The sequence below is a fragment of the Kribbella sp. WER1 genome, from assembly GCF_054189145.1.
On sequence record NZ_CM135186.1, the window covers coordinates 4,389,203 to 4,443,281 of the forward strand.

At 69.5% G+C, this 54,079-nt stretch carries 59 protein-coding genes and 1 tRNA gene (2 of these 60 cut by a window edge); 32 read left to right on the forward strand and 28 right to left on the reverse strand.

Features of this window, described 5'->3' with window-relative positions:
* The 3 genes in view from ACXJJ3_RS21125 to ACXJJ3_RS21135 are tightly spaced (at most 2 nt apart) and all read right to left on the reverse strand, a layout consistent with a single transcriptional unit that may run on beyond the window.
* Nucleotides 1-86, reverse strand: the start of a protein-coding gene (locus tag ACXJJ3_RS21125; RefSeq protein ID WP_458163338.1) for a bifunctional aldolase/short-chain dehydrogenase. The gene continues 1,942 nt to the left of window position 1, outside the view; the window shows 86 of its 2,028 coding nt (coding positions 1-86); the start codon lies at nt 84-86; its stop codon lies off the left edge, out of view.
* Nucleotides 87-1,250 carry an L-rhamnose isomerase gene (gene rhaI / locus ACXJJ3_RS21130; protein WP_458163340.1) on the reverse strand — a complete coding sequence of 388 codons (1,164 nt, stop codon included), beginning with the start codon at nt 1,248-1,250 and terminating at the stop codon, nt 87-89.
* Nucleotides 1,251-1,252: 2 nt separating this feature from the next.
* Nucleotides 1,253-1,579, reverse strand: coding sequence for an L-rhamnose mutarotase (locus tag ACXJJ3_RS21135; RefSeq protein WP_458163342.1), 327 nt, complete (start codon nt 1,577-1,579; stop codon nt 1,253-1,255).
* A gap of 194 nt (nt 1,580-1,773) precedes the next feature.
* Between ACXJJ3_RS21135 and ACXJJ3_RS21140 the strand changes: the two genes are divergently transcribed.
* Nucleotides 1,774-2,844, forward strand: coding sequence for a LacI family DNA-binding transcriptional regulator (locus tag ACXJJ3_RS21140; RefSeq protein WP_458163344.1), 1,071 nt, complete (start codon nt 1,774-1,776; stop codon nt 2,842-2,844).
* On the opposite strand, the gene ACXJJ3_RS21145 is transcribed toward ACXJJ3_RS21140, so the two are convergent.
* Nucleotides 2,824-3,471: a TetR/AcrR family transcriptional regulator gene (locus tag ACXJJ3_RS21145; RefSeq protein ID WP_458163346.1), complete on the reverse strand. Its 648-nt coding sequence runs from the start codon at nt 3,469-3,471 to the stop codon at nt 2,824-2,826. The two genes, ACXJJ3_RS21140 and ACXJJ3_RS21145, sit on opposite strands and share 21 nt — an antisense overlap.
* Nucleotides 3,472-3,550: 79 nt before the next feature.
* Here ACXJJ3_RS21145 and ACXJJ3_RS21150 point away from each other — a divergent pair, with 79 nt between their 5' ends.
* From ACXJJ3_RS21150 to ACXJJ3_RS21160, 3 genes are read left to right on the forward strand one after another with little or no spacing between them, the layout of a single operon-like run.
* A complete protein-coding gene (locus ACXJJ3_RS21150) occupies nt 3,551-4,351 on the forward strand; it encodes an alpha/beta fold hydrolase (protein WP_458163348.1) in 801 nt (266 codons plus the stop codon).
* Nucleotides 4,352-4,380: 29 nt separating this feature from the next.
* On the forward strand, nt 4,381-5,325 hold the full coding sequence (locus ACXJJ3_RS21155; RefSeq protein WP_458163350.1) for an aldo/keto reductase: 945 nt from the start codon (nt 4,381-4,383) through the stop codon (nt 5,323-5,325).
* Nucleotides 5,326-5,369: 44 nt separating this feature from the next.
* Nucleotides 5,370-5,915, forward strand: coding sequence for a DUF4240 domain-containing protein (locus ACXJJ3_RS21160; RefSeq protein WP_458163352.1), 546 nt, complete (start codon nt 5,370-5,372; stop codon nt 5,913-5,915).
* Here the strand turns inward: ACXJJ3_RS21160 and ACXJJ3_RS21165 are convergent.
* The 3 genes from ACXJJ3_RS21165 to ACXJJ3_RS21175 are packed head-to-tail and all read right to left on the reverse strand — an operon-like array spanning nt 5,912 to nt 8,133.
* Entirely contained in the window at nt 5,912-6,544 is a 633-nt protein-coding gene (locus ACXJJ3_RS21165) for a hypothetical protein (RefSeq protein WP_458163354.1), read from the reverse strand. The genes ACXJJ3_RS21160 and ACXJJ3_RS21165 overlap by 4 nt on opposite strands.
* Before the next feature lie 12 nt (nt 6,545-6,556).
* Entirely contained in the window at nt 6,557-7,783 is a 1,227-nt protein-coding gene (locus tag ACXJJ3_RS21170) for an RNA polymerase sigma factor (protein ID WP_458163356.1), read from the reverse strand.
* Nucleotides 7,780-8,133, reverse strand: a complete 354-nt coding sequence (locus ACXJJ3_RS21175; protein ID WP_458171926.1) for a YciI family protein — start codon at nt 8,131-8,133, stop codon at nt 7,780-7,782. Before ACXJJ3_RS21175 ends, ACXJJ3_RS21170 begins: the two co-directional genes overlap by 4 nt.
* A 181-nt stretch (nt 8,134-8,314) precedes the next feature.
* Here ACXJJ3_RS21175 and ACXJJ3_RS21180 point away from each other — a divergent pair, with 181 nt between their 5' ends.
* The 3 genes from ACXJJ3_RS21180 (at nt 8,315) to ACXJJ3_RS21190 (ending at nt 10,317) form a co-directional block, all read left to right on the forward strand.
* Complete coding sequence (locus tag ACXJJ3_RS21180; RefSeq protein ID WP_458163358.1) at nt 8,315-9,739, forward strand: MFS transporter; 1,425 nt, start codon at nt 8,315-8,317, stop codon at nt 9,737-9,739.
* Nucleotides 9,740-9,752: 13 nt separating this feature from the next.
* Nucleotides 9,753-9,908: a hypothetical protein gene (locus ACXJJ3_RS21185; protein ID WP_458163360.1), complete on the forward strand. Its 156-nt coding sequence runs from the start codon at nt 9,753-9,755 to the stop codon at nt 9,906-9,908.
* A 73-nt stretch (nt 9,909-9,981) separates the two neighbouring features.
* Nucleotides 9,982-10,317 (forward strand): YciI family protein, encoded by a 336-nt coding sequence (locus ACXJJ3_RS21190; RefSeq protein ID WP_458163362.1) that lies wholly within the window; start codon nt 9,982-9,984, stop codon nt 10,315-10,317.
* Here ACXJJ3_RS21190 and ACXJJ3_RS21195 read toward each other — a convergent pair.
* Nucleotides 10,310-11,065 carry an enoyl-CoA hydratase/isomerase family protein gene (locus ACXJJ3_RS21195; RefSeq protein ID WP_458163364.1) on the reverse strand — a complete coding sequence of 252 codons (756 nt, stop codon included), beginning with the start codon at nt 11,063-11,065 and terminating at the stop codon, nt 10,310-10,312. The two genes, ACXJJ3_RS21190 and ACXJJ3_RS21195, sit on opposite strands and share 8 nt — an antisense overlap.
* A 259-nt stretch (nt 11,066-11,324) precedes the next feature.
* On the opposite strand from ACXJJ3_RS21195, the gene ACXJJ3_RS21200 reads away from it, so the two are divergent.
* Nucleotides 11,325-12,236 carry an SH3 domain-containing protein gene (locus tag ACXJJ3_RS21200; protein ID WP_458163366.1) on the forward strand — a complete coding sequence of 304 codons (912 nt, stop codon included), beginning with the start codon at nt 11,325-11,327 and terminating at the stop codon, nt 12,234-12,236.
* A gap of 3 nt (nt 12,237-12,239) precedes the next feature.
* Here ACXJJ3_RS21200 and ACXJJ3_RS21205 read toward each other — a convergent pair whose 3' ends face one another.
* A complete protein-coding gene (locus ACXJJ3_RS21205; RefSeq protein ID WP_458163368.1) occupies nt 12,240-13,508 on the reverse strand; it encodes an FAD-binding oxidoreductase in 1,269 nt (422 codons plus the stop codon).
* A 65-nt stretch (nt 13,509-13,573) separates the two neighbouring features.
* Between ACXJJ3_RS21205 and ACXJJ3_RS21210 the strand changes: the two genes are divergently transcribed.
* Nucleotides 13,574-14,302 (forward strand): phosphotransferase family protein, encoded by a 729-nt coding sequence (locus tag ACXJJ3_RS21210; RefSeq protein WP_458163370.1) that lies wholly within the window; start codon nt 13,574-13,576, stop codon nt 14,300-14,302.
* On the opposite strand, the gene ACXJJ3_RS21215 is transcribed toward ACXJJ3_RS21210, so the two are convergent.
* On the reverse strand, nt 14,283-15,167 hold the full coding sequence (locus ACXJJ3_RS21215) for a sigma-70 family RNA polymerase sigma factor (RefSeq protein ID WP_458163372.1): 885 nt from the start codon (nt 15,165-15,167) through the stop codon (nt 14,283-14,285). The two genes, ACXJJ3_RS21210 and ACXJJ3_RS21215, sit on opposite strands and share 20 nt — an antisense overlap.
* A 204-nt stretch (nt 15,168-15,371) precedes the next feature.
* Between ACXJJ3_RS21215 and trpD the strand changes: the two genes are divergently transcribed.
* From trpD to ACXJJ3_RS21230, 3 genes are read left to right on the forward strand one after another with little or no spacing between them, the layout of a single operon-like run.
* Entirely contained in the window at nt 15,372-16,412 is a 1,041-nt protein-coding gene (trpD, locus tag ACXJJ3_RS21220; protein ID WP_458163374.1) for an anthranilate phosphoribosyltransferase, read from the forward strand.
* Entirely contained in the window at nt 16,412-17,299 is an 888-nt protein-coding gene (locus tag ACXJJ3_RS21225; RefSeq protein WP_458163376.1) for an RNA polymerase subunit sigma-70, read from the forward strand. Before trpD ends, ACXJJ3_RS21225 begins: the two co-directional genes overlap by 1 nt.
* Nucleotides 17,300-17,351: 52 nt before the next feature.
* Nucleotides 17,352-18,104 (forward strand): YybH family protein, encoded by a 753-nt coding sequence (locus ACXJJ3_RS21230; RefSeq protein WP_458163378.1) that lies wholly within the window; start codon nt 17,352-17,354, stop codon nt 18,102-18,104.
* On the opposite strand, the gene ACXJJ3_RS21235 is transcribed toward ACXJJ3_RS21230, so the two are convergent.
* Nucleotides 18,101-18,862 carry an alpha/beta fold hydrolase gene (locus ACXJJ3_RS21235; protein ID WP_458163380.1) on the reverse strand — a complete coding sequence of 254 codons (762 nt, stop codon included), beginning with the start codon at nt 18,860-18,862 and terminating at the stop codon, nt 18,101-18,103. The two genes, ACXJJ3_RS21230 and ACXJJ3_RS21235, sit on opposite strands and share 4 nt — an antisense overlap.
* Complete coding sequence (locus tag ACXJJ3_RS21240; RefSeq protein ID WP_458163382.1) at nt 18,853-19,764, reverse strand: acyltransferase domain-containing protein; 912 nt, start codon at nt 19,762-19,764, stop codon at nt 18,853-18,855. Before ACXJJ3_RS21240 ends, ACXJJ3_RS21235 begins: the two co-directional genes overlap by 10 nt.
* A gap of 95 nt (nt 19,765-19,859) precedes the next feature.
* Between ACXJJ3_RS21240 and ACXJJ3_RS21245 the strand changes: the two genes are divergently transcribed.
* On the forward strand, nt 19,860-20,579 hold the full coding sequence (locus ACXJJ3_RS21245; RefSeq protein WP_458163384.1) for a DinB family protein: 720 nt from the start codon (nt 19,860-19,862) through the stop codon (nt 20,577-20,579).
* Between the two features lie 15 nt (nt 20,580-20,594).
* On the opposite strand, the gene ACXJJ3_RS21250 is transcribed toward ACXJJ3_RS21245, so the two are convergent.
* Nucleotides 20,595-20,683, reverse strand: a tRNA-Ser gene (locus tag ACXJJ3_RS21250).
* Between the two features lie 254 nt (nt 20,684-20,937).
* On the opposite strand from ACXJJ3_RS21250, the gene ACXJJ3_RS21255 reads away from it, so the two are divergent.
* The 3 genes from ACXJJ3_RS21255 (at nt 20,938) to ACXJJ3_RS21265 (ending at nt 24,297) form a co-directional block, all read left to right on the forward strand.
* The gene (locus ACXJJ3_RS21255; protein ID WP_458163386.1) at nt 20,938-22,176 is read left to right on the forward strand and encodes an MFS transporter; all 1,239 of its coding nucleotides are present in this window, start codon (nt 20,938-20,940) and stop codon (nt 22,174-22,176) included.
* A gap of 76 nt (nt 22,177-22,252) precedes the next feature.
* Nucleotides 22,253-23,470, forward strand: a complete 1,218-nt coding sequence (locus tag ACXJJ3_RS21260) for an MFS transporter (RefSeq protein ID WP_458163388.1) — start codon at nt 22,253-22,255, stop codon at nt 23,468-23,470.
* 227 nt (nt 23,471-23,697) lie between these two features.
* Nucleotides 23,698-24,297: a gamma carbonic anhydrase family protein gene (locus ACXJJ3_RS21265; RefSeq protein WP_458163390.1), complete on the forward strand. Its 600-nt coding sequence runs from the start codon at nt 23,698-23,700 to the stop codon at nt 24,295-24,297.
* Here ACXJJ3_RS21265 and ACXJJ3_RS21270 read toward each other — a convergent pair.
* From ACXJJ3_RS21270 to ACXJJ3_RS21290, 5 genes are all read right to left on the reverse strand, one after another.
* Nucleotides 24,269-24,967, reverse strand: a complete 699-nt coding sequence (locus ACXJJ3_RS21270) for a sucrase ferredoxin (protein WP_458163392.1) — start codon at nt 24,965-24,967, stop codon at nt 24,269-24,271. The two genes, ACXJJ3_RS21265 and ACXJJ3_RS21270, sit on opposite strands and share 29 nt — an antisense overlap.
* A 209-nt stretch (nt 24,968-25,176) precedes the next feature.
* Nucleotides 25,177-26,424 (reverse strand): cupin domain-containing protein, encoded by a 1,248-nt coding sequence (locus tag ACXJJ3_RS21275; protein ID WP_458163394.1) that lies wholly within the window; start codon nt 26,422-26,424, stop codon nt 25,177-25,179.
* Nucleotides 26,421-26,999, reverse strand: coding sequence for a hypothetical protein (locus ACXJJ3_RS21280; RefSeq protein ID WP_458163396.1), 579 nt, complete (start codon nt 26,997-26,999; stop codon nt 26,421-26,423). Before ACXJJ3_RS21280 ends, ACXJJ3_RS21275 begins: the two co-directional genes overlap by 4 nt.
* Nucleotides 27,000-27,123: 124 nt before the next feature.
* On the reverse strand, nt 27,124-28,152 hold the full coding sequence (cobC, locus tag ACXJJ3_RS21285; RefSeq protein WP_458163398.1) for an Rv2231c family pyridoxal phosphate-dependent protein CobC: 1,029 nt from the start codon (nt 28,150-28,152) through the stop codon (nt 27,124-27,126).
* A gap of 55 nt (nt 28,153-28,207) precedes the next feature.
* On the reverse strand, nt 28,208-28,999 hold the full coding sequence (locus tag ACXJJ3_RS21290) for a carbon-nitrogen hydrolase family protein (RefSeq protein ID WP_458163400.1): 792 nt from the start codon (nt 28,997-28,999) through the stop codon (nt 28,208-28,210).
* 66 nt (nt 29,000-29,065) lie between these two features.
* Between ACXJJ3_RS21290 and ACXJJ3_RS21295 the strand changes: the two genes are divergently transcribed.
* From ACXJJ3_RS21295 to ACXJJ3_RS21310, 4 genes are read left to right on the forward strand one after another with little or no spacing between them, the layout of a single operon-like run.
* Nucleotides 29,066-29,653, forward strand: a complete 588-nt coding sequence (locus ACXJJ3_RS21295) for a MerR family transcriptional regulator (RefSeq protein WP_458163402.1) — start codon at nt 29,066-29,068, stop codon at nt 29,651-29,653.
* A gap of 27 nt (nt 29,654-29,680) precedes the next feature.
* Nucleotides 29,681-30,256, forward strand: a complete 576-nt coding sequence (gene mobA, locus ACXJJ3_RS21300; protein WP_458163404.1) for a molybdenum cofactor guanylyltransferase — start codon at nt 29,681-29,683, stop codon at nt 30,254-30,256.
* 33 nt (nt 30,257-30,289) lie between these two features.
* Nucleotides 30,290-31,147 (forward strand): phosphotransferase family protein, encoded by an 858-nt coding sequence (locus tag ACXJJ3_RS21305; protein WP_458163406.1) that lies wholly within the window; start codon nt 30,290-30,292, stop codon nt 31,145-31,147.
* A 10-nt stretch (nt 31,148-31,157) separates the two neighbouring features.
* Nucleotides 31,158-32,135, forward strand: a complete 978-nt coding sequence (locus ACXJJ3_RS21310) for an NAD(P)H-quinone oxidoreductase (RefSeq protein ID WP_458163408.1) — start codon at nt 31,158-31,160, stop codon at nt 32,133-32,135.
* A 14-nt stretch (nt 32,136-32,149) separates the two neighbouring features.
* On the opposite strand, the gene ACXJJ3_RS21315 is transcribed toward ACXJJ3_RS21310, so the two are convergent.
* Nucleotides 32,150-32,569 carry a VOC family protein gene (locus ACXJJ3_RS21315; RefSeq protein ID WP_458163410.1) on the reverse strand — a complete coding sequence of 140 codons (420 nt, stop codon included), beginning with the start codon at nt 32,567-32,569 and terminating at the stop codon, nt 32,150-32,152.
* 73 nt (nt 32,570-32,642) lie between these two features.
* Between ACXJJ3_RS21315 and ACXJJ3_RS21320 the strand changes: the two genes are divergently transcribed.
* From ACXJJ3_RS21320 to ACXJJ3_RS21345, 6 genes are all read left to right on the forward strand, one after another.
* Nucleotides 32,643-33,215, forward strand: coding sequence for a TetR/AcrR family transcriptional regulator (locus ACXJJ3_RS21320; protein WP_458163412.1), 573 nt, complete (start codon nt 32,643-32,645; stop codon nt 33,213-33,215).
* Nucleotides 33,216-33,249: 34 nt separating this feature from the next.
* A complete protein-coding gene (locus ACXJJ3_RS21325; RefSeq protein ID WP_458163414.1) occupies nt 33,250-33,822 on the forward strand; it encodes a PadR family transcriptional regulator in 573 nt (190 codons plus the stop codon).
* Nucleotides 33,732-34,535, forward strand: a complete 804-nt coding sequence (locus ACXJJ3_RS21330) for an ABC transporter ATP-binding protein (RefSeq protein ID WP_458171927.1) — start codon at nt 33,732-33,734, stop codon at nt 34,533-34,535. The genes ACXJJ3_RS21325 and ACXJJ3_RS21330 overlap by 91 nt, the downstream gene beginning before the upstream one ends.
* The gene (locus ACXJJ3_RS21335) at nt 34,535-37,144 is read left to right on the forward strand and encodes an FtsX-like permease family protein (protein WP_458163416.1); all 2,610 of its coding nucleotides are present in this window, start codon (nt 34,535-34,537) and stop codon (nt 37,142-37,144) included. Before ACXJJ3_RS21330 ends, ACXJJ3_RS21335 begins: the two co-directional genes overlap by 1 nt.
* A 169-nt stretch (nt 37,145-37,313) precedes the next feature.
* Entirely contained in the window at nt 37,314-37,850 is a 537-nt protein-coding gene (locus tag ACXJJ3_RS21340) for a CGNR zinc finger domain-containing protein (RefSeq protein WP_458163418.1), read from the forward strand.
* A gap of 9 nt (nt 37,851-37,859) precedes the next feature.
* Nucleotides 37,860-38,462 (forward strand): bacterial proteasome activator family protein, encoded by a 603-nt coding sequence (locus ACXJJ3_RS21345; protein WP_458163420.1) that lies wholly within the window; start codon nt 37,860-37,862, stop codon nt 38,460-38,462.
* 7 nt (nt 38,463-38,469) lie between these two features.
* Here ACXJJ3_RS21345 and ACXJJ3_RS21350 read toward each other — a convergent pair whose 3' ends face one another.
* Nucleotides 38,470-39,279 carry an HAD family hydrolase gene (locus ACXJJ3_RS21350; protein ID WP_458163422.1) on the reverse strand — a complete coding sequence of 270 codons (810 nt, stop codon included), beginning with the start codon at nt 39,277-39,279 and terminating at the stop codon, nt 38,470-38,472.
* 621 nt (nt 39,280-39,900) lie between these two features.
* Here ACXJJ3_RS21350 and ACXJJ3_RS21355 point away from each other — a divergent pair.
* Nucleotides 39,901-40,407 (forward strand): WhiB family transcriptional regulator, encoded by a 507-nt coding sequence (locus ACXJJ3_RS21355; RefSeq protein WP_344188923.1) that lies wholly within the window; start codon nt 39,901-39,903, stop codon nt 40,405-40,407.
* Nucleotides 40,408-40,528: 121 nt separating this feature from the next.
* On the opposite strand, the gene ACXJJ3_RS21360 is transcribed toward ACXJJ3_RS21355, so the two are convergent.
* A complete protein-coding gene (locus ACXJJ3_RS21360) occupies nt 40,529-41,317 on the reverse strand; it encodes an HAD family hydrolase (RefSeq protein WP_458163424.1) in 789 nt (262 codons plus the stop codon).
* Nucleotides 41,314-42,588: a serine--tRNA ligase gene (gene serS, locus ACXJJ3_RS21365; RefSeq protein WP_458163426.1), complete on the reverse strand. Its 1,275-nt coding sequence runs from the start codon at nt 42,586-42,588 to the stop codon at nt 41,314-41,316. Before serS ends, ACXJJ3_RS21360 begins: the two co-directional genes overlap by 4 nt.
* A 93-nt stretch (nt 42,589-42,681) precedes the next feature.
* Here serS and ACXJJ3_RS21370 point away from each other — a divergent pair, with 93 nt between their 5' ends.
* A complete protein-coding gene (locus ACXJJ3_RS21370; protein ID WP_458163428.1) occupies nt 42,682-44,277 on the forward strand; it encodes a diacylglycerol kinase family protein in 1,596 nt (531 codons plus the stop codon).
* 557 nt (nt 44,278-44,834) lie between these two features.
* On the opposite strand, the gene ACXJJ3_RS21375 is transcribed toward ACXJJ3_RS21370, so the two are convergent.
* A complete protein-coding gene (locus tag ACXJJ3_RS21375; protein WP_458163430.1) occupies nt 44,835-45,314 on the reverse strand; it encodes a DUF4446 family protein in 480 nt (159 codons plus the stop codon).
* A gap of 121 nt (nt 45,315-45,435) precedes the next feature.
* Between ACXJJ3_RS21375 and larB the strand changes: the two genes are divergently transcribed.
* The gene (gene larB / locus ACXJJ3_RS21380; RefSeq protein WP_458171928.1) at nt 45,436-46,143 is read left to right on the forward strand and encodes a nickel pincer cofactor biosynthesis protein LarB; all 708 of its coding nucleotides are present in this window, start codon (nt 45,436-45,438) and stop codon (nt 46,141-46,143) included.
* The gene (gene larC / locus ACXJJ3_RS21385; protein WP_458163432.1) at nt 46,143-47,411 is read left to right on the forward strand and encodes a nickel pincer cofactor biosynthesis protein LarC; all 1,269 of its coding nucleotides are present in this window, start codon (nt 46,143-46,145) and stop codon (nt 47,409-47,411) included. The genes larB and larC overlap by 1 nt, the downstream gene beginning before the upstream one ends.
* A gap of 21 nt (nt 47,412-47,432) precedes the next feature.
* On the opposite strand, the gene ACXJJ3_RS21390 is transcribed toward larC, so the two are convergent.
* Nucleotides 47,433-48,974, reverse strand: coding sequence for a DUF2029 domain-containing protein (locus tag ACXJJ3_RS21390; protein WP_458163433.1), 1,542 nt, complete (start codon nt 48,972-48,974; stop codon nt 47,433-47,435).
* Nucleotides 48,964-49,779 carry a glycosyltransferase gene (locus ACXJJ3_RS21395; protein WP_458163435.1) on the reverse strand — a complete coding sequence of 272 codons (816 nt, stop codon included), beginning with the start codon at nt 49,777-49,779 and terminating at the stop codon, nt 48,964-48,966. Before ACXJJ3_RS21395 ends, ACXJJ3_RS21390 begins: the two co-directional genes overlap by 11 nt.
* A gap of 174 nt (nt 49,780-49,953) precedes the next feature.
* On the opposite strand from ACXJJ3_RS21395, the gene ACXJJ3_RS21400 reads away from it, so the two are divergent.
* Complete coding sequence (locus ACXJJ3_RS21400; RefSeq protein WP_458163437.1) at nt 49,954-50,544, forward strand: dihydrofolate reductase family protein; 591 nt, start codon at nt 49,954-49,956, stop codon at nt 50,542-50,544.
* Between the two features lie 44 nt (nt 50,545-50,588).
* Nucleotides 50,589-51,788: an arginine deiminase gene (locus ACXJJ3_RS21405; RefSeq protein WP_458163439.1), complete on the forward strand. Its 1,200-nt coding sequence runs from the start codon at nt 50,589-50,591 to the stop codon at nt 51,786-51,788.
* Nucleotides 51,789-52,016: 228 nt separating this feature from the next.
* Here ACXJJ3_RS21405 and ACXJJ3_RS21410 read toward each other — a convergent pair whose 3' ends face one another.
* The 3 genes from ACXJJ3_RS21410 to ACXJJ3_RS21420 form a co-directional block, all read right to left on the reverse strand.
* Entirely contained in the window at nt 52,017-52,988 is a 972-nt protein-coding gene (locus ACXJJ3_RS21410; RefSeq protein WP_458163441.1) for a DUF5926 family protein, read from the reverse strand.
* A 52-nt stretch (nt 52,989-53,040) separates the two neighbouring features.
* Complete coding sequence (locus ACXJJ3_RS21415) at nt 53,041-53,457, reverse strand: ATP-binding protein (protein WP_458163443.1); 417 nt, start codon at nt 53,455-53,457, stop codon at nt 53,041-53,043.
* Nucleotides 53,458-53,699: 242 nt separating this feature from the next.
* On the reverse strand, nt 53,700-54,079 hold the final stretch of the coding sequence (locus tag ACXJJ3_RS21420) for a glycerophosphodiester phosphodiesterase (protein WP_458163445.1). Its footprint extends 400 nt past the window's final position; only the last 380 of its 780 coding nucleotides appear in the window; the start codon falls outside the window, past its right edge; the stop codon is at nt 53,700-53,702.

A 54,079-nucleotide genomic window follows, 5' to 3' on the forward strand; every position in this document is an offset into this window, starting at 1 on the left:
GTGTTGCCGCCGGCGTAGTTGGTGTTGCGTGGATCGGCACCGAGTCGGTTGCTACGCGCAACGAGTTCGGCCGCGGTGTCACTCACTTATGCTCCCCATCCGGCTTGCTGACCGTCGGCGCGGTCCTTGGTGATCTGCTCGAAGTACCCGCTGCGCTTGTAGGCGGCGACCGGGTCCGGGTCCAGGCCCTGGGACTCGCGCAGTTCGGCGAGCAGCGGGCGGACGTCGGTGTTGTACGCGTCCATCAGCGCGGCGTTCGCGCCGAGTACGTCGCCCGACTGCTGGGCGGCGCGCAGTACGTCGCGGTCGACCAGCAGCGCCTTCGCGGTGGCCTCCTGGACGTTCAGCACCGAGCGGATGATCGCGGGGATCTTCTCCTCGATGTTGTGGCACTGGTCGAGCATGAACGCGATCCCGGCGTCCGGGTCGAGCGCTTCGCCCCGGACGATCTCGTTCATGATCCGGAACAGCTGGAACGGGTCCGCCGCCCCGACCATCAGGTCGTCGTCGGCGTAGAACCGGCTGTTGAAGTCGAACGCGCCGAGCTTCTTCGTCCGCAGCAGGAACGCCACGATGAACTCGATGTTCGTCCCCGGCGCGTGGTGCCCGGTGTCGATACAAACGGTTGCCTTCGGCCCCAGTTCCAGGCAGTGGGCGTACGACGTACCCCAGTCCGGCACGTCGGTGGTGTAGAAGGCCGGCTCGAACAGCTTGTACTCGAGCAGCATCCGCTGGTCGTCGCTGAGCCGGTCGTACACCTCCTGCAGGGCGGTCGCGAGCCGCTCCTGGCGGTCCTGGATGTCGTCCTGGCCCGGGTAGTTGGTGCCGTCGGAGAACCACAGCTTCAGGTCCCGCGACCCGGTCTGGTCCATGATGTCGACGCACTCGAGCAGGTGGTCGGTGGCCTTCCGCCGGACCGCCGGGTCCGGGTTCGTCACGCTGCCGAGCTTGTAGTCGTCGTCCTGGAAGACGTTGCTGTTGATCGCCCCGAGCCGGACCCCCTGCTCCTTCGCGTACGCCGACAGCGCCGCGTAGTCGTCGACCTTGTCCCAGGGGATGTGCAGCGCGACGCTCGGCGCCACGCCGGTGTACTTGTGCACGACGGCCGCGTCCGCGATCTTCTCCTCCGGCGAGCGCGGGACGCCCGGCTGGGTGAAGACCTTGAACCGGGTGCCGGAGTTCCCGAACGCCCACGAGGGCAGCTCGATCTCCTGGCGGCTCAGCGCTGCTTTCGCGGCATCGGGTGTCATGGTCAGTTCTCCTTCAGGTGGAAGATCTCGGGCAGCAGCAGGAACGATTCGTCGGGCGGCCGGCCGTCGATCCCCTGGAAGAACTCGGTCATCTGCGCCTGCCAGCGGGTGTTCACCTCGGTCGCCGCCATCGCCTGCTGCGCCGCCTCCAGGTCCTCGGACTCGACGTACCCGACCAGCAGGCCGTCGTCGCGGAGGAACAGCGAGTAGTTGTGCCAGCCGGACTCGCGCAGCGCGGCCTGCATGTCGGGCCAGACGTTGCGGTGCCGGTCGACGTACTCGTCGAGCCGGTCGGGCCGGACCTGCAGGCAGAAGCAGTAACGATTCACGGCGGCACCTCTGCTGTGGGCGGTCTGTGAAAGGTTTCAAGAGCGTGCCCTGACGTTAAGGGGGTGCACGGATGGGCGTCAAGAGCCTGCCCAGCTTTCCCGTCCGATCCCGGACCGGCGAGGCGGAAATTCCGCCCGGACCGGGTATCCTTCGGCAGCTAACACGTTTCAAGTGCGCTGGGAGGTGGCAGGCCGTGGACGATGCCGAAGCCCTGCCCGAGCGCACCCGCCGGCGCCCCGCGCCGAAGCCGCACGCGGCCGGCGTGAAGGCGGTCGCCGCGGCCGCCGGCGTCTCGCTCGGGACCGTGTCGAACGTGCTCAACCGGCCTGAGGTGGTCAGCCCGCTGACCCGCGCCAAGGTCGAGGCGGCGATGGCCTCGCTCGGCTTCGTCCGGAACGAGTCGGCCCGCCAGCTCCGGGCCGGATCCAGCCGGATCCTCGCCTACCTGATGCTCGACGCCGGCAACCCGTTCTTCACCGACGTCGCGAAGGGCGTCGAGGAGGCGGCGCAGGCGGCCGGGCTCTCGGTGTTCCTCTGTACGAGCAGCGAGGACGCCGACCGGGAGGCGGCGTACCTGGACCTGCTCGAGCAGCAACGCGTCCAGGGCATCCTGATCACGCCGATCGACCAGCACTCGTCCCGGCTCCGCAAACTGCCTTCCCGCGGTACGCCGGTCGTGGTCGTCGACCGCACGCTCGACGAGGCCACGCACTGCTCTGTCGCGGTGAACGACGTGCTCGGCGGCGAGCTCGCGATCTCGCACCTGCTCGAGCTCGGCCACGAACGGATCGCGTACGTCGGCGGCCCGAACACGCTCGGTCAGGTCGTCGACCGCCGCGACGGCGCCCGGCGCGCGCTGCGGACCGCCGGGAAGCCGATCACCGACCTGATCGAGCTGACCACCGGAGCCCTCACGGTCGCCGAAGGCAGGGGCGCAGGGCAACGACTTGCCGGGCTGCCCGCGGACCGCCGCCCGACGGCCGCGTTCTGCGCGAACGACCTGCTGGCATTGGGTTTGCTGCAGCAGTGCGTGAGCCTCGGACTGCGCGTCCCGGAGGACCTCGCGATCGTCGGGTACGACGACATCGAGTTCGCCGAGGCCGCCGCCGTACCACTGACCTCGGTCCGGCAACCGCGCCAGCTGCTCGGGCGGACCGCGGCGGAGCTGCTGCTGGACGAGTCCTCGAACCCGGACCACGAGCACCAGCGGGTCACGTTCACCCCGGAACTCGTGGTGCGGACGTCAACGCGCGGGACGCTCTGACCCGTACGCCGCGAGGAAGACGTCGGCCGCCTGGTCGGCGAGTTTGTGCAGCTCGCTGTTGTCGACGCGCTGCCGGGTGCCGGCGAACATCGCGCGGTTCATCGGCTTGTACATCACCAGCCCGGCGAACTGGTACGCCGCCAACGTTGGGTCGTCCAACTGCTTCAGGAGACCGCGGTCGCTGAGCCTCGTCAGCGCCTGGCCGAGCGCGTCCAGCGACTTCTCGAAACCGCTGTTGAACCACGCGCCGCACACCTCGGGGAAGCGGTCCGCCTCGGCGATCACCAGCCGCCGGAGCTGCAGCACGTTGTCGGCGGTCAGGCTCAGCAGCAGCCGGTGCGCCAGCGCCCGGAGGGCTTCGCGGGCGTCGGCCGCGCCGTCGAGCGTGTCGACGTACGCCTGGAAGAGGCCGTCCATCAGCTGGTCGCTGGTGCCGAGGACGATCTCGGCGAACAGGCGCTCCTTGTTCTCGAACTGCTTGTAGACGGTCTGTTTGGAGACGCCGGCCTTCGCGGCGACCTCATCCATGCTCGCGCCGAGGTACCCGTGCTGGAGGAAGACCTCGGTGGCGGCGGCCAGGATCGCGCGGCGTTTGCGGGGCGTCCGGCCTTCGATCTCTGGCTCCATGACGAAAACCATACTAGACAGTCCAGTTCTCGGCGCAGTACTGTACGGTCTAGTTTCCGTTTCAGGTGGGGAGAGAACCATGAGCACCGTGACATCGGCCGACGGCACCACGATCGGCTTCGACGCGTACGGCGCCGGCCGGCCGCTGATCATGATCGACGGCGCGACCGCGTACCGGGGCGTGAACCCGATCAACGCCGAGCTCGGGCAGCTGCTGAGCGACGGGTTCCGGACGTACGCGTACGACCGGCGCGGGCGCGGCGAGAGCACCGACACCGCGCCGTACGCGATCCAGCGCGAGATCGAGGACCTTGCCGCACTGATCGAGGACGCTGGACAGCCGGCCATCCTGTTCGGCTGGTCGTCGGGCTGCCTGCTGGCGCTGGACGCCGCGGCGGCGGGGCTGCCGGTCGCGGGGCTGGTGCTGTTCGAGCCGCCGGTCGTCGTGGACGACGTACGGCCGCCGCTGCCGTCGGACTACGTCGAGCAGCTGGACGCGTTCGTCGCCGCGGGCCGCCGGGACAAGGCCGCCGAGCTGTTCATGACCGCGGCCGCCGGGATGCCCGCGGAGGCGGTCGCCGGGATGAAGCAGTCGCCGTACTGGGCGCCGCTCGAGGCGATCGCGCACACCATCGCGTACGACGGACGCATCATGGGTACGACGATGTCCGGCAACCCGCTGCCGTCGGACCGGTGGGCGAACGTGAAGGTGCCGGTGCTGGTGCTGCACGGCGACAAGACGTGGCCGGCGTTGTCCGCGGGCGCTCGCGCGGTCGCGGAGAATCAGGAGGCGCCGCTGACCGCGATCCCCGGCGAGAACCACTCGACCGAGGCGGCCACACTGGACCCGGTGCTGCGGGAGTTCGCGAACTTGACCTAGACAGCGCTCTAGCTTGTTGGATCTGGCGCATGGTGAATCTTGCGCTGGGCGCGATGGAGTACGGGACGCGGATCGACGAGGAGACCTCGTTCCGGTTGCTGGATGCCTTTGTGGACGCGGGCGGTGAGTGGATCGACACCGCGAACTGCTACGCGTTCTGGCAGCACCCGAGCGGACAGGGCGGTCAGAGCGAGGAGCTGCTCGGGCGGTGGCTCGCGCAACGGCCCGGCGTACGGGACAGGATCAAGCTGGCGACGAAGGTCGGCTGCGAGCCGCTCTGGCCCGGCAGCTACCCCGAACACTCGGAAGGCCTGAGCACGAAGGCGATCGACGCCGCGCTGGAGACCTCGCTCCGCCGGCTCGGCGTCGACCACATCGACCTGTACTGGGCACACCGCGACGACCGATCCACACCACTCGAGGAGACGGCCGCGGCCTTCGGCAAGCACGCCGCCAACGGCACCATCGGCCGCATCGGCCTCTCGAACTACGCCCTCTGGCGCGCCGAACGGCTGCGCGGCCTGGCCCTCGCACAAGGCGTCCCCGGCCCGACCGCCCTGCAACTGCGGTACTCGTACCTCCAGCCCCGCCCGTTCGTCCGCGGCCACTCCCACGACCACCGCTTCGGCTGGATCACCGACGAAGTCCTGGACTACGCCGAAACCAACCCCGACCAGCAGCTGTTCGCGTACAGCCCCCTGATGTCCGGTACCTACGAGAACCGCCCCGACCGCCCCCTGGATCCCGCCTTCACCCACCCCGGCACCACCCGCCGCCTGGAGGCCCTGGCCGACGTAGCCTCCGCCCTCAACGCCAGCCCCTCCGCAGTAGTACTCGCCTGGCTGACCGGCGGCACCCCCGCCGTCACCCCCATCGTCGGCATCAGCAAACCGGCCTACCTCGAAACCGCCCTCACCGGCGCCCACCTCCAACTAACAACCGACCACCGCCGCCAACTCGACGAGGTGTGGTGATTTCACCCTCCCGTTGGACCCGGGGTCGGTGAGATGGTTTGGGGGTGGACAGGGACAGGTTCTGGGGTCTGGTCGAGGATGCGCGTGCCTCGGTGGATGACACTGTGGCTGATCCGGACGGGGTGGCGGATGCGCTGATCAAGGTGCTGGGGGCGGGGCGGGTCGAGGCGATTGTCGGGTTCGGGACCGAGGTTGCGCGGTTGCAGGTCGAGTCGTACCGGTGGGATCTGTGGGCGGCGGCGTACCTGGTCAACTCGGGTGCTACCGAGGACGGGTTCGACTCGTTCCGGGGGTGGTTGATCGCGCAGGGGCGGGAGGTGTGGGACGCCGCGCTGGCGGATCCGGACTCGTTGGCCGATGTGGTGGACGAGGATCGGCCGGAAGGGTTCGAGGGGTTCGACGGGGAAGGGATGCTGCACGTCGGCAGTCACGCGTACAAGAACGTGACCGGCGACGAAGCGGCGTACTGGAAGGCCGTCGACGCGGACGCGCCGGACACACCGGATGTGCCTGCAGGTCAGGAGATCGACTTCGACGACTCGGACGATCTGGAGAGCCACCTGCCGCGGCTGGCCGCGCTGTATCTCTAGGCGGGCTCTCCGGACAGCCTCTCGATCGCGTTGCGGAGGCGGCGGCGCCAGCCGGACTGGCCGGCCTCGTCGTCGGCCGCGGCGAGGCTGACGAGGTGTTGCGCGGTCTCGAAGCCTTCGTCGATCACAGGAGTCTCAGGCTCGATCTCCCGGGTGGTCCAGCCGAACCCGTCGGGCACCAGCAGTTCCGGGACGAGGGCCTCGTGGCTGAGCGATGTCAGCTCCTTGTCGCCGTTCCCGATGCTGAAGATCGTCGTACCGCGTTTCCGGACGTCGCTGATGCGTTCCAGCAGCGTGTCGGCCGGGGCGTCCTCGGCGACGACCAGCAACGACTCGCCACGGCCCGCGTCGCGTAACCGGTCCAGCCCGATCGCCAGGTGCGGTGGGGCGTCCAGCGGCGGCGCCCAGCGCACCAAGGACGGGCGCATGTCCTCGACGCCGGCCATGCGCAGCTCGTCGTCCAGGTGCGCGGTGAGGTGCCACGGCTCCTCGTCGACCGGTCCGAACAGCATCAGCCCACTACGTCTCGTGGTGAACCGCCGGAGCGCGTACCCGAAGTCGGTGGTCCGGTTGCCCAGCTCAGTACCGCTCAGCATCTCCCGGAGGAGTGAGGCCCTGGTGAGATCCACCGGTCCAACATCTCACGCCAAGCGGTCCGCCTTCGACTGTAAGTAGTGCTTCTCCGGGACACTCGTCGTACGCCGTGCCGCCAACAGGTAGCTCTCCCGGGCGGCAGCAACGTCCCCGGACATCTCCAGCAGATGCGCGCGTACTGCCTCCAGCCGGTGGTTCATGCGGTCGTCCGACGCGAGGGGCTCGAGTACGGCGAGCCCTTCCTTCGGGCCGACCGCCATACCGACCGCTACCGCGTGGTTGAGCTTCACCATCGGGTTGTCGACCAGTTGCTCGAGTACGTCGTACAGCGCGACGATCTGCCGCCAGTCCGTCGCGTCCGCGTGCTCCGCGGTGTCGTGGACCGCGGCGATCGCCGCCTGCACCTGATACGGGCCTAGCTGCGTCCGGGACAGCGCATCGCTCACCAACGCCTCGCCTTCCACGATGGCTGCGCGGTCCCACAGCGACCTGTCCTGTTCGGCCAGCGGAATCAGCGCCCCGTCCGCACTGGTACGGGCTGCCCGCCGTGCGTCGGTGAGCAGCATCAACGCCAGCAACCCGGCTACCTCGCCGTCGTCCGGCAGCAGCTTCCGGACACCGCGCATCAGGCGGATCGCCTCGGTTGTCAGCTCCGCGCTGTGCAGCGACGTACCGGACGACGCCGTGTAGCCCTCGTTGAAGATCAGGTAGAGGACATGCAGTACGGCGCCCAGCCGCTCGTCCCGCTCTGCCTCGGGCGGCATCTCGAACGTGCTGCCGGCCTGCTTGATGCTCCGTTTCGCGCGGCTGATCCGCTGCGCCATCGTCGACTCCGGCACCAGGAACGCCGCCGCGATCTGCGCCGTACTGAGACCGCCGACGGCCCGCAGCGTCAGCGCGATCTGCGATGCGGCCGACAACGCGGGATGGCAGCAGAGGAACAGCAAAGTCAGCGTGTCGTCACGGCCGCCCGGGTCGTCGATCTCGGGGCCTGCGGCAACGAACTCCTCGGGTGCGGCGAGCTGGGCCGCGTTCTCTTCGCGTCGCCGGCGCGCCGACTCGCTGCGGAGCAGGTCGGTGAGCCGCCGCGACCCGACCCGGATCAGCCAGCCGCGCGGGTTGTCCGGCACGCCCTCCTCCGGCCACTGCTGCGCGGCCGCGAGCAGGGCCTCCTGGACGGCTTCCTCGGCCAGGTCGAAGTGGCCGTAGTGCCGGACGAGCGCACTCAGCACCTGCGGCGCCTGCTCCCGCAGCAGCAGGTCGAAGTTGTTCACATCTCCAGCCCGGACATGTCCATCACCGGTCGCACCTCCACGGCCACGTACTCCGCGTCGGGCAGCCGGGCGGCGTACGCGATCGCCTGGTCGATGTCGTCGCACTCCACCAGGTAGAACCCGGCCAGGTGCTCCTTGGCCTCCGCGTACGGCCCGTCCGTGGTGGTCGCAGTCTCGTCGACGACCCGTACGGTCCTGGTCGTGATCGGGTCCGCCAGCCCGGCCGCGCTGACCAGCAGGCCTTGGTCGGTCAGCTCCCGCGCCATCGACTCGTGCGCCTGCACCAGGCCTTCGCGCTGCTCGGCGGACAGGCCTTCCCAACTCTCGGCGTTGCTGTAGATCAGCAGCATGTACTTCACAGACACCATCCTGTCCCCAGCGGAGGCCTGTGTGACCTCCGGTTACCGGGTACGTCGAAGCAGGGACGCCGTACTTCGACAGTTCGGCTATGTCGAAGTACAGCAGGTCGGCACCGACGTACCGGGCGAGTGACGCTCCGCCGGGGTGTCCCCGCCGTACTGGAGATGACTGATGGTGCCGGAGTCCAAGCGCTGGCTGGCGCTCGCGTTGCTGTGCCTGACCGGGTTCATGATCATCCTGGACGCGTCGATCGTGCTGGTCGCGATCCCGTCGATCGAGCGGGAGCTGACGTTCTCGACCGGTGGCGTGCAGTGGGTGCCAAGCGGGTACGCGTTGATGTTCGGTGGCCTGCTGCTGCTCGGTGGGCGGGTCTCCGACCTGTTGGGGCGCCGACGCGTGTTCATGACCGGGCTGTTGCTGTTCGCCGGGTCGTCGTTGCTGTGCGGGTTCGCGTGGAGCGGTGACGCCTTGGTGCTCGCCCGCGGGCTGCAGGGCGCGGCAGCCGCCGTACTGGCTCCCAGCGCGTTGTCGATCGTGATGACCACGTTCCCGTCCGGGCCGGATCGCAACAAGGCGTTGGGTATCTGGGGCGCCACGAGTGGCGTGGGAGGTACGGCGGGCTCGCTGATCGGAGGCCCTGTCACGGACGGGCTCGGCTGGCAGTGGATCTTCTTCATCAACGTGCCCGTGTGTGTGTTGGTCGTCGTACTGGCGCCGTTACTGCTGCAGGACAGCCGCGGCCCGAGTCGACGCGGTTTCGACGTAGCAGGTGCGGTCACGGTCACGGCCGCACTCATGGTGCTGGTGTACGCCGTGATCGAAGCCCCTGCGTCCTCTTGGATTCAGACGGTCCTCCTGTTGCTGCTTTCGGCGCTCCTGTTCGGACTGTTCGTCGTTGTGGAGAAACGGTCCGCTGCACCGCTGGTACCGCTGCGGATCTTCCGGTCGCGCGCGCTGGTCGGTGGGAACCTCATCACGATCAGCTGGGGTCTCGCGGCGTTCGGCCTGAACTTCGTGTACACGCAGTACGCCCAGCTCGCTCTTGGTGCGTCAGCAGTTCGCTACGGCCTGATGTCCGCAGTACTTGCCGCAACCGCTGTAGGCGGCTCGATGATCGGACAGCACCTCGTGACCCGCATCGGCCCGCGCCTGGTCGCGTTCGGATCTCTCCTGATCGCCGGAGTCGGTACCACGCTCATGGCCCGCCTCACCGTGACGTCCGGGTACTTCGAGCTGGCCTTCTGGGGCCTCACGATCTTCGGCGCGGGACTGGGCGCCGGGTCGGTCGCCGGCTCGATCGCATCCCTCAGCGACGTCGCGGGCGAGGACGCCGGTGTCGCGTCCGGACTGCAGAACGCGAGCTTCCAGATCGGCGGCGCGATCGGCGTCGCGGCGGTGTCCGCGGTCGCTACAGCGAGTACGTCGGGGACTACGCCGAGCGCGCTGACCCACGGATACCGGATCGCGTTCGCGAGCGTGTGGGCGTTCATCGCGATCGGTTTCGCGGGATGCCTGCTGATCAAACAACTGTTGGAGGTTCGTGGACCAAATGGTGGGCACCGGAGGTCTGTCGTCGCCGCTCGGCGGCCGAGCTAAAAAGGGAGGTCCCATGCTCATCATCGGAGTGATCCTGCTGATCCTGGGGTTCGTGCTGCACATCTCGATCCTGTGGACGGTCGGCATCATCCTGGTGCTGATCGGTGCGGTGTTCTGGATCCTCGGAGCGACCGGCCGCGCGATCGGAGGCAGGCGGCACTGGTACTGATCGGACGAACACCCGAAAGGACCCCGCGGCTCGTCCGCGGGGTTCTGTCCGTCCCGGTGACTACGGTGATCTCATGAAGTACGTCGTGATGATCTTCCGCGGCATCGACCGGCAGTGGACCGCCGAGGACGAGGCGGCCCTGCGGCGGTTGATCGCGCTCGAGCAGGAGCTTGCGACCACCGGCGAGCTGATCAGTTCCGAGGGGCTGATGCCGCCGGAGGAAGGGCGAATCGTGCGGATCCGCGACGGTCAGCAGGTGGTCACGGACGGGCCGTTCGGGGAGTCGAAGGAGCAGCTGGCCGGGTTCTACCTGGTCGACGCGGCCGACGACGAGCACGCGCAGGCGCTGGCCGGCCGGGTGTCCGCCGCGGTCGGCGACCGGGTCGAGCTGCGCGCGACGGTTATCTGAACTTCGGCGCCCGCTTCTGCGTGAAGGCCTCGATCCCTTCGGCGAGTTCGCCGGACGCGATCGTCTCGCGATACCGCCGTACCGCGGCCGCGTCCGCATCGGCGCCGCTGAGCAACGCGTTCACGGACTCCTTGGCCGACCGAATCGTCAACTGCGACCGCGACACCATCGTCGCCGCGAACGCCTCCGCTGCCGCCATCGGATCGTCGGCAACCCGATCCACCAGCCCCTTCGACGCGGCCTCTTCCGCGATCAGCAGCTCACCACTGAACAGCAGGTACTTCGTGGTCGCCGGACCGACCAGATCCAGCAGTACCTTGATCGCGTCAGGCGGGTAGACGACGCCGATCCGGGCCGGCGTCACGCCGAAGCTCGCGTCCCGGGCCGCGAACCGGAAGTCGCAGTTCACCGCGATCTCCAGACCGCCGCCGATGCAGTGCCCGCGAACGACGGCCACCGTCGGCTTCGGGAACTCCCGCAGCGCCGCCTGGGCGCGCAGGTTGGACGCGCGCAGCTCCGCCATCGGGTCGTCGGGGTCCGCTCCGGAGATCAGTTCGCGGATGTCGGCGCCGGCCGAGAAGCTCGGTCCTTCCCCGGTCACCAGCAACACCTTGACCGCGTCGTCGGCGGCCAGGCCGGCGAGCAGCTCCGGCAGCTGCTCCCACATCGCCCGCGTCAACGCGTTCCGCTTCGCGACCCGATCAATCACCAGTCGCGCGACCACACCACTCTCGACCCGAAATCCCACCGGGACAGTCAATCATCGACCAAGCGTTTGATCTCGAACCGATCACCTACGGATATCGGGCAGATCACGGCGGAGGCCCGCCTGTGGATGTTCGCAATGCGTTAAGACTGCGGGGCGATTCGAACCGGCGCGGCGATGTGTGCTTGACTCCTCCGGTCGATAACGTTTTGGTCTCGGCAGATTGGGTCTCGAAGTGGCAGGTCGACATAGTCAGGCGCGGCACCGTCAGCGGCGTCCGAAGGTGCTCCAGCCCGGCATTGTGAAGGTTGCGATCCCCGGCGCGGCGGTGGCGATGGTGGCCACCGGTTCGGCGGCGGCGTTCCCCAGCCAGCACGTTCAGCTCGATCCGTCGATCGCCAGCTCGTCCCTGCAGCTGTCGCGCGACACCACGATCAGCCGGGACGCGCTGCGCCCGCCGATCAACCCGACCACCACCGCGACGCCGAGCAGCACGCCGAAGCCGACCGCGAGCCCGACGGCCAAGCACCTGAAGAAGCAGGCGCCGATCCCGAAGCCGACGGCCGCGAAGACCCGCGCCAGCCAGGAGGTGAAGGCGCCGGCGCCGGTGGTCACCGGCACGAAGTACACCACCACCGACGTGAACCTCTGGTCGCTGCCGCTGACCGGCATCCTGCTGGACGTGCTGCCGAAGGGCACCAAGGTCTCGGTCACCGGCAAGGTCGACGGGCTGTACTCCGAGGTCGTCAGCGACGCGAAGTCCCGCTGGGTGAAGACGGCGTACCTGTCGGCCACCAAGCCGGTCGCGGACGCGGTCACCGGCGCGATCTCGCAGGCCGCCTGCAAGTCCGGCTCCGCGATGGAGCAGGGCCTGACCCCGGACGCGATCCGGGTGCACCGGGCGATCTGCGCGATGTTCCCGGACATCACGTCGTACGGCGGTCTCCGGGCCGGCGACACCGGCTCCGAGCACGCGACCGGGCACGCGGTGGACATCATGATCAACAGCTCGTCGGAGGGCCAGGAGATCGCCGACTGGCTGAAGGCGAACTACAAGAAGCTCGGCGTCAGCCAGCTGATCTGGGAGCAGCACATCTGGACGGTGCAGCGCAGCAGCGAGGGCTGGCGCGCGATGCCGGACCGCGGCGGCGCGACCGCGAACCACATGGACCACGTCCACGTGTCCGTCTACGGCAACACGGGCACGGTCTGATCCTCAGGGGCGGATGTTCGCGTTGAGGTGGAACAGGTTCGACGGGTCGTAGGACCGTTTCACCTCACGCAGCCGCTGCAGGTCCTTCGGGTCGTACGCCGTGTCGGCGCGACCCGGGTCGCCGAGGAAGTTCACGAAGGTACGACCCGTGCACGGCAGTCCCGTCACCTCGCGGTCGATGATCAGCGAGTACGCCGCCGTACGGTGCCCGACCGGTCCGGCGCCCGGGCCGGGATGCGCCATCGCGCCGCCCCAGTGCCTGACCTCGACGGTCGCGTCCTCGAGTTCGGCGACGACGTCGATGACCTCGTCGGTGAGCGTGTCCAGGAAGTCCAGGTGCCGCGCGGGCGTGCCGCCCATCGCGGCGTCGGCGTACTCGATCGTCCGCAGTTCGCCCGCCAGGCGTGGGCCGGCGGTTTCGAAGAGCGGCTTGAGCAGGTGTTCGGCGAGCTCGGCGGGACCGGCGTACAGGACCTTGATCGCGACGGCGCGCTGCTCGGTGCCGGGGACGCGGGTCAGCACGACGGCGGTGCTGAGCTCGTTCGGGATCGTCGCGGTCCAGTCGCGGTACCGGCGGAGGATCGCGGCGGCGCGGTCGATGCCGTAGTACACGATGCCGGCGTGCACCTCGCGGACCGGGTAGAGGCGGAACTCGAGCGACGTGACCACGCCGAAGTTGCCGGTCCCGCCGCGGATCGCCCAGAACAGGTCCGGGTGCTGCTCGGCGCTCGCGGTGACCAGCCGGCCGTCGGCGGTCACGACCTCGGCCCGGACGACGCTGTCGGCTGCGAACCCGTACTTGCGGGCCAGCCACCCGACACCTCCGCCGAGCGTGTACCCGGTGACGCCGACGTCGCGGTGCGAGCCGGACAACGGCGCGAGCCCGAACTGCCGAGCGGCGTCCAGGACCGCACCCCAGCGCGTGCCCGGCGCGACCTTCGCGATCCGGCGCTCCGGGTCGATCAGCACCGTCGTCATCGGCGTCGTCTTCAGCAGGATCCCCCCGTCGGCCGGCACCCGCGTCCCGTGCCCGGTCGCCTGCACCGCGATCGGTACGCCGTATTCCCGAGCCGTCCGCACCGCCGCCTGTACGTCGGTCCGCCCGTACGCCTCGGCCACCACGAGCGGCCGCGAGTCCACCGACGGAATCACCGACCGCCGCTGCTCGTCGTACTCCACCTCGCCCGGCAGCCGGACGGCACCGTTGAACCCCGCCCCTACCAGCCCCGCCACAACATCCCGCGCACCCGCCACCACAGCCTGCGTAGACATCAGGTCCCACTCCCTCGCCGTATCAGCTCCTGCCCATACGTCGAAGAGAAAGCTCTGATATCGACATGACCCACGACATCGAATTCACCGAGACGACAGTCACCAAGCACTACACGTCCTGGTCCCGCAACGAGCCTGACCGCGAGTGGACAGCCCTCGCCCAAACACCCCCAGACCTCACCCCAACGCCCCTCGCCCGCTCCAGCACCCCCGCCCCCTGGCTCCGCATGACCCGCGTCCCCGGTGAACCTATGTCTACGCCGCTGACCACCCACCTCACAGCACTGGGCGACGCACTCGAGACCCTCTGGTCGACACCATCCGACTCCCTCGCCCCGATCGACCTGACCCAGCTCATAGACCGCACCCGCACCGGCCTGACCACCCTCACCACCACCAACGGCGTCATCGCGGACGCAGCCACTACCTGGCTGACCAACGAACCGCCAGTCCCCACAACCCAAGACCCAGTGCTGGCCCACGGCGACCCCAACGTCACCAACTACCTCTGGGACGGCGCCCGCATCCGCATCATCGACTTCGAGGACTCCGGCCGCGGCGACCGCACCGTGGAGCTGGCCAACCTCGTCGAGCATCTCGCCTGGCGCACCGGCGACCCAACGCAGCTGGTACGCCGCTTCGTGCCGGACCCTGACCGTTTCCGCGCAGCACGTCTGCTCTGGGCCGGTTTCTGGCTCGCACTGATCGGCCCGGGTTGTCCCAGCGCCAGCAGGAACCCACCGGGCACCGCAGAAGCCCAGGCGCGCCGGCTGCTCAGGCTGGCAGCGGGATGACCTCCAGCCGCTCCACGTCCGCCAGAATGTCCAGCTCGGTGATCAGCCCGTCGGTCACGGTCACGGTCACGGCCATGACTCCCATCAACCGCCCGTTGACCACGGTGATCACCCCAGGCGTCCCGTTGACCAGCGCCACCTGCAGATACGGCCCCATCCGGCTGAACATGAGCGCCTGCTCGACAACCGCCTTCGCCCCGCGCACCAGCTTCGACACGGCCGGTCCGGCGTACTGCGCACTCGTCGCGCCCGCATCCGCACGCAGCAGCACCTCCGGGTCGAGCAGCTCCAGCAACGCCTCGAAGTCCCCGCCCCGCGACGCGGCCATGAACGCCTCGACGATCGCCCGCTGCCGGCCCACGTCCCCGTCACTGGCCGGCGCACCCTGGACCCGCCGCCGCGCTCGGCTGGCGAGCTGACGCGTCGCGGCCGGCGACTTGTCCACAATCGTCGCGATGTCGTCGAACCCGACCCCGAACATGTCGTGCAGGACAAACGCAAGCCGCTCAGCCGGCGACAGGGTCTCCAGTACGACGAGCAACGCCAGCCCGATCGCATCCGCCTGCATCGCCTCGTCCTCCGGCCCCAGCGCCGTCAGCACCGGGTCCGGGACGTACGTGTCCAACGCGTCCTCGCGCCGCGACTTCCGGCTGCGCAACATGTCCAGGCACACCCGCGACACCACCGTGGTCAGCCAGCCGCCCAGGTTGCCGACATCGCTCACGTCCGTGCGACTCAACTTCAGCCAGGCCTCCTGCACGGCGTCTTCTGCCTCCGCCAGCGACCCGAGCATCCGGTAGGCAACTGCCCGCAGGTGTCCACGGTTCTCCTCGAACCGCAACGCCAACTGCTCGTGCTCGTTCACTACTGCCCTCCTCAGAGCCCTGACGGACCAGCCCACCGCAATGTGACAGCCAGGGTAGAGTCAGGAGCATGTTCCAGCGCGCAGGTATGTGGTGGGCCGTCGACCAGACGGCCTGAACCCGCGCGTATCCACCCGGCCGTCTCCTGCGAGGCGGCCGTTGTCATGTCTTTCCTCGTGGGCGGTCCCGCACCCTGAGGAAAGCCGATGGCAACAACGCTCCGGACGTGGTCCGGTCTGATCTCCACGCTCCTGGCCGGCTCCGACCTGTCGGCCGCGGACACCGGCTGGGCCATGGACCAACTGGTGCTGGCCGAGGCGTCGCCGGCGCAGATCTCCGGGTTCCTGATCGCTCTCCGCGCCAAGGGCGAGACCGCGGACGAGATCAACGGTCTGGCAACAGCACTGCGTTCACACGCGACGCCAGTGCGTATCCGTGGACCGTTCGTGGACATCGTCGGTACCGGCGGCGATCGCACAGGCGCGGCCAACATCTCCACGATGGCCGCGGTCGTGGTGGCCGCTACCGGCGTCACGGTCGTCAAACACGGCGGCCGCGCCGCCTCGTCGTCAGCCGCAGGCTCCGGCGACCTGGTGGAACACCTGGGCGTCCCACTCGACCTGACACCTGCTGCCGCCGCACAGGCCGCTGCTGACGTCGGCCTGACGTACCTGTTCGCCCCACGCTTCAACCCAGCCCTCCGCGCAGCTGCGGTCGTACGACGCGAGCTGGCCGTCCCCACGGCTCTCAACGTGCTGGCACCGCTGCTCAACCCCGCTGACCCGCAGCACCAGCTCGTAGGAGTAGCCAACGCGCGGATGCTGCCCGTACTCGCCGAAGCACTTGCTGCGCAGGGCCGCTCAGCACTGGTCGCGAGAGGCGACGACGGGCTGGACAAGCTCACCACCACCGGCTACTCGCGGCTGTGGCTGGTACATGGCGGCTCGGCGTCGGAGGTGGTGTTCGACCCGCGTTCGCTCGGGCTGCGGCCGTCCTCGCTCGCGGAGCTCCGGGGTGGCGATGCAGCATTCAACGCGCGACTGCTGCGAGGGCTGGTCGGCGGAGAGCGTGGACCGGTGCGGGACGTCGTACTGCTGAATGCGGCTGCGGCGTTGGTGGCGCTGTCGTTGGAGTCGGGGCTGGAACAGCTGGCGGACTGCTTCGAGCGGTGCCGGGAGGCTGTGGACAGTGGCCGGGCGGCTGCGGTACTGGATCACTGGACAGGTCGGTCGTTAGCGTGCCCGTGATGGATGAGCACGAGTTCGCACAGCTGGTCGCCCCGTGGCGTGGTGAGCTGCACGCGCACTGCTATCGGATGCTCGGATCCGACACGGACGCCGAGGACGCGGTCCAGGAAACGCTGCTGCGCGCGTGGAGCGGACTCGGCAAGTACGAGGAGCGCGGCTCGCTCCGCCCGTGGCTCTACAAGATCGCCACGAACCGATGCCTCACGCTGATCGAACGTCGGCGCGATGTGGAGGCGCTGGAGCCGTATCCCGAAAGCAGGCTCGCCTGGACGTCGTCGCTGACGCCAGAGGGTGAGCTGCTGGCGCTGGAGTCGGTAGAGCTCGCGTTTGTCGCCTCTTTGCAGCACCTGTCCGCTCTACAACGCGCGGTCCTCCTACTGCGCGACGTACTCGCGTTCAGTGCGCGTGAGGTTGCTGAGCAGCTGGATACGTCGGTTGCGGCCGTTAACAGTGCGCTGCAGCGCGCCCGGTCGGTCGTGAGCGCCGTACCGAGTCAGCAGCAGACCTTGCGTGAGTTGGGCGAGTCCGGCGAGCGTGAGCTCGTACGGCGGTACGTAGCTGCGTGGGAGGCGCGTGACGTCGAGGCGATCGTGGCCATGCTCGCTGCGGACGCGAAGTACTCGATGCCCCCGCTGCCGGACTGGTTCCACGGCCGGGAGGCGATCCGGGCGTTCCTGCTCGACAGGCCGTTGCGGGAGGAGTGGCGGTTCCTCCCGGCGCGCGCGAACGGCCAGCTCGCGTTCGGGACGTACCTGCTCGACGGCGATCGGTACGTACCGGGCGGGCTGGACGTGGTCGTACTGCGCGGGTCCGAGATCGTCGAGGTCGTGTCGTACCTGGAGGCGGACTTCCCGACGTACGGGCTGCCGGCCGAGCTGTCGCGATGAGTTTCGGTGATCTCCCGGGTTATAGGGGGTGACGACTTCCCGAAGGAGAGACATGACTGACGAGCAGCAGATCCGCACACTGATCGAGGACTGGGTCACCGCCGTCCACGCGGGTGACCTGGACACCGTGCTGGCGGATCACGCGCCGGACATCGTGATGTTCGACGTGCCGCCGCCGTACGAGGGCGTCCGGGGACTGGCGGCGTACACCGAGACCTGGCCGGGCTTCTTCCAGTGGCAGCGGTCCGGCGGCTCGTTCGAGCTGGAATCGCTGGAGGTGACCGCCGGTACGGACGTCGCGTTCGCGTTCGCGCTCCTGCACTGCCGGGAGGCGGATGGCGATCCCCGGCGGCTGCTGCGGCTGACGATCGGCCTGTGCAAGGTTGACGGCCGTTGGACGGTCACGCACGAGCACCACTCGTTCCCGCACGAGGACACGTCGGCGGCTCCGGAGATCACCGCGACGCTCGACCGTTGGGGCGCCGACACCGCGGCGGGCGACCTGGACGCGCTGATGGAGCCGATCGCCGACGACGTGGTGTCGTACGAGATCGACGGCAACTACACCGGGAAGACCGCCGTCCGGGAGGTGTGCGCGGCCGGGCTGGCCTCGAGCCCTGATCCGATCACGTTCGCGATCCCGGACCCGACGATCACGTCCGCCGGTGACCTTGCCGTCGCCTGGTCGATCGACCACGTCACCGCGGACGGAACCGAGACGACGTCCCGCGCGACCCGGGTGTTCCGCCGGACCGGCGCCGGGTGGCGGATGATCCACCAGCACCTGTCCTGTCCGGCGTCCTAGTCCCCGGCCAGCCGCAGGATGGTTTCCGTCACCAGCTGCGGCTCCCGAAGGCTCGGGAAGTGGTCCGTGCCGGGCATCCAGACGAACTCGCAGCCGGGGATCCGCGCCGACGTACCGCCGGCCACGGCTGCGAGGATCGGCCGGTCCTTGTCGCCGACCATGACGACCGACGGGACCTGGATCTCCTGCAGCCGGTCGTACACCGGCGGGTCCGGCTGCAGGTACTCGCCCTGGTCGAACCAGGCCGGGATCGCTGCCCGCAACTGAGCCACCACGGTGTCGTCGGAGCCCGACCGCGCCCACTCCCGGAGCCCTAGGTGTACGAGACCGTCTACGTCCCGCTCAGCCGCAAGTACGTCGTACCGCGCATCTAGCTCGGGCTCCTCGGGCCAGGGGAACCCGGGTACGCCTGGACACAACAGCACGAGCCCGTGGACCCGTTCCGGATGCGCCAGCGTGTAGCTGAGCGCAGTACCGCCGCCCATCGAGCAGCCGACGAGCAGGACCTTGTCCAACGCGAGTTGGTCGAGCACGGTCTCCAGGTCCTGCAGAAGGGAGAACTCCGTGGTCGGCAGCGGCGAGCGCCCGTAGCCTCGGACGTCGTACCGCACGATGCGTTGGCCGTCGAGTCCTGGCAGTACCTGGTCCCAGACGCGCGAGTCACCGATGCCTGGGTGCAGCAGCACGATCGGTACGCCGTCACCGGCGAGGTGTTCGGTCCAGACCGTGTCCTGCCCTACCGGAATCGTCAGCTCCATGTCTTCAGCATGCCTGTCCGCACTTGCCAATGACGACCGGCCCTGAGGTGTTGGACGAACGCCCGCCGCAGGGTGGTGTCTTGAGGAACAGCCGCGAGGTCCAACGGTCCATCAGGTGTCGGGAGGTGCAGACCGAGGCGCATTAGCTCGCGGTCGCTCTCGGTTGGGTCGTCTGTCGGCAGGTACGGCAGCAGGTCGAAGCGGGACTGGAAACGGATGATGTTGGAGTCAGGACGCAGGTACTCGGCCAGTTGCGGGTCCAGGAGCCAGGAGTGGCAGACGATCCCAGCCAGCGGCTCCTCCGGGAACCAGCGTCCGAAGTACTCCACGGCTGCCGCAACCGACGCCTCGGACTCCTGTGCGTCGAGCGGGCCGATCGGAGGGATGTGGATCGACAGTACGTGCCCTGAGACACCGTCGCCGATCCCTAGGTGCGTCCGCGTGAACGCATGCCGGCCGATCTCATAGTCCGCGCCCCGGAAGCGCAACGGTGGGCTCCACAGCGGCATCAGCCCGACTCCCGGACGCCCGTGGATGTGCCGGTGCGTCCCCATCACACCGCCCAACGCGGACACCGTCGCCACGGTCACGGCCTCCGGTACGCCGCGTTGCGCGTGGAACTCGCGCAGCCGAGGCAGGTTCGCCAGCAACGCCCACGCAGCGGCGAAGAGCCCAACCGGTGAGGCGTCGTCCGGTACGGTCGGCCAGCTCGTGAAGCCTGTCGACGGTACGGCGAGCCCTAGGTCGCGCTCGACCTCTGCGGCCAGCGTCGACGTGAGCTCCCACCACTCCGGCTCCCGCTCCGGCTCCGGGCGCGCCGCCAGCATGGCGCGGCGATCGTCCTCGCCAACACCGCAGTACACCAGCATCATCTTCTCGGCGTTCTCGGTCATCAGGTCCATCTGCCGAGCCCACCACGGGCCGGGGCGTCGGCGCACGACTTTTGTGTCCGAGGTCACCGTTAGGCTCACCGCGACAGCTATCAATGGGAGTGGACATGGCGAAGTTCGGGCATTCCGACAACCTGCAAGGAGCGGAGTTCGCGGATGCGAACCTCAAGGGGGCACGGTTCGTCGAGTGCGACCTCACCGACATGGTGATGCGTGGCGTCGACATCGGCGGCACGGACATCGATGCGCCCTGGCTGGCCGAGGAGGGCGCCAGCCTGATCGTCAACGGCGTCGAGGTCGCGCCGTACGTGCAGGCCGAGCTGGACCGCCGCTTCCCGGGGCGCTCCGAGCGCCGCGCCGAGGACCCCGACGGTCTCCGCGCCGCCTGGGCCGCCGTCGAAAAGGCCTGGTCCGCGGCCGGCGACCGCGCCGCGGGCCTGTCCGCCGGCGCCGTCGACGCGTCGGTCGACGGCGAGTGGTCGTTCGCCCAGACCCAGCGACACCTGGTGCACGCCACCGACCTCTGGATCGGCCGCGCCGTCCTCGGCCGGGACGACGTCCACCCGCTGGGCCTCAGCTACGCCGCCACCGACGAACGCCCGACCCCACCCCCGTACGCCGAGGTCCTCGAGGCCCGCGCCGGCCGGGTGGCCATGATCCGCGACCTGCTCGCCACGATCACCCCGGCCGAACTCGACACCCCGCGCACGAGCCCGAACAGCCCACGCACCGTGACCACCCGCTACTGCGTACACGTGATGCTCGGCGAGGAATGGGAACACCTCCGCTTCGCCACCCGCGACCTCGACACCCTCGCCGCCGGGTGAGGCGCACGCTCTGAGCGGAGGGCGTGGGATTCGAACCCACGATGACGGTCACCCGCCATACCGGTTTTCAAGACCAGCGCACTCGGCCGCTATGCGAGCCCTCCTGGCGGTTTCCGCCGAAGGTCGAGGATAGCGCAGGAGCGGTGGGGCGAAACGGAGTGCGGGGGCGGGGACCGGCCGGTACGGTGTGCGCAGCGGCGGGATCGTCGCGGGTACGGACGGAGGTGGGAGCAATGTCCAGATCGTTCGAGGACATGGCACACACCGTCCGGTCGGTGCGCTGACGCGACCGACCGGGCGGAGCGCCGGCTGAAGAAGCCGGTTGTCCCGTCGTTCCGTCATGCCCTCAGGAGTTCCCATGCGTTCGCTTCGCGCGGCCGTCGTTCCGGCCGAGCTCGGATCCGACTTCCGCAAGATCTTCCCGGCCGCGATCATCTCGAACCTCGGCGACGGCGCCATGCTCGCCGCCGGGCCGTTGCTGGTCGCCTCGATCACCACTCAGCCGGCGGCCGTCGGGGCCGCCGCGTTCGTCCAGCAGCTGCCGTGGCTGCTGTTCGCCTTGTTCAGCGGCGTCCTGGTGGACCGGCTCGACCGGCGCGTGATGATCGTTGCCGCTGACACCTTTCGCGCGCTGGTGCTGGCCGCGCTCGGTGCCGCCGTACTGTTCCGCACCGCGCCGCTTTGGACGGTGTACGCCGTCCTGTTCCTGCTGGGGACAGCGGAAACCCTTGCAGACAACGCATCCGGCGCACTGCTCGTCAGCGCCGTACCGAAGGAGCATCTAGGTCAGGCGAACGCGCGGCTGTTCGCCAGCGGCACGGTGCTCCAGCAGCTCGGTGGGCCGCCGCTGGGTGCGTTGCTGTTCGCTGCGGGCGCTGGGATCCCGCTGGTGTTCGATGCAGTCACCTTCGCGGCGGCCGCGGCTCTCGTAGCGCGTGTCGCTGTACGGCCGCCGCTGCCGGACCCTGCCGGGCGTGCAGCGCTGTGGGACGAAGTACGTGAGGGTGTCCGGTGGCTCTGGCAGCACGCCGGTGTGCGTACGTTGGCCCTGTCCATTTTGGTCATGAACATCACGTTCTGCGCCGCCTTTGCGACCTGGGTGCTGTTTGCGCGCGAGCGGCTCGGGTTGAGCGACACCCAGTTCGGGCTGCTCGTGTCGGTCGGCGCAGTGGGCGGTGTGCTCGGTATGCCGACGTACCACTTCCTGGAGCCCCGGGTTGGGTCGGTGACGCTGCTCCGGGTCGGGCTGGTCGTCGAGACGGCCATCCATCTCGTCCTGGCGCTGACCAGGAGCCCCTGGGTCGCCGGCGCGACCATGGCGGTGTTCGGTGTGCATGCGGTGGTCTGGGGCATCGTGTCGACCACAACGCGCCAGCTGGCCACGCCGGACAAACTGATGGGCCGAGTCAACAGCGTGTACTTGCTGGCCTCCGTGGGCGGTGCCGCGGTCGGCTCCGCGCTGGGCGGCGTACTGGCGCAGCGGTTCGGGCTGGCTGCTCCGTTCGCGATCGCGTTCGTGGCGATGGTGGTGATGACAGTGGTCGCGTGGCGTCCGTTGCGGCACGTTGCAGTGCGCCCGGTACCCGCTACGGAGTGAAATCGGCTGGAACGGGCTGGCAGGCGCTTGTTAGGGTGCGCGAGCCGCCGAGATGACCCGATGGGAGCGCTTCGCCATGCCCGCAGCCACGTCACTCGGCCTCCCGAACGTTCGCGGCCGGGTCCCGCTGCTGGCCGGTCTGGCGATCGACTCGTTCGGCGGCGGCTGCGCGGGCCCGCTGCTGCTCCTGTACTTCAACAAGGTCGCCGACATCCCGCTCGGCACGGCCGGTGTGATGCTGACCGTCGCGACGCTGTTCTCGATCGCGGCACCGGCCGCGGTCGGCGTGGTCGTCGACCGGGTCGGCCCGCGGAACATCGTCGTCGGCGCGCAGTTCGCCCAGGGGCTGGCGTTCACCGGCTTCTTCTTCGGACGGTCGATCTGGCTGCTGTTCCTGTGCTCGCTGGTGATGTCCACCGGGCAGCGGGTGTTCTGGTCGGCGATCTTCAGTCTGCTCGCGGACGTCGCGGACGAGGGCGAGCGGGACAAGTGGTTCGGGCTCGGCGGGATGATGCAGGCCGGCGGGGTGGCGATCGGTGCCCTGGCCGCCGGCTGGCTGCTGGCGATCGGTGGCAACGAGCCGTTCCTGATCGCGATGGCGGTGAACGCGGTCAGCTTCTACTTGGCCGGTCTGCTGCTCCTCCGCCTGCATCCGTCACACCACCAGCGTGCGGCGCAGGACAGCGGCCCTGCGCCGTTGCTGCGCAAGGACCGGACGTTCCTGGTGCTGATCGGCGCGAACACGCTGCTGGCGCTCTGCACGATGATGCTCGGCGTCGGGTTGCCGGTGTACGTCACCGAGGCGCTCACGGTGCCGAAGTGGCTGGTCGGCGTACTGATCGCGGCGACGGCGGTCGTGCTGGCGACCGGCCAGACGCTGGTAGTGCGCCACACCGAGGGCCGGCGTCGTACAGACGTCATGGTGGTTGCTGGGGTGACGTACGCGGCCTGGGCGTTGCTGATGGCGCTGCAGGTGCACATTCCGGGCGGATGGGTCGTACCGGTGCTGGTGCTGGCGACTGTCTGCTTCGCGTTCGCCGACGTACTGCATGCGGCGACCAATAACGCGCTGTCGGCGGCTATCTCGCCGGAGGTCGGGCGGGGGAAGTACCTGTCGTACTGGCAGTACTCGTTCACGTTCTCGAGCGTGCTGGCGCCGGGGTTCTTCGCGCAGTTGTTCGAGGTGCGTCACGAACTGCCGTGGGTGGCGCTCGCCGGGCTGGCGCTGGTGGCGAGCGTGACGATCTACGTGCTCGCGCGCGTCGCTCCGCGGCTGAGCGCCGAGCGCATCTGAGCGGGTTTTCCTGACCCGTCAGGATGCATTGCATCTGATCGAACACCTGTTCTAATGTTGGCTCAGTTCGCGGTTCTCCACCCGGATTGTCCGACGGACCGAGCCTCCCACCTCGACGTGGACGGCCCGGAGGACACCGCCGCCCGGGTTGTGAGGACCCGGGCAGTGGAGAGTCCGCACACCGGGTACACCTTGAGGAGGTCCAGGCTAGGAGAGGACACCGACAGATGTTGATGGAGCACCGCGGCCGGCGACCGGTCGTGCCCGACTCCGCGTATGTCGCACCATCGGCCGTGCTCTGCGGCGCCGTCGTCCTCGGCGAAGGCAGCAGAGTCCTGCACGGTGCCGTGCTGACGGCGGAGAACGGCGAGGTCCGGATCGGTAAGAACAGTGTGGTGATGGAGAACGCCTTGGTGCGCGGGCGGGCGGAGCATCCTGCAGTGGTCGGCGACGCGGTTCTGGTAGGTCCCCATGCACATGTCAACGGCGCCACGGTCGAGGACGAGGTCTTCATCGCCACGGGCGCCGCGTTGTTCCCCGGTTCCGTCGCCTGCGCGGGCGCGGAGCTCCGGATCAACAGCGTGCTGCACGTGAACTCGCGACTGGCAGCAGGCACGGTCCTCCCGATCGGCTGGATCGCGGCCGGCGACCCGGCGCAGCTCTTCTCCCCGGAACGGCACGAGGAGCTGTGGCAGGTCCAACGCGAGCTGGACTTCCCCGGCACGGTGTACGGCGTTCCGCGCGGTACGTCGATGCGCGAGATCATGGCGCGCCAGTCGGAGTACTACGGGGTGCATGTCACGGATCGTGAGGTGGGTCCGAGCTGAGCTGATCGAGCCGGAACCGGCGAAGCTGTGCGGGAGAGGAACCCGCACAGGTCAGACGGGCGTCGACGGTGTCGAGGTGTGCTGACACGTCGACGGCGAGCGTGCCGTTGGTGGATGCGAGGAGGATCCGCCAGCGGTCGGTGGACAGCTGTTCGACGACCCGCGGAAGAAGGTTGCTGACGGCAAGCGATTGACCGGCGGCGCGAGCGAAGTGCTGCGCGGCCTGCACGGGCGGGACGAACGTACCGGACCCACGGAGGAGATCCGGTACGACGACACCCCGGTCGTACTGCGCCGCGAGCTCGACGGCACGTGTCGGCGGGACGCGTCCGTAGAACAGGCTGTGCGGCAACAGGACCACGTTCGCCGCGAATCGGTCCCCGCCGATGTGGCTGCACTCCCACGTCCGCTCGGGATACGCCGCCGACAACGCAGCCGCGATCGGACGCCCCCACACGGCACAGCACGGGTCGTGCCGACCATGCGTGCAAACGAGATACACCGGCTCATCACTCGGCACGCCCGGATCCTTGCCGTCCAGGACGTCCAGCAGGTGTTCGTCCGACGGTAGGTCACCCCATCGAACGCCTTCCCGCCCCGGCCGGCAGTCCACCAGGCCCCATCGCCGCGGACGCGTCCGATCCACCCGTCCGTACCGTCGGATCACCACCGGCCGGATCCCCAGCTCCGCGCAGCGCCGCGCCACCGTCTGCCCGGTGGCGCCGAGTGCGGCGAGAGCCTGCCGCGCCCACGGCAGACGGGATTCGACGAGGAGCCATCGCTCGGCGGGCGGAGCACTCGCGGGCAGGGGATCCTGGCGGAGGCCGGATTGCGCTGCGCAGCCGGTCTCCGGGCGATATCGGGCTGGAACGTCGTCCACTATCGGCGGTCGGTCACCAGCACAGCTTCGGTGAGCAGGCGGCGGACGAGCACCAGTTGGTCGGATTCGTCCAGCGCCGGCAGCTCGCCGACCTTGCAGTCGGCGCCGGAGATCAGGTGCTCGACGGCCGCGGCCGTGCTCGGCGGGAACGTGATCGTTCGGTCCGGGAGCTGCAGGACGAGCGGGTCGCCGGGGACCAGGCGGCAGCGGAGGCCCGGACGCAGGCGCACCGTCGTACCCACCGCCAGCGAGGCGATCGCGGCGGCGTGAGCGAGGGGTGCGAGCGGTGCGGGGCGGTTGCTCGACCAGGTACGGCGACGCAGGCGCTCGGCCAGTGCGTCGGGTGTCGCGAGACGGATCTCTTGCGTGAAGAGGTCGACGACCTCGGGCAGTACCTGCGCTAGCTGCTCCGGATCACCAGGGTCGAAGCCGAGCGGTAGCGCCGTACGGAGCGCCGCCTGGTCCGCTGCCAGCGCGGCCAGCTCTTGTACCAGCAGGTAGCGCGTCATCGTGTGCAGGCCGACTGTCAGGTGAGCGCTGACACCGCCTAGCGCTTTAGCCGAGTGCAGAAACCCACGCGGTACGTAGAGCGAGTCACCGGGACGCAGTACCTCGTCGATCACGGGAGCGGTGTCACGCGCAGCCCTCTCGACAGCCCGGGCGTGATCCGTCCATGGCTGATTGCGGAGCGGGTCCACGTGCACAGGCTCGTGGACGGTCCAGTGTTTCTCGCCGGCGACCTGCAGGACGAACACATCGTGTACGTCGTAGTGCGCCGAGAAGCCCTGCGACTCTGCAGGAGTGACGTAGGCGTTGATCTGCACCGGATGACCGGCGTCGGCGGCCAGCTGCGTCGAGAAGTCGACCAACGCCGGCCAGGTGCGGTGCAACGCCTGCAGTACGACGGTGTGGCCGCCGGCGAACAGCGCAGCGACCTTGTCGTCGCGGACCTGGTCGGCGATCTCCGCTCCGGCGCCGGCCGGTCCGGTGAACTGGTTGTCACCGACGACCGAGCCGTTCTTGGCGATCCGGATGAACGGCGTCCGGAGGCCTCGGCGGGACAGCAGTTCGTCGACCGCGTCGAGGCTGAACAGGTCGTCGTACGGCGCCGGGAGGTCGGGGCCGTGCGAGAGCAGCGCCCGGGAACCCCAGTAGGACGTGGCGAACTCGTCGAGGTCGCCGGCTACACAGCGCCGGAGTGCCGGGCGATCGTCCCGCAACGGCCCGGCCTCCGGCACCGTACTCACCAGTTTCCGGAGTTCCCGCCGGCGCCGCCGTCCGCGCCACCGTCAGCACCGTTGTCGGATCCACCAGAACCCGAGCCGCCGCCGGACCCTTCGCCGTAGCCGCCACCTTCGCCGCCACGCTCGCCCCGCGAGTCACCGCCGCGCGAGTCGTTGTCACCGCGCGAGTCGTCGTCACCACCGGAGCCGTAGCCACCGCCGCCGCCACCCGAGCCCGAGTCGCCGCCGCCGTAACCGCCGCCACCGCCCGAGCCGGAATCGCCGCCCTCGCCGTAGCCGCCACCACCGCCGGAGCCGGAGTCACCGCCGGAGCCGGAGTCACCGCCGCCGCCGTAGCCGCCCGCGCCGCCGTCGGCGCCGCCGTCCTGGCCGCCTTGCGAAGCTCCGCCGTCAGCAGGCCCTTCCCCGGACCCGCCACCGGAACCGCCGCCGTACCCGCCGCCCGACGAGGCCGACTCGCCGGATCCTTGGCCGTACCCACCTTCCGAACGTTCGCCGCCGTCGTTCGAGCCGCCGTACCCGCCCTGGTTGTCGCCTCCGGAGGAGGAGGTGTTCATGTCGTCGTCACTGAGACCCATGGTGTTGCTCCCTTCGCGAACGGCCAGAAAGTTGCCCAGACCTACCAAACGGGCACCTGGCCATCTTGTGCGCAAAGTGGACCTCAGCTAAACCCCCCGCTGCGTTACAGCGGCAACTCGATTGTCACCGCAGCAGATCCGACAGCACCTTCACAAATCCGTCGGTGACATCCTCCGGCCGGACCGCGATCCGCAACCAGTCCGGCCCCAACCCCGGGAACGTGCCCCCTCGCCGCACCGCAAACCCCTGTGCACGCAGGGATTCCCGCACTTCCACCGCCCCCGGCACGTGCACGAGAACGAACGGCGCCCGCGGTACGCCGTACACCGAAACGCCAGGAACCGTACCGAGACTGTCAACCAGATGGACACGTTGCCGCTCGACGTCCAGCGCCGACCGCGCCGCCTCGGCCACGGAACGCTCGTTGCTGCAGGCAATCGCCGCCGCAAGTGCAGGAGTGGACACCGGCCAGTGCGGCTGGACCGCCGCGAGCTGCTCGATCAGGCTCGCGTGCGCGAGGACGTACCCGATCCGCAACCCGGCCAGCCCCCACGTCTTGGTCAGGCTCCGGATCACCACCAGCCCCGGGATCGACGCCCCGGCGAGCGACTCGGTCTCCCCGGGTACGGCATCCATGAACGCCTCGTCGACCACCAGGATCCGGTCGGGCCGCGCGAGTTCGCGCAGGTCGTCGGCGCGATGCAGGACCGAGGTCGGGTTGGTCGGATTGCCGATGACCACCAGATCGGCGTCCGGCGGGACCGCGGCCGGATCCAGTACGAACCCGTTCTCGGGCCGCAGTACCACTCGATCAACCAGGTGCCCGGCCGACCGAAGCGCCGCCTCCGGCTCGGTGAACTGGGGGTGTACGACGACCGGGTGCCGCGGCCGGAACGCCCGCGCGATCAGCACGAACGCCTCCGCCGCACCCGCGGTCAGGAGTACCCGATCCGGCCCGACCCCGTGCCGCCCGGCCACCGCGGCCGTCGCCGCCGCGGGTCGTGGGTACGCCGCCAGGTCCGTCAGGCTCGCGGTGATCGCGCCGAGCAGCCAGGGCGGCGGCGTACCCACACGGACGTTGACGGCGAGGTCGACCAGCCCCTCGCCGACCTCGAGATCGCCGTGATGTTCCAGATCAAACCCGTCGAACACGCTCAGGAGGCTAACGCGTCAGCGGGTTTTCGGGACCAGGCGGTCCGCGCACTGGTCAACGGGGCGTGACGGAGTACCTGCGGTTCTGCAGGGACGGGTTGCGCCTGCGTACGTCGGACAGGCGCTCGGGCGTGATCTCGGCGTACGTGTGGCCGTCTGCCTCACCTACGGACGCCAGGGCGATGCCTTGCGGGTCTACGACCTGGCTGAGGCCGCAGTACTTCTTACCGTTCTGGGCGGCGGCTGCGACGTAGCAAGTGTTCTCTATCGCGCGTGCCGTGAGCAGGGTGGTCCAGTGGTGCTCCTTGAGCGGCCCACGGACCCAGGCCGCCGGTACGACGAGCACCTCGGCGCCGGCGTCTACCAGGGCACGGGAAAGCTCCGGGAAGCGCAGGTCGTAGCAGGTCATGAGTCCCAGCCGGTGATCGCCGACCTGGATCACCACCGGCGCTACGTCGCCTGCAGTCAGCTGGTCAGACTCCTTGTAGCCGAAGGCGTCGTACAGGTGGATCTTGCGGTAGGCACCCAGCAGTACGCCGTCGGCGCCGACCGCGAGCAGGGTGTTGTACGGGCGGTGCTGGTCGCAGCTGAGCTCGAACATGCCGGCCACGATCGCCACGTTGTGCTCGACCGCCGCCTTCCGAAGGGTCTCGACGAACTCCCCGTCCAGCGACTCGGCAGCCTCCGCCACCGACTCTCCCTCGACGGCGAAGTCCGACATCATCGCTTCCGGGAGTACGACGAGGTCCGGCCGGCCCTGCGCCGCCTCCGCGACCAGGCGGGTGACCAGGTCCCGGTTGGCGGCCTTGTCGTAGCTGCTGGCGGTCTGCACCACGGCGATCCTCATCTCTCCATGGTGCCGCACAAGTCAGGGCTTGAACCTCCCGCGGCGTCAGGACCTACCGTCGAACGCATGGACACCGAGGACAGGACCTGGCGGGTCGGTGAACTCGCTGACGCCACCGGGCTCAGCGTCCGGACCCTGCACCACTACGACGACATCGGCCTGCTGCGGCCCGGGTGGCGGAGCCCATCCGGGCGCCGGCAGTACGACGCCGCCGACGTACGGCGGCTGCACCGGATCGTCGCGCTCCGCGGGTTCGGGTTGTCGCTGGCGGAGATCGGGCGAGTGCTCGACGGCGAGCTGACGGATCCGCGCGCGCTGATCCGGACCCAGCTCGAGGTGGTCGAGGAACAGCTCGCGGCGGCGACGCGCGTCCGGGAGAAGTTGCTCGGTGTCCTGGACGGGCTCGACCGCGTCGGCGAGCCGTCCGCCCGAACACTCATCGAACTCATCGAGGTGACGACAGTGATGAACCGGACTTTGACCCACGAGGAATTCCAGACGATGACGGAGAACCGGAGGCGACTGGCTGAGAGCCTGACCGAGGAGGAACGCGAGGCGATGAACGCACGACGGCAGCAGGCGATGGAGGCGCTGACACCGGAGGAACGCGAACGCATGCAGCAGGCACGCCAAGCCCTGATTCCGCAGGACTGATCAAAGAAGCGGTGGGAGACTGCGGGGGTGGACTTTGATGCGGTGGTGTTGGCCGGGGGTGGGTCTACGCGGTTCGGCGGGGTGGACAAGGCGATGCTCGTGCTGGACGGGGTGTCGTTGCTGGATCGCGTGCTGACGGCCACGGCGGGGGCTGCGTCCACCGTCGTGGTCGGGCCGAGGCGTACGGCATGCCGGGAGGTGGCCTGGACGGTGGAGGATCCACCGGCGGGCGGGCCGGTGGCGGGGTTGGCTGCGGGGCTGGCTCATGGGGTGGCGCCGGTGGTTGTGGTGGTCAGCTGTGACCTGCCGTGGATCACCGCGGACGACGTCGCCCGGCTGGTCGACGGGCTCGGCGGGCACGACGGGCTCGGCGGGCACGACGGGTTCGGCGGGCACGACGGGTTCGGCCTGCGCGACACCTCCGGCCAGGAGCAGCAGCTCGCCACGGCGTACCGGCGTACCGCCTTGGCTTCCGCGATCGCGCAGGTCGGCGACCCGCGGGACAAGTCGGTACGCCGTACGCTCGCCGCCCTCGACCTCACCTGGACCGAGCCGTCCCGCGCGGGCGACGACGTCGACACCTGGGCCGACCTGGACGACTGAAAACCGCTGGACGGCGCCCCTAGGTTCGACACCATGGACGTCGCACAGTTGGTCGAGGACGCGCTGAAAACCAAGGCCGGCCCGGTCACCGAACGCACCGGCGGTCAGCTCAGCACCGTGTACGAGGTGCAGACCGCGGACGCCCCGGTGATCGTGAAGGTCTACGCGCCGGAGTGGCGCTGGAAGCAGGCCAAGGAAGTCCATGTGTACGGCATGCTCGAACCCGAGGTCGGCGGCCAGGTCCCGAAGGTGCTGCACGTCGGCGACGGCGTCACGATCCTCAGCAAGCTCGACGGCATACCGCTCTCGCAGGCAGCCCCGGCCGACTGGCGTACGACGTACCGACAGCTGGGCGAGCTGCTCCGGAAGATCCACCGCATCGGGCAACCGGAGTACGGCTATCTCACCGATCAGATCCTCGACCCACTGCCGGACAACGACCAGTACATGCGCCGCCAGTTCACCAAGAAGCTGCGCGAATTCGCGGAGCTCGGCGGCGACCGCGACCTGCACGCGAAGATCGCGGAGCACGTCGACCGCCACCAGCACCTGTTCGCGGAGAACACGGCCGCCGTCCTGTGCCACAACGACTTCCACGAAGGCAACATCCTCGTGGATCCGGTGACCTGGCAGGTCAGCGGCTTCATCGACGTGGAGAACGCGATCGCCGCCGACCCGCTCGTCGACCTCGCGAAGACGATCCAGTACTCCGCACACGACAACGCCGACAAACTCGCCGGCCTGTACGACGGGTACGGCGCCGTACCGCAGGACCGGATCGACCTCTATCGGCTCTACCACTCGCTCGAACTCTGGGACTGGTTCAAGTCGATCGGCGAAACCACTTACCTGGACAGCATCGCGCGGGACATGGAAAGGCTCGTCAAGTAGGTTGAGCAGCATGCGAGCTGTCGTGTGTGAAGGGACCGGCGGGATCGACGTCCTCGGGATCGGCGAGATCCCGGACCCGGAACCGGCTGTCGACGAGGTCGTCATCGACGTCGTCGCGGCCGGCGTGAACCGGGCCGATCTGATGCAGCGCCAGGGTTTCTACCCGCCGCCGCCCGGTGCGCCGGGCACGATCGGGCTCGAGGTGTCCGGCCGGATCGCGGCGGTCGGTGCCGAGGTCGAGGGCTGGTCGGTCGGTGACGAGTGCTGCGCGCTGCTGGCCGGCGGCGGGTACGCCGAGAAGGTCGTCGTCCCCGCCCCGCAAGTGATGCCGGTGCCGGACGGGCTCGACCTGGTCAGCGCGGCCGCATTGCCCGAGGTCGTGGCGACGGTCTGGTCCAACGTGTTCATGACCGCGCACCTGAAGGCCGGCGAGACGCTGCTCGTGCACGGAGGCTCGTCCGGGATCGGGTCGATGGCGATCCAGCTCGGCGTCGCGCACGGCGCCCGGGTGCTGACGACGGTCGGCAGCGCCGAGAAGATGGCGTTCTGTACCCGGCTCGGCGCGGACGTCGCGATCAACTACAAGGAAGCCGAGTGGGCGTCCGTGGTCGCGGAGGCCACCAAGGGCGCCGGGGCGGACGTGATCCTCGACATCATGGGCGCGAAGTACCTGACCGACAACGTGAAGACGCTCGCGTTCGACGGGCGGCTGGTGGTGATCGGGATGCAGGGCGGCGCCAAGGGCGAACTGGACCTCGGCCGGCTGCTCAGCAAGCGCGGCTCGGTGATCGCGACCGGGCTGCGGTTCCGCTCGGTCGAGGACAAGGGTCGAATCCTCGCCGAGGTCGTCGGCCACGTCTGGCCGCTGATCGCCGAGAAGAAGGTCCGCCCGGTCGTGCACTCGACGTTCCCCCTCGCCGAGGTCGCCAAGGCACACGAGACGCTGGAACAGTCCACCCAACTGGGCAAGGTCCTCCTCACGATCTGAGGCGGACCTGCGGATCATGGTGCCGTCGGCAGGTGCGCCGCGACCCATTCGGGGTCAGGTTCGACCAGCTGGATCACGTCGATCCAGGTGCCGGCCGGGTCGCGGACGAAGAAGTGGCGTTGGCCGAAGGGCTCGGTGACCGGTTCGCCTTCGAGGTGTACGCCGCCTTCGCGGAGGGCGGCCGCGACCTTGTCGGCGTCGTCGACGATGAAGCCGAAGACGTTCGTGCTCTCGGTCAGCGCGGACACGGCTGCCGGGACCGTCGGATGGCCGCGCTCGCAGATCGCCAGCTCCCAGTCGGCCGTCCCGCGGCGCACGGTGATGAACCAGCCGAGATCGATCCCGACCTGCAGGTCGAGGTACTGCGTGTAGAAGGCGGCGACGTCCGACGGCCGGTCGGTGACCACGGTCGCGCCGAAGACTGCGGGTTGCATACATTCTCCTAAATACTACAGCTGTTGTTGTTGTGCACGACAGTTGTAGTGGAACTCCTGCTAACCTGTCAACATGCCCCGCAACCCGGAACGCCGTACCCAGCTCGCCGACGCCGGCCTCGACGTACTCGCCGCCCAGGGCGCCCGCGGCCTGACCCACCGTGCGGTCGACGCCGCCGCCGGACTCCCGGCCGGTACGGCGTCCAACTACTTCAAGTCCCGCGACGCCCTGCTCGGCGCCCTCGGCGAGCGGATCTTCGAACGCCTCGCCCCGGACGAAGCCGTCCTCGAACCGCTGGCGAACCGCGAACCCGGGATCGACCTCTCGATCGACTACGTGCACTACATCGTCGAGCGCCTGCTCGCGCGCCCTGAGCTCACGCTCGCCCTGTTCGAGCTCCGCCTCGAAGCGGCCCGCCGGCCGGGACTGCGCGAGATCCTGTCCCGCACGCTCCGCCAGGGGTTCGACGCCGACGTCGCCTTCAACGCGCACGCCGGCCTCCCGGGCGGCGCCGAGGAGATCCGGTTGCTGCACTTCGCGATCGACGGCCTGATGCTCGACCTGCTGACACCGGGCACCGGCCGCCCGTACGACGTGCACGCGATCACCGAGCGCCTGGTCCGCCGATTGCACCAGGAGGATTGACGACTCGCATACCCGGTATGCATACTCGGTATCCATGTCGATCAAGCATGGATTGCTGGCGCTGCTCCAGGACGAGCCGAAGTACGGCTATCAGCTCCGCGGCGAGTTCGAAGCCGCCACCGGGGCGACCTGGCCGCTGAACATCGGGCAGGTCTACACCACGCTCACCCGCCTGGAGCGTGACGGGCTCGTCCGGGCCGCGTCCACCGAGGGCGACGGACGGTCGATGTACGAGATCACCGACGCCGGCCGGACCGAGCTCGCGAAGTGGTTCGCGACGCCCGTCACCCGGGAGTCAAGGCCGCGCGACGAGCTCGCGATCAAACTCGCGCTCGCCCTCGCGGTCCCGGGCGTGGACGTCCGCGCCGTGGTCCAGCGGCAGCGGATGTCGACGATGCAGTCCCTGCAGGAGCTGACCCGGCTGAAGCGGAACAGCACCGAGGCCGAGATCTCCTGGCAGCTCGTGATCGAGTCGATGATCTTCGGCGCCGAGGCCGAGATCCGCTGGCTCGACCACTGCGAGGCGATGCTGTTACGGCACCGCGGTGCGCCGCGCGCCGTGCCGCAGAAGTACGACGCGCCGGACGAGCAGGAGGCCCGCTCGTGATCCTCGACATCCGCAACCTGACCAGGACGCACGGCGCGGGCGAGCAGGCCGTGCACGCCTTGCGGGGCGTGGATCTGGGCGTCGCCGCCGGCGAACTGGTCGCCGTGATGGGCCCGTCTGGCTCCGGCAAGTCGACGTTGCTGACCTGCGCCGGCGGACTCGACCGGCCGACCGCCGGCGAAGTACTTGTCGACGGCAACGACCTCGCGACCCTCGGAACGAACGCCGTGGCCGCGCTCCGCCGGCGCCGGATCGGCTACGTGTTCCAGGACTTCAACCTGATCCCGGCACTGACCGCCGCCGAGAACGTCGCACTTCCGCTCGAACTGGACGGCACCCGCACCCGCAGCGCCCGCAAGTACGCGATCACCGCCCTCCAGGAGGTCGGCATCGACGAACTCGCGGACCGCTTCCCCGACGACATGTCCGGCGGCCAACGGCAACGCGTCGCGATCGCCCGCGCGATCGTCGGCGAACGCCGCCTCCTGCTCGCGGACGAGCCGACCGGCGCCCTCGACTCGGACACCGGCGAGGCCGTACTGCGCCTGCTCCGCGACCGCTGCGACCAGCACGGCATCGGCGGCGTCCTCGTCACCCACGACGCCCGCCACGCCGCCTGGGCGGACCGCGTCGTCTACCTCCGCGACGGCGTCCTCGTCGGCCAGGCAGGCCCACTCCTCGACGCGGACGCGCTGCTGCAGGAGAGCAACTGATGGGGCAGTGGGGCCCGCCGCTGCGGATCGCCCGGCGGACGGCACGAAGATCGCTCGGCCGCACGCTGCTCGTCGCCGCGTTGATCGGTCTGCCGGTGATGGCCGCGACCTGGCTGGGCATCGTGCTGAAGAGCGCGGATCCGAGCGGGGAAACGCTCGCGAACCACACGATCGGCCGCGCGGACGCGCGCCTCGACGTCACGCAGTACGACAAGGTCGACGTCACCCAAGGGCAGGAGCTGTACGGCCAACCGCCGCCGTCCACCGGACACGAGAAGCCCGTCCGGACCCCGGGGACCTTCGACCCGCTGCCGCTGCTGCCGCCCGGGAGCACGATCGCTCGGCAACTCGTCGACGCCGGGATGATCCAACTGCGGACACCGGACTCGCGGACCGCCGCCACGCTGGTCGTCGGCGACGGCGCGAGCCCGCTGACCATCGGGACCGTCAAGCTCGACAAGGGCCGCATGCCCGCGAAGGCCGACGAGGTCGCGATCTCGCCGTCGCTCGCCGCGAAACTCGGGTCGAGCGACACCGTGACCAGCGCGGACGGTACGAAGTACACCGTCGTCGGCATCGCCCGGATGCTCAGCACCCAGAGCACGCCGACCGTCTTCGGTACGCCGGACACCGCGCTGACCGAGCCCGATCCGACCCGCACCGTCCAGTACCTGGTCGATCTCCCGGACTCCGCGGACGCCGATCAGCTGAACGCGAAGCTCGTCGACCAGGGCCTGTTCCTCTTGCCACGAGCAACGATCGTCGACCCGCCGCCGTCCCCGTTCGGCACCCCCGGGTCGCCCGCGGGACCGTACGCCGCGATGGCGCTGGTGCTCGGCTTCGGGATCCTGGAGATCGTGCTGCTCGCCGGGACCGCGTTCGCGGTCGGCGCCCGCCGGCAGACCCGCGAGCTCGGCCTGGTGCTGGCCGCCGGGGGTACGCCGGGCGACGTCCGGCGGATCGTCGTGATGCAGGGCCTGTTCGCCGGGCTGGTCGGGGTGCTCGGCGGACTCGTGATCGCCGCGGTCGCGGTGTTCAGCGTGAAGCCGGTCTGGGAGACGATGACCGACTCGGTGATCACCGCGTGGCAGATCCCGTGGGGGATGCTCGTCGCGATCGCGCTGCTCGGGATCGGCGCCGGGATCGCCGCGGCCGTCGTACCGGCGATCAGCGCCGGGCGGCAGGCGCCGGTGGCGGCGCTGGCCGGGAAGTTCGCCGTGAACGCGAAGGCGGCACGCATCCGGATCGTCACCGTCGTCCTGCTGGTCGTCGGTCTGGTCTGCGTGTTCGCGGGCAGCGCCCAGCTCGGCGCGACGCTGAAGTCGGCGCGGAACACGTCGCTCGGCAGCCAGGCGACCGCGACGCCGAACGGCCCGATCGCGCTCGTACTGCTCGGGATCACGGCCACGATCGTCGCGCTGGTGTGGATGCTGCCGAGCCTGGTCGCGAAGGCGGCCGGGCTGGCTCGGATTCTGCCGTTGAGCGGCCGAATGGCGCTCCGCGACGCGTCCCGGCACCGGCACCGGACAGGCCCGGCGACGGCGGCGATCATGATGGCGGTCGCCGGTACCGCGGCGGTCGCGTTCGCCGCGGCCAACTCGATCGCGGCGGACGCGGCGAACTACGTTGCCGCCAGCAAGCACGGCAACGCCGTACTGCGTTTTGATCAAGGCGTTCCCGGTGCGCTGACGTATCGGCCGGAGCTGATCAGCGACCTGGACGGGATCCTGCCGGTGCGGCAGCAGTACGAGCTCGGCGACGTCCTGTTGCCGAACGCAAAGGCCAACCAGTACGGCTACACGCCGGTCCTCGCGGTCGCGACGCCGGAGAACTTCGAGGGGTCCGACAGCTTCTCGCTGCTGACGGCCGATCCGGCATTCGTCGCGCAGTTCGGCGCGTACGGCGAGCAGGCCGCGGCCGCGCTGCGGGACGGCAAGGTCGTCGTACCGGGCGTGCCGTTGAAGGCCGGGCAGAAGGTTGGCATGCACAACGATGACGACAACAAGATGCTCCGGGACCTCGACGCGGTGTCGTTCGGTACGCCGCCCGCGGTCCAGTTCCTCCGCGACACCGCGCTGATCAGCCCGGACGCGGCCCGGCAGCTGGGCACGATCCGGGTGTCCGAGGTGCACTTCGAGCTGTCCGGCGACCCGTCGAAGGACCAGCTCGCCGCGGTCAGCCGGCTGCTCGGCGCGGACGACGGGCTCACGGTGGAGAAGGGGTACCAGAACCCGGGCCGGCTGTTCCTGATCGGGATCCTGCTCGCAGCCACCGTGGTGACGCTGCTCGGCGTCGCGATCTCGGTCTCGTTGTCCGCCGCCGAGGGCCGGGCCGATCTCGCGACGCTGGCGGCGATCGGCGCCCCACCGCGGCGCCGGCGATCGCTCGCGGCGGCCCAGGCGTGGGTGCTCGGTCAGCTGGGGTGCGTGCTGGGCGTGGGGGTCGGCGCGCTGTACGGCTACACCGCGCACGCCGCGTTCGGGTCGCCGCGCTTCACGGTCCCGTGGGCGGAGCTGGCCGGGATCGTGGTCGTCGTACCGCTGTTCGCCGGTCTGCTCGCGTGGCTGCTCACGCGGTCGCGGCTACCGATGGTCAGCCGTATCAATTAGCGCGACCTCGGGGTACGCGACGGGGTACGGGGGTGTGCTGGTGATGCGCCATTGGCCGCAGGCGCAGCGTTGGTACACCACCAGGCCTTCGCTGACCTGGTGGCTGGAGACCGCGCTCCAGCGGTGGCGGTGGACTTCTGTCATGGATCCATCGTGATGTAATGGCATTATGCATCTCAACCCTTACGGCGCCGACGCGGTGCTGCTCGCGGTGAACCTGGTCACCCGGCCGGCGAGTACGCCGCGGGAGCTGGCCGGGCGCTGCGAGGAGAGCGGTGTCGAGAGCCGGCTGGTCCGCGAGCGGCAGGTGACCGCCGCGGACCTGGCCGCCGTACGGACGGCGCTCGACGAGTGGCTGCAGGTCGTGGACGCCGCGGACGAGCAGAGCCGGGTGGATCTGGTGAACGCGATGCTCGCGAAGTACACCGAGCATCCGCGGCTCACCAACCACGCCGGCGACGGCTGGCACATGCACTACCGGCCGGACCACGTCCCCGTCGGACGGCTGGTCGCGACACTGATCAGCACCGGTACGGCGCTGCACCTCGCGGGCCGTGGCATCACCCGCCTCGGCCGCTGCGCAACGGACGGCTGCGACACCGTGTACGCCGACCTCTCCCGCACCGGCCGCCAGCGCTACTGCAGCCCCGCCTGCGCCAACCGCGACGCCGTACGCCGCCACCGCGCCCGCGTATCAGACGCCTAGGATGGGGAGATGAGCGAGAGCAGCAGCGAGGGCCAGGAAGTTCCGATGGCCGGGGCGCGGACCGAAGACGGCAAGGTGCTGATCGTCGGGCCGGACGGCATGGCCGTCGAGGGACCGCCGCGCTCCGACAAGGACGACGACGAGCACGACGACGAACCGCGTTCGGTGACCGAGCTGGTCGAACAGCCGGCCAAGGTGATGCGGGTCGCCAACATGATCCGGCAGCTGCTGGAAGAGGTGAAGTCGGCGCCGCTCGACGAAGCCTCCCGGGCGCGGCTGCGGTCGATCCACGAGGCGTCGATCAAGGAACTGGAGAGCGGTCTGGCGCCGGAGCTGGTCGAGGAGCTGGAACGGCTCAGCCTCGACTTCACCGACGACAGCACGCCCACCGACGCCGAGCTGCGGATCGCGCAGGCCCAGCTGGTGGGCTGGCTCGAGGGCCTGTTCCACGGCATTCAGACGGCGCTGTTCGCGCAGCAGATGGCCGCACGGCAGCAGCTGGAGCAGATGCGCCGGGCCCTCCCCGGCGGTCATCAGCTGCCCCCGGACGGACAGTTCCCCGACGCGCCCCAGGCCACCGACGGCCCGGGCAGCGGCGGGATGTACTTGTAGAACCCTCTTAGTTCACAGGCTGGAAGAACTCCTCGAGGACGGCGGCGACGCCGTCCTCGTCGTTTGCGGGGGCGGTCCGGTCCACCACCGCGAGTACGTCGGGATGCGCGTTCGCGACGCCGTACGACGTACCGGCCCAGGCGAGCATCGGCAGATCGTTGACCGAGTCACCGAAGGCGATCGTCTCAGCAGCCGAGATCCCTTGTGTGGCGGCGAAATCGGCGAGCATCGCGGCCTTCGAGACCCCGGTCGCGGAAATCTCCACCAAACCGTGACCTCCGCTGTGGCTCGCGGTCACTCGTTGGCCGACCAACGGATTCACCAGCGCGAGCAGGTCGTCGGAGTGCAGACTCGGATGCCGCACCAACAGTTTCGCGGCCGGCTCCGCGAGCAGTTCCTCGACGCTCGCGACCAACGTGTCGACGGGTTTCGGCCAGCGGTTCAGGTAGACCGGTTCCTGTCCGTAGCGGTTCGGTCGCTCGATGGCGAACTGTACGTCCGGGATCGCCGCCCGGATCGCCTGCGCGACCTCGAGCCCGACGGCCGGATCGATCAGCCGGGTGCGGATCGCCTTACGGTGCAGGACGTCGTACAGAATGGCGCCGTTGGCAACAATCGCGACACCGTGCGCACCGACCAGGTACGACAGGTCGTGCAGCCAGCGAGGTGGCCGGGCGGTGACCATCACGAAAACACTTCCGGCGGCCTGGGCCGCGAGCACCGCGGCGCGGGTGCGTTCGGACACCGTTCCGTCACTGCGGACGAGCGTTCCGTCGAGATCGGTGGCTATCAGGCGGGGTTGATGCGAAGCCGTCACGGGTTCACCGTATCGCCGGACGACCCTGTCCCGCATTACCCTTCCGAGTACGGTGTGCGCAAGCGGTCGGGGCCTGGATTGAGGCCTTTTTGACTTATCTGATTGAGCTTTTGACAACGTCATCAGACCGTTACGGCAGGATGCTGCAAAGGCAGCAAGTTCCCCTGCATCGCACGGTTGGCGCATGATTTCATGCGGAGGTCTGGCGGGGAACCGGGGGCTGTTCGGCCGCGTCGTATGCGTGTTCTGGATCAGCGCGACTGATGCCGCCCCACCTCCGGAAGCACACACAAACGTCGAAGAACTGTTGCGGAATTGGCTGCAACCAAAACCGCAGTAGTGGCGTCAAGAGTTATGGATCGGTGCGTCCCACGCCCGGGACGACACGGTGGGCCGGCAACAAAGTGCGGGTCCACCAGCTAGTGGAGCCGTGCGAACGAACGACGTTCACCGTTCGTTCACTCGGGTCCTGATACTTGGGGAGCCTTGATGACCGTCAACAGCGCCAACCTAACGGGGCCGGGGGGCAGTAGCTCTCGAGCGGCTGTCGACACATCTTCCACCAGGGAAGGGGCAATGACCGGCTGTATTGCCCGTTCGGATGTCTTTCAGCATCGCCTGATGGAAGAGCCGCCGCCTGCATCTGCCACCCGACGTACCCGCGAGCGCTACGAACAGCTCGTGCGCGAAGCAAAGGCGCTGTGCGCCTCCTGCCCGCTCTTCACCGACTGCCTGTACAGCGCGGTCGCGGAGCACGACGTGAGCGGTTTCGTCGCCGGAACCACTGCTGCACAACGGCGTTCGATCCGGAACCTGCTCGACGTCGAGGTGCAGGCCGACGACTTCGACCAGCTTGCCGGCGCGCGGGGGACGCGCCGGCCGGTGAGCCACGAAGAAGTCCTGCGGCTGCGCACCCAGTACCCGAACGACAGCCTCGAGTCGCTGGCCATGCGCCTCGGCTGCTCGCTGTCGACGGTCAAGCGGCACCTGCGGCGTGCGCGCCGCGGCCAGAGCCCGGCAGCGAAGACCCCGCGGCCCCGGCCGCAGGTCAGCGCCGTGCTGGACGCGTTCGACACGGTCGTCGAGCAGCACCAGCAGCGCCGGACGGGCAGTACACGCGTCGCCTGAGCCGATATTCGGCCCGCCAGCGGACTATCGGTTCAAAGGCCCGGAAATCCTGTGCACACAGGGTTTCCGGGCCTTTACTTGTCAGCTGTCAAGATTTCGGCGCTGACCGAAAGGACTTGACTCAGAACCAGCGGTTGAGTATGGCCGCGACGCCGTCGTCCTGCACCGACTTCGTGACCTCGTCGGCGGCTGCCTTGACCTCTTCGGGGGCGGAACCCATCGCGACGCCGAGACCGGCGTACGTGAGCATCTCGATGTCGTTGCGGCCGTCACCGATCGCCAGCAGGCCGGACGGATCCAGGTCGAGCTGCGCGAGCGCCACCTTCAGGCCGGTCGACTTGTCCACGCCTTCCGGTGCGATGTCCAGCCAGGCGGTCCAGCCGACGAAGTAGCTCACCCCGTGCAGGCCGAGGCGTTCCGCCAGTTGGACAAAGTCGTTCTCGGACTGCTCCGGGTCGCGGATGATCAACCGGGTCACGGGTTGCGGCGCGAGCTCGTCGTCGCCGACCACGCGGATCTTCGCGTTCGCCCCGAGGTCGCCGTCCGGGAACGGCGCGGTGACCAGGTAGCTGCCGTCGCTGTCCTCGACCGCCATCCGCGCGTTCGGCGCGTACCTGCGCACCGACGCGATCACCGTCGACGGATCGAACGTCCGCTCGTCGACGACCGCACCGTCCGGGTACCGCATCGTGCGCGCACCGTTGCTACAGACAACCAATCCGTCGGCCGGCAGCCCGAGCCGTTCGGCGATCGGCTTGGTCGTCGACCAGGCGCGACCGGTGGCCAGTACGACGGGCACCCGCGCGGCGGCCCGTCGTACCGCGTCCAGCACCGCCGGCGACATCGCGTCGTCGTGGTCGATCAGCGTGCCATCGATGTCCAGGGCAACAACAGTCGGCTGTTCCGTCATCGAGCGACCGGTTCGAGGACCTCGCGGCCGCCGACGTACGGGCGCAGTGCGGTCGGCACCCGGACCGAGCCGTCGGCCAGCTGGTGCGTCTCCAGGATCGCGACGATCCACCGGGTGGTGGCCAACGTGCCGTTCAGCGTCGCGACCGGCTGCGTCCGGCCGTCGGCGTCCCGGTGCCGGATGTTCAGCCGGCGGGCCTGGAAGTCCGTGCAGTTCGACGTCGAGGTCAGCTCGCGGTACCGGCCCTGCGTCGGCACCCACGCCTCGCAGTCGAACTTCCGGTACGCCGAGACGCCGAGATCGCCGGTGGCGGTGTCGATCACCCGGTAGCTGAGCTCCATCTTGTCGAGCATCTCCTTCTCCCAGGCCAGCAGCCGCAGGTGCTCGGCGGCCGCATCCTCCAGGCTGCAGTAGGAGAACATCTCGACCTTGTCGAACTGGTGGACGCGGATGATCCCTCGGGTGTCCTTCCCGTGCGACCCGGCTTCCTTCCGGTAGCACGACGACCAGCCGGCGTACCGGATCGGACCGTTGGCCAGGTCGAGGATCTCGTCCATGTGGTACCCGGCCAGCGCGACCTCCGAGGTACCGGTCAGGTACAGCTCGGGGTCCTCGAGGCGGTAGACGTCGTCGTGCGCCGACAGGTAGCCGGTGCCACCCATCACCTCGGGCTTGACCAGGGTCGGCGTGATCATCGGGGTGAAGCCGTTCTCCACCGCCTGCTGGACCGCCAGCTGCAGCATGCCGAGCTGGAGCAGCATGCCGACACCCTTGAGGAAGTAGAACCGGCTGCCCGAGATCTTGGCGCCACGCTCCATGTCGATCGCGCCGAGCAGCTCGCCGAGCGCCAGGTGGTCGCGGGGCTCGAAGCCCTCCGCGGCGAAGTCCCGCGGCTTGCCGACCTCCTCGACCACGACGAAGTCGTCTTCGCCGCCGACCGGGGCCTCGTCCGAGACCAGGTTCGGCAGCGCGGCGGCGAGCGCGTCGTACCGGCTGCCGGCCTCGTTCGCGGCGGCCTCGTTGGCCTTCACCTCGGCGGCCAGCGTCTTGGTGCGCTCCAGCAGCGCGGCCCGCTCGTCGCCCTTGGCCTGGGCGACCTGCTTGCCGAGCGACTTCTGCTCGGCCCGGAGCGCCTCGAAGGCGGAGATGGACGATCGACGCTCACTGTCGGCGACCAGGATCTGGTCGACCACGTCCGTACTCTCGCCACGCTTGGTCAGGGCGGCGCGCACGACATCAGGGTTCTCACGGAGCAGTTTCGCGTCAATCACACCCTGAGGGTATCGGGGCGTGTCTGAAGCGGCGAAGTCTATTCGGGATGATGGGCTGGCAACAGCCATCATCGAGGGGGATCCGAGCGGCCGATGAACCACCACCCACCCAGTACCGCGGTCGGCCGTGCGCTCACGGTCGTGCTGGGTGCCCTGCCGTTCACCGTGATCACCCTGCTGGTTTTCGGGCACTGGCCGCCGCTGGCCCGCTGGGACCAGTCGGTCGCCGCGCGCGCTTCGGCGTACGGCGCCGCGCACGAGGGGCTGGTCGACTTCTGGCAGGTCGTCAGCGCGGTCGCGGTGCCGTGGACGACGCGGGCCGTGATCGCGATCGTGGCGGCGTACCTCTGGCATCGCCGGGCGCGGCTGCTGACGATCTGGCTGCTGACGACCGCGGTCGCGGAGCTGGTGCTGGTCCAGGTCGTGAAGGCAGTCTTCGAGCGCGAGCGGCCGGCCGGGATGCTGGTCGAGACGAGCGGGTTCTCGTACGTCTCGGGGCATGCGACGGCCGCGTTCGTGCTGGCCGGGGCGCTGGGCGTCGTACTGCCGTCCGTGCGCGGCTGGCGGCGGCGGTTCCGGCTGCTCGTGCTGCTGCCGGTGATCGCGGTCGTGTGGCTCGTCTCCGCGGACCGGATCGCGCTCGACGTGCACTACGTGTCGGACGTCCTCGGCGGCTGGGCGCTCGGCCTGGCGATCCTCACCGCGACGTCGATCGGCTTCGGCCTGCGCCCCGGACTCCGGCGACGCCGGCGGCGCGCGGACTCCGACGGCGACGGTACGACGGCCCCGCCGCGAGCCGCCGTCATCGTGAACCCGATCAAGGTCGGCGACGGCGTCGCGTTCCGCCGCAAGGTGACCCGGGCGCTCGCGGTCCGCGGGTACGACGACCCGCTCTGGCTGGAGACCCGCGAGGACGACGCCGGGCACGCGATGGCGAAACAGGCGATCGAGTACGAGTCGGACCTGGTGCTGGTGGCCGGCGGCGACGGTACCGTCCGGGTCGTCTGCTCGGCCCTCGCCCACACCGGCATCCCGGTCGGCGTGATCCCCGCCGGCACCGGCAACCTGCTGGCCCGCAACCTGCACATCCCGCTCGACCTCGACGACGCCCTCGAACGGATCCTCGAAGGCCGCGACCGCCGCATCGACCTGGTCGGCGTCCACGGCGACGAACTCGACAACGACCGGTACGCCGTAATGGCCGGCCTCGGCCTCGACGCCGCGATCATGTCCGACGCCCCGCCGCACCTGAAGAAACAGATCGGCTGGACCGCGTACCTCGTCTCCGCGGCGAAGAACGTGAACCACCCGTCCGTCCGCGTCCAGATCACTATCGACGACGCCGAACCCATCGAACGCCGCGTCCGCACCGTCGTGATCGGCAACGTCGGCATGCTCCAGGCCAACATCCCCCTCCTCCCCGACGCCCGCCCCGACGACGGCCTCCTCGACGTCGTCGTGATCGCCCCCCGCCGCGTGACCCAGTGGCCGATCGTCCTCTGGGGGATGATGACCCGCACCAAACGCACAGACATGTACCTGGAACGCTTCACCGGCCGCAAGGTAGAAATCCACGCCGCCGTAGACGTCCAACGCCAACTGGACGGCGACCCCATAGGCCCCGGCCGCTACCTCTCCACCGAAATCGAACCGGGCGCTTTGACGGCCCGCGTCCCGAAACGCCGGTAGACGCGGTCGGCGAGACCGGAAATCCGGCTCTTCTGCTGGATTTGTGGTGGTCGAGGAGCACAAGAACTGGTCGCAGGGGACCTGATATTGCCTGTGCCCAGTCACCAGTTACTGTCTCCACCCACGACGACTGCCAGCTACCCGTGCAGGACGCGCCGGATCCACCATGCAGTCACCCGCGAGCGGCAGCTCGCAGAACGCCCGCCGCAGCGGGCAGAAGGCCGGCGCCAAGCCCGTGGGCGGGTGGGAGCGCGCGGAGCAGACGCGTCGAGGAGCAGCGCAACGAGGCTAGCGGCTGCGAGGCACACGGCGGGCTACCACCTACACGCGCGGCTACCACCTAGGCCCGGGGACCAGCCTTCACCCGTCCGGCACACCCGCCCGTGCGCATACCCCAGCAACCACCCATCACGCCGAGCCTCACGCACCACCTCCACCTACGCAGTCACCCGCGAGCGGCAGCTCGCAAAACGTCCGCGGCAGCGGGCAGAAGGCCGGCGCCAAGCCCGTGGGCGGGTGGAAGCACGCGGGGGACTACCACCTGCGCGCGAGCGTGCTCAGTCGACCGTGGGGCCGGCTTCTTTGTGGAGGGTGTCGATGGCTTCTTCCTCTTCGGGGGAGAGCTTCGACTCGCTGGTGAAGGACTTGATTTCCTTCGCGTACGTGCGGGCGTCGGCGCGGCTGTTGATCGACGTGAGGACGACCCCGTCGCCGTTGTTGTCGAGGAGCGCCATCGACCAGGAGAGCTTGCCGCCGGTGTCCCCGAAGGCGTCGTACCGGACGATCGCCAAGTGTTGCAGGGTCTCCTTGAGTTCGCCGCGGGTGATCTCGAGTTGTTTGTCGAGTCGGCGGAGTTCGGACTTGACCGTGCCGGGCTTGGCCTCGGGTTGGGTGGGCTGGGGTTCCGGCGCGGGCTGGGTACTGGGTTCGTCGGCCGGGCCTGTCCGGGCCCGTAGGGCCTGGATCGCGAACACCAGGGCAAGCACCGCCACGAAGAGGGCGGCGACCCCGAAGGCACCGGCTAACGTCGAAGACACAGAACTAGAGCCTAAGGCATCGCGTGTTCTGCCTGAGTGTTCAGGTGATCGCACAGCGTGCGTGCTGTGGGCGGATGCGGTACCTCGGGCCGCGGCAACGTAGATTCGCGGCGTGACACATATGCCTGATCAGGGCCCACAACCGGGCGTCCACGACCTCGGGTTCGCCCGGCTCGACACCGACCGGCTGGACCGTACCGGCGACGCCGAGGTGGTGTACGGCGCGGGTAAGACGCCGTCTCAGGTCGTGGAGCTGCTCCGTACGCTGCACGCGACGCACCCCGGTCACGCCGTACTCGCGACCCGGCTGACCGACGAGGCGCAGGAGGCCGTCCGTGCCGGGCTGCCGGACGCGGTCGTCGACCCGGTCGGGCGTACGGCGGTCCTCGGTGAGCCGCCGGCGTCGCACGGGACGGTGGCTGTGGTGGCGGCCGGTACGTCGGACGCGCCGGTCGCGGCGGAGGCGGCGACGACGGCTCGGGTGTTCGGGGCCGGGGTGGACGTGATCACGGACGTCGGCGTGGCCGGGCTGCACCGGATCCTCGGGGTCCGCGAGCGGCTCGCGGCGGCGGACTGCCTGATCGTGGTCGCCGGGATGGAAGGTGCGCTGCCGAGCGTCGTCGGCGGGCTGGTCGGGGTGCCGCTGGTGGCGGTGCCGACGTCGGTCGGGTACGGCGCGTCGTTCGGCGGGCTCGCGGCACTGCTCGGGATGCTGAACTCGTGCGCGCCGGGGGTGTCGGTCGTGAACATCGACAACGGGTTCGGGGCCGGGGTGTTCGCGGCCCGGGTCGCCCGGCAGTCCACTCCTCGCGAAACCAAGGACGCCTGATGCGCACAGCCTGGATCGACTGCTCCGCCGGCGCCTCCGGCGACATGCTCCTCGGCGCACTGCTGTCGGCCGGCGCCGACGTCGAGTACGTGAACACGGCGGTCGCCGCCGTGGACCCGTCGTTGTCGGTGACAGTCGCCACCACCGCCCGCCACCAGATAGCCGCCACCAAAGCAACAGTCGAGGTCAACGGCACACCCCACCCGGAAAACATCCCGGACGCAGGTCACGGACATGGTCACGGCCACGGACACGGCCACGGTCACGGTCACGAGGAGGCTCAGCACTCGCACGGGCCTACTCGGGCTTGGGCTGATGTGCGGCGGTTGTTGGAAGAAGCCTCGCTTGATGAGGTTGTGCGGGAGCGGGCGATTGACACGTTTTCGCGGTTGGCTCGGGCGGAGGGGGCGGCTCATGGGGTGGAGCCGGAGGTGGTGCACTTTCATGAGGTGGGGGCGTTGGATGCGATTGCGGACATCGTGGGGGTTGCTGCCGCGGCGGTGAGTTTGGGGCTGGAGCGGGTCGTGGTGTCGCCGATCGCGCTCGGGAGCGGGAAGCAGGTTCGCGGTCAGCACGGCGGGATTCCGATTCCGGGGCCGGCGGTGCTGCACCTCGTGGCCGAGGCGGATGCCCCGGTCCTCGGGGGTACGGCGCCGTACGAGATGACCACGCCGACCGGGGCCGCGCTGCTCGCGACGCTGGCGGACGAGTACGGCCCGATGCCGCCCATGCGCGTCACCACGACGGGTGTCGGCGCCGGCGGGCGAGACCCGGTCGAGGTGCCGAACATCCTCCGCGTGATCGTCGGCGAGTCGGCCGACCGCCCGGCGACCGAGCTGGTCTACGAGACGAACGTCGACGACCTGGACCCGCGACTCTGGCCGCCGGTGCTCGCGAAGCTGCTCGCGGCGGGGGCTGCGGACGCCTGGCTGACCCCGATCCTGATGAAGAAGGGCCGCCCGGCGCACACCCTCTCGGTGCTCGTGACCAGCACGTACGCCGACGCCGTCCGCCGCGTCGTGCTGACCGAGACGTCCGCGATCGGCCTCCGTGAGTACCCGATCCGCAAGCACGCCGCGGACCGCGAGTTCAGCACGATCAAGCTCGACGGCCACCCGATCAGCGTCAAGATCGCCCGGTACGACGGTCAGGTCGTCAACGTGCAACCGGAGTACGACGACGTGGTCGCCGCCGCCGCGGAGCTGAACCAGCCGGTCAAACACGTCCTCGCCCGCGCGATCGCCGCCGCCGAGGCCCTCTGGAACTAGCCGACCCCGGCGGCCCTGGAACTAGCCGACCTCGGCCGCCTTCTCCACCACGGGTTTCGGCTTCCGGCGGGGCCAGTCGTACGGCCACCACTGGGCGCCGTTGCGCCGCGCCCAGAGGATCAGCCCGACCAGCACCGCCAGCTCGATCGCGGGGCAGAGGGTGTCGCGGAGCCGCGAGCTGAAGAACTCCAGCGAGTCCGTCAGGCTCGCGGCGACCTGCCGGGCGTGCGGGTCCCGGCCGGGCACGTACGCGATCGCGAGCATGGTCGTCCGGACGACCATCAACCCGTCGACCTTCGACGCCGCGACCGCGGCCAGCGCGGCCCAGGCGATCACGTCGTACCAGGGCAGCGAGTACATCGCGGTCAGCGACCAGGCGATCGCGTAGATCGCGGTATACCGGATCGCGGCCGGGGTCGGGTCGTCGGGATGGGTCTGCGGGACCAGCGACTTCGGGAACACCTGGCAGAGCAGGATCGCGACCACGATCAGCCCGACCCAGGCGAGGATCGCGATCACGGTCCGAACCAGGCCGTTCGGCAGGAACAGGGTGAAGAAGCTGAGCAGCACCTTGTGCGGCGTCCCGGTGGAGATGAACGACGTCTGCGACCGCGCCTGCTGGAACGCCTGCAGGCCGACGATCGCGTACAGCCCGCCCATCGCGATCGCGCCGCCGCCGCAGAAGTACACGCACTTGCGCCGGTCGGCGCGCAGCGCCCACAGCATCGCGATGCCGACCAGGCCGATCGACAGCTTCGTACAGCCCGCGACGCCGATCATCAGCCCGGCCAGGAAGATGTGCCGCCGGAACAGCACCAGCGCGATCACCGCGAACATGACCGCGATCGAGTCGTTGTGCGCACCGGCCAGCACCGCCCACAGCAGCAGCGGGTTCGCCAGGCTGAGCATGATCACGCGCCGCTTGGCCGGCAGGTCCTTGCCGACCAGCTTGACCAGCAGCAGGCCGGTGACGACCAGGCTGATCGCGATCGACAGCTGCAGCATCCACACCGTGAGCTGCGCGGAGTCGCCGCCGATCAGCGAGGACAGCCACTGCACCCAGGTCGCGATCGGCCCGTACACACTGCGCGCGCCCTGCCAGGGACGCTCGGTCGCGGTGATCACCGGGTCGTACCCGAGCCGGATGGTGTCGGCCGGCGAGGCCGTGTACGGGTCCCCGCCGAGCGCCATGATCCGCCCGTACGCCGCGTAGATCAGCACGTCGCCGGACGCCATCGGCGGCACCAGCGTGATGGCCGCCGTCGTACCGATGCCCAGGGCAATCAACCGGTCGACGCGCGGTGCCCAGCCGTGCCGTAACGCCTTGGTGGCAAGGTAGACGCCGTACCCGCCGAGCAGGATCGCGACGTAGATCATCACCGACACGAGCCAGTCGTTCGGCTTCGCGTCGAACCAGTACGACGGGAGCCACGGGTGCCGGTTGGTCAGCGTGAGCACGACGACGGACGGCCCGAGCAGGCCGACCGCGACGATCAGCGCCGTACACGCCAGGTAGAGAGCGACCGCGCGGCGGCCGTACTTGATCCCGAGGTCAGTGCTCATTGCGGAGTCTCCGCGGGAACAGGCTGCGCAGCGACGGTCCACCGCCGTCCGCGGGCAGCGCGCTGCGGGCGGCGAGCGCACGGCGGACGTGCAGGTACTGCTTCGCGCGGTGCAGCTGTCCGCGCAGGTCGGTCCCGGTGGCGCGGTGCCGGACCTCGATCGGCACCTCGACGATCCGGAAGCCCTTCCGCCCGAGATCGATGGTGAGCGACGTCTCCACCCCGAACCCGGCGGCCAGCGGTACGGCGGAGTCGAACGCGGCGCGGGTCAGGCACCGCTGCCCCGACAACGGCTGCTCGGGCGCCCAGCCGATCGCCTCCTGGATCCCGGCCCGGGCGAGCCGGACGACGAATCCGTGGCCGCCGGCCTTCGACCCGTCGGCGCGGACCTGCGCCGGCAGCGTCCCGATGGTCATGTCCGCACGCCCGGTCTGCACCGGCGCGATCAGCGGACCGGCCGCGGTCGCGGTATCGGTCAGGTCGGCGTCCAGGAACAGCAGGTGCCGCGGCCGGGCGCCGTCGCGCTCGGCGACGGCCGCCGCGCCGGTCTCCATCGCCGCCGCCTTGCCCCGGTTCCGCTCGTGCCGGACGACGACCGCGCCGGCCTGCTCGGCGACCTCGGCGGTCCGGTCGGCGGAACCGTCGTCGACGACCACGACCAGGTCGACGCCGATGATCTTGTGCACCGCGTCCACGGTCGCCGCGATCCGGTCGGCCTCGTCCTTCGCCGGAATCACGCAGGCGACAGCGCGCTCGAACGGTTCCTTGTCGTCGGGCTTGTCGGGGGACACAACATCACCGGGCACAGCACCGCAGCCTAGTTCCTCGGCAGCCGATCGATCTCCTCAGTATCGGCCGCCTGTGGACATCTCGTTCTTTCGAACGATCGGCGGATATCTGCCGGCTGGCAGATGTTCGGCCCCGGGCGCCGGCCGCAGGATGTGAGACATCAGTACAACGAACCCGGAAGAGGTACCGACATGACCCGCATCGTGGTGGCGAACATCTCGCTCTCGCTCGACGGCCGTACCAACGGCGCCGGCGGCGACTACGACATGAGCTGGATCGTTCCGCACGCGATCACCGAGGGCGCCCGCGAGCACATGCTCCGGGTCACCGGCCCGGCCACGACCGCCCTGCTCGGCCGGAAGAACTACGAAGGCTTCGGCAGCTTCTGGCCGTCGGTCGCCGACGACGAGAACGCCGCCCCACAGGACCGAACGTTCTCCCGGTGGCTGAACGAGACCGAGAAGATCGTCTTCTCCTCGACGCTGACCGAGGCGCCCTGGCGGAACTCCCGGATCGCCGACGGCGAGCCGGCGGACGTGGTCAAGCAGCTCCGCGCCCAGGACGGCGGCGACATCATCGTGCTGGCCAGCTCCAGTGTGATCCGCGCGCTGCTGGCGGCCGACGAGATCGACCGGCTCAGCATCACCCTCGACCCGGAGCTGGTCGGCGCCGGCGCCCGGCTGTTCGAGGACGGACTGCCGGCCACGTCCTGGAAGCTCACCGCCAGCACCCCCACCGAGTCCGGCGCCCTCTGCTTGTTCTACGACCGCGTCCGCGACTGATATTGTCGGACAATCAGACACATTGCCGGGAGTAGGGTGGACAGATGGCTGCGAGCACGTACGGCGTCGACAGTGAGGTCGGCCGGCTGCGAACGGTGATGCTGCACCGGCCCGGCAACGAGCTCCGGCGGCTCACCCCGCGGAACAACGACAAGCTGCTGTTCGACGGCATCCCGTGGGTCGGCCGGGCGCAGGACGAGCACGACGCCTTCGCCCAGGCGCTGCGCGACCGCGACGTCGAGGTGCTGTACCTCGGGGAGCTGCTCACCGAGTCCCTCGAGCACCCCGAGGCGCGGGCCCAAGCGGTCGCCGGCGCGACGGAGGACCTGCGGCTCGGCGACACCCTGCGCGACCACCTGCGGGCAGCCCTCGGCGATCTCGATCCGGCCGCGCTGGCCGAGGCGCTGATGGCCGGCGTCCGCAACGACGAAGTACACGCCGGTGGGCTGGTCACGTCACTGCTGGCGCACGAGGACTTCCTCATCGACCCGCTGCCGAACCTGCTCTTCACCCGGGACTCGAGCGTCTGGATCCGGGACTCGGTCGCGGTCACGTCGCTGGCGATGCCGGCCCGGAGCCGCGAGACGCAGCTGACCGAGCTGATCTACACGTTCCACCCGCGGTTCGCGGGCGCCGACAAGGTGTACGACCACCAGCTCGAGCACGTCGAAGGCGGCGACGTCCTCGCGCTCGGTCCCGGCGTCCTCGCGGTCGGGGTCGGGGAGCGGACCACACCGGCCGGGGTGGAGCGGCTGGCGCGGCGGGTGTTCGCGAAGGGCCTGGCGCACACCGTTCTCGCCGTACCGATCGCGCAGCAGCGGGCGACCATGCACCTTGACACGGTCTGCACGATGGTCGACACCGACGCCGTGCTGATGTACCCGAACATGGCCGAGGAGATGCGCGCGCTCGCGGTCACCGCCGACGGCGGAGAACTGCACATCGCGGCCCCCGAACCGTTCCTGGTCGCGGCCGCGAAGGCGCTCGGCATCGACACCCTGCGCCGGATCGACACCGGCCTCGACCCGGTCACCGCCGAACGCGAGCAGTGGGACGACGGGAACAACACGCTGGCCGTCGCCCCGCGGGTCTGCATCGCGTACGAGCGCACCGTCGAGACCAACGCCCGCCTCGAGGAGTCCGGCATCGAGGTCGTCCGGATCTCCGGCTCCGAACTCGGCTCCGGCCGCGGCGGCCCGCGCTGCATGTCCTGCCCGGTACTGCGGGCTCCGCTGACCTCCTGACGCACGCCCGTGAGGCCGGCGACACGCGGAGTGAAATCGGGGGTTGTGGCGGAGGGGGTTCCTGGGTAATCTTCATGCCTAGGCCCAGGCCCTGTTGCTCCCCCGTCAGCAGGACTTGGGCCGTCCACGTTTCTAGGCCATTTGAACGATCATGGCCTAGACCACTGTAAGCCAGCAGAAACGCCCCCTCAGCCGCGGCTGAGGGGGCGTTCTCGTCTGAGCAGGCAGTCAGCGGATGGTGAGCTGACGGCTGGCCAGGCCGGCCTTGGCGGCGCGTTCCTCGGTGGTCAGCGGCGCCTCGGTCGCCAGCGCCTTCTCCAGCGCGGCAGCGAAGTCCGCGGCCGGCTTCTCCACGTCGGCAGCCTCGGTCCCGGCCGGCAGCTCCCAGACCGGCGCCAGTACGCCGAGCGCGCGGAACGAGCCGATCAGCCGGCTGCCGTTCACCAGCGCGGACGACCCGGCGGCGTGCAGCCGGGCCAGCGCGTCGAGCAGGGTCTCCTCGGTGTGCGGCATCACCCAGCGCAGGTAGATGCGGTCGCCGATCTGCGTCCAGTACGCCGCGTCGACCGACTCCAGCCGGACCGTCGGGGCCGCGGCGGCGTTCGCCCGCTCCAGGCCCGCGGCGACCTCGCCGGTCGGGTCCTCGACGTTCTCGCCGACCCAGTACTCGAAGCCCTCGTGGACCGTAATGTCGAGCGGCTTGCTCGTGTCGATCAGGTCCTGCAGCCGCGGGCCGTCCTTCATCAGGTCGCCGAGCTGGATCGGGTTGCCGGGCTCGGTCCGGAGCGCGGCGGTGATCGCGTGCCCGAGGTCGCGGCTCGGGTCGCCGGAGGAGGCGTGCGTCTGGAGGCCGATCCAGATCGTCTCGTCGTCGCGGACCAGGCCCGGCATCGCCATCGGCAGCAGGGTCACCAGGTTCACGACCTTGCCGGCGTTGTCGCCGACCAGCTCGACCTGCACGCTGCCGGACGGGACGATCTCGCGGAACGCGATCAGGTCACACTCCGACGGCAGCCCCTCGAACGGCCGGACCACGAACGCGTCCGCCGTCTGCGCCCGGTCCTTGCCGTGGCACTGCTTGAACCGCTTGCCCGAGCCGCACGGGCAGGGTTCCCGCGGGCCGACGTCCACCAGGTCGGCCGGGTCGAGCGTGACAGTCGGAGTCGTGGTCTTCGCGCGCTGACGCGACTTCTTTCCCATAACCCCGCAGTCTTACAGCCCGCACCACCCGAGAGCCAACCAGCGGGTGGGCTCAGTTCGGGATGGTGGCGTGCACCGTGCGGTGGGTGGCGGCGGTCCGGACGTCCCAGCCGGTGGTCAGGACGTCGACGATCGCCAGGCCGCGGCCGCCGACGGACTCGGGATGCGGGTCGGTGATCCGCTGCGGTTCGGTGTCGCCGCGGCCGTCGGTGACTTCCACGTGGATACCGGCCTTGTCGATCCACCAGGCGGCGCGGACGTCACCGGTGGGCAGCGGCGGGGCGTACCGGATCGCGTTCGAGAGCAGCTCGGACAGGACGAGCTGGGCGTCGTCGGAGGCGGTGCGGGCGACCCGGTAGCGCTTCAGGTAGGCACCGAGACGGCGCCGGGCATCCGCTACCGCGGACACTTCGTGCGGCAGTACGACGTCCACGACGCTGACGTCGGCGGGCAGGGTCGCAGAGGACAAGCAGGGTCTCCTCGATGATCGGTTCAGCCATCTGGACTTCTGCCCACGAACCGGGCCCCGAAAACACCCGCAAGTATTCCGTTACATAGCCTCTGCGGAGGCCGCGCCTAAACCCCCGAAAACCGTAACGAAATCGACGGAATTGAACGATGCAATAACCGCCCGCATTCATGCTGCTACGTATCCGCACCAGCGTGACACAAGCCACATAAACTCGTCCAGGCGTGTCACAAACCCGCAGGTCAGGTGCGACGTCCTACATCTTCCCCCAGTACCCGCAAGGCCATGTCCGGGCGGTCGCTGATCACCGCGTCGACGCCGATGTCGCGACAGTGCCGGACGTCGTTCTCGGCGTTCACCGTCCACACGTGCACCTGATGCCCGTGTTTGTGCACGCGGTCGACGTACTCCGGGTTCGCGGTCACGATCGCGAGGCTCGGACCGGCGTACGAAACACCGGCCGGGAGGGTGCCGTCGCGGAAGCGCAGCGGGACCTTGTCCATCAGCAGCACCGTGCGCAGTCCGGGGGCCAGCCGGCGCATCCGCCGGAGCGAGAGCCAGGAGAAGCTCATCACCCGGACCGGCGACTCCGTTCCGAGCTGCGGACGGGCCCAGCCGAAGC

Excerpts from the sequence above, each read along its gene's own strand:
- rhaI (WP_458163340.1), bottom strand. The coding sequence starts at position 1,250 with ATGACACCCGATGCCGCGAAAGCAGCGCTGAGCCGCCAGGAGATCGAG.
- ACXJJ3_RS21190 (WP_458163362.1), top strand. The coding sequence starts at position 9,982 with ATGAAGTACGTCGTGATGATCTTCCGCGGCATCGACCGGCAGTGGACC.
- ACXJJ3_RS21325 (WP_458163414.1), top strand. The coding sequence starts at position 33,250 with ATGTCGATCAAGCATGGATTGCTGGCGCTGCTCCAGGACGAGCCGAAG.
- ACXJJ3_RS21340 (WP_458163418.1), top strand. The coding sequence starts at position 37,314 with ATGCATCTCAACCCTTACGGCGCCGACGCGGTGCTGCTCGCGGTGAAC.
- ACXJJ3_RS21315 (WP_458163410.1), bottom strand. The coding sequence starts at position 32,569 with ATGCAACCCGCAGTCTTCGGCGCGACCGTGGTCACCGACCGGCCGTCG.
- ACXJJ3_RS21305 (WP_458163406.1), top strand. The coding sequence starts at position 30,290 with ATGGACGTCGCACAGTTGGTCGAGGACGCGCTGAAAACCAAGGCCGGC.
- ACXJJ3_RS21205 (WP_458163368.1), bottom strand. The coding sequence starts at position 13,508 with ATGTCTACGCAGGCTGTGGTGGCGGGTGCGCGGGATGTTGTGGCGGGG.
- ACXJJ3_RS21400 (WP_458163437.1), top strand. The coding sequence starts at position 49,954 with ATGACCCGCATCGTGGTGGCGAACATCTCGCTCTCGCTCGACGGCCGT.
- ACXJJ3_RS21150 (WP_458163348.1), top strand. The coding sequence starts at position 3,551 with ATGAGCACCGTGACATCGGCCGACGGCACCACGATCGGCTTCGACGCG.
- ACXJJ3_RS21180 (WP_458163358.1), top strand. The coding sequence starts at position 8,315 with ATGGTGCCGGAGTCCAAGCGCTGGCTGGCGCTCGCGTTGCTGTGCCTG.
- ACXJJ3_RS21225 (WP_458163376.1), top strand. The coding sequence starts at position 16,412 with ATGGATGAGCACGAGTTCGCACAGCTGGTCGCCCCGTGGCGTGGTGAG.
- ACXJJ3_RS21230 (WP_458163378.1), top strand. The coding sequence starts at position 17,352 with ATGACTGACGAGCAGCAGATCCGCACACTGATCGAGGACTGGGTCACC.
- larC (WP_458163432.1), top strand. The coding sequence starts at position 46,143 with ATGCGCACAGCCTGGATCGACTGCTCCGCCGGCGCCTCCGGCGACATG.
- ACXJJ3_RS21255 (WP_458163386.1), top strand. The coding sequence starts at position 20,938 with ATGCGTTCGCTTCGCGCGGCCGTCGTTCCGGCCGAGCTCGGATCCGAC.
- ACXJJ3_RS21390 (WP_458163433.1), bottom strand. The coding sequence starts at position 48,974 with ATGAGCACTGACCTCGGGATCAAGTACGGCCGCCGCGCGGTCGCTCTC.
- ACXJJ3_RS21410 (WP_458163441.1), bottom strand. The coding sequence starts at position 52,988 with ATGGGAAAGAAGTCGCGTCAGCGCGCGAAGACCACGACTCCGACTGTC.
- ACXJJ3_RS21260 (WP_458163388.1), top strand. The coding sequence starts at position 22,253 with ATGCCCGCAGCCACGTCACTCGGCCTCCCGAACGTTCGCGGCCGGGTC.
- ACXJJ3_RS21335 (WP_458163416.1), top strand. The coding sequence starts at position 34,535 with ATGGGGCAGTGGGGCCCGCCGCTGCGGATCGCCCGGCGGACGGCACGA.
- ACXJJ3_RS21290 (WP_458163400.1), bottom strand. The coding sequence starts at position 28,999 with ATGAGGATCGCCGTGGTGCAGACCGCCAGCAGCTACGACAAGGCCGCC.
- ACXJJ3_RS21320 (WP_458163412.1), top strand. The coding sequence starts at position 32,643 with ATGCCCCGCAACCCGGAACGCCGTACCCAGCTCGCCGACGCCGGCCTC.
- ACXJJ3_RS21355 (WP_344188923.1), top strand. The coding sequence starts at position 39,901 with ATGGAAGAGCCGCCGCCTGCATCTGCCACCCGACGTACCCGCGAGCGC.
- larB (WP_458171928.1), top strand. The coding sequence starts at position 45,436 with ATGCCTGATCAGGGCCCACAACCGGGCGTCCACGACCTCGGGTTCGCC.
- ACXJJ3_RS21155 (WP_458163350.1), top strand. The coding sequence starts at position 4,381 with ATGGTGAATCTTGCGCTGGGCGCGATGGAGTACGGGACGCGGATCGAC.
- ACXJJ3_RS21370 (WP_458163428.1), top strand. The coding sequence starts at position 42,682 with ATGAACCACCACCCACCCAGTACCGCGGTCGGCCGTGCGCTCACGGTC.
- ACXJJ3_RS21185 (WP_458163360.1), top strand. The coding sequence starts at position 9,753 with ATGCTCATCATCGGAGTGATCCTGCTGATCCTGGGGTTCGTGCTGCAC.
- ACXJJ3_RS21280 (WP_458163396.1), bottom strand. The coding sequence starts at position 26,999 with ATGGGTCTCAGTGACGACGACATGAACACCTCCTCCTCCGGAGGCGAC.
- ACXJJ3_RS21265 (WP_458163390.1), top strand. The coding sequence starts at position 23,698 with ATGTTGATGGAGCACCGCGGCCGGCGACCGGTCGTGCCCGACTCCGCG.
- ACXJJ3_RS21360 (WP_458163424.1), bottom strand. The coding sequence starts at position 41,317 with ATGACGGAACAGCCGACTGTTGTTGCCCTGGACATCGATGGCACGCTG.
- ACXJJ3_RS21210 (WP_458163370.1), top strand. The coding sequence starts at position 13,574 with ATGACCCACGACATCGAATTCACCGAGACGACAGTCACCAAGCACTAC.
- ACXJJ3_RS21240 (WP_458163382.1), bottom strand. The coding sequence starts at position 19,764 with ATGGACCTGATGACCGAGAACGCCGAGAAGATGATGCTGGTGTACTGC.
- ACXJJ3_RS21310 (WP_458163408.1), top strand. The coding sequence starts at position 31,158 with ATGCGAGCTGTCGTGTGTGAAGGGACCGGCGGGATCGACGTCCTCGGG.
- ACXJJ3_RS21235 (WP_458163380.1), bottom strand. The coding sequence starts at position 18,862 with ATGGAGCTGACGATTCCGGTAGGGCAGGACACGGTCTGGACCGAACAC.
- trpD (WP_458163374.1), top strand. The coding sequence starts at position 15,372 with ATGGCAACAACGCTCCGGACGTGGTCCGGTCTGATCTCCACGCTCCTG.
- ACXJJ3_RS21245 (WP_458163384.1), top strand. The coding sequence starts at position 19,860 with ATGGCGAAGTTCGGGCATTCCGACAACCTGCAAGGAGCGGAGTTCGCG.
- ACXJJ3_RS21175 (WP_458171926.1), bottom strand. The coding sequence starts at position 8,133 with ATGCTGCTGATCTACAGCAACGCCGAGAGTTGGGAAGGCCTGTCCGCC.
- ACXJJ3_RS21145 (WP_458163346.1), bottom strand. The coding sequence starts at position 3,471 with ATGGAGCCAGAGATCGAAGGCCGGACGCCCCGCAAACGCCGCGCGATC.
- ACXJJ3_RS21295 (WP_458163402.1), top strand. The coding sequence starts at position 29,066 with ATGGACACCGAGGACAGGACCTGGCGGGTCGGTGAACTCGCTGACGCC.
- ACXJJ3_RS21405 (WP_458163439.1), top strand. The coding sequence starts at position 50,589 with ATGGCTGCGAGCACGTACGGCGTCGACAGTGAGGTCGGCCGGCTGCGA.
- ACXJJ3_RS21345 (WP_458163420.1), top strand. The coding sequence starts at position 37,860 with ATGAGCGAGAGCAGCAGCGAGGGCCAGGAAGTTCCGATGGCCGGGGCG.